Genomic DNA, 45065 nt, shown 5'->3' with positions numbered 1-45065 from the left:
ACCCCGATTCGGGTCAAGCAATTTTATGACAAGCTGATTTCAAAAAATTCAAAGGCCCGAAAACCGGGGGGTTGGGCGGGGTCGAAAGGCACCCCGCCCTTCCGAATCACTTGCGAACCTGGTCGCTCACGATCGCCGCCGTCAGCAGCGGCGAGAAGAGCTGGTTGATGATTCCCACGAACTTCGTGACCGGACCCGACGCCGAATTCGCGATATAAATCAGGTCCTTGTCCTGCATGGGGAAGGCCTGGGCGATCAGATAGGACTCGGGCCGCATCAGATTGAGCCGGTAGATCACTGGCCGGCCAGCCGCGATATCGGCCGCGTTGTAGCGGAAGAGGAACACGGCCGACGGATCCGCCTGCGCGTCACTCGGACCGCCAACACGAGCAAGTGCCTCGGCCAACGAAACGCTCGGCGCTTCGAACGAGACCTGCGACACTTTCTGGCTGGCTCCGAACACGCTGAAGCTGCGCGGCTCCTTGACCAGTTCGATGCGGTCGCCGGGCTGGAGCAACAGATCGTCCGCCCCGCCGGCCCGTATATCGCCAAGCCGCATCGTCGCTGTCTGGCCAGCGCGCGTCAGCCGAACGGTCGTATCGTTGCTCGCGACCTTGGCTCCACCAGAAATGGCAAGCGTGTCCAAAAGGTGTTCGCGTGCAGCCGAAAGCGGCTGCCGCCCCGGGCGGCCGACATCTCCAAACAGATAGACGCTGTTTGCCGGGCTACTAACGATCGTCACCAAGGCCTGTGGACTTTGCGATTTTCCGACCAGCGCCTGCTCGATCATTCGTTGCACGTCATAAGCAGTGCTGCCGGCAACCTGCAGTCGCCCCATATAAGGAAGGCGTATAGTCCCGTCGCTCGCGACCGATACGGTGCTCAGGCGCCGGATGGACGTGCCTGAATCCTCGCCGCCTGAAGATCCGCCGAAACTGGCCTGCGGACCGAACAGCGTCACGCCGACTTCATAGATGCCGATCTGGAGCTCATCGCCTGGAGCAATGCGATCGACCCTCGCATCCTGCGCCAACGGGGCAAACCGGCCTTCCGTGGTCGGACGGGTCGCATCTGCAAGCCGCCGGAATGCGGAAGCGTCGAGATTGACGACTTGGAAGCCCAAGGCCTCCGGCTTGCCAGCGGCCGACGTGACTTGCCGAGCTGTCGGTCCGCTCGATGGGAGCGATGCACAGCCCGAAAGAGCAAGGATCATAGCAAGCGAAGCGGCCGGCAGATGCGCGCGGCGAGACAATTCAGTGAACATGGACAGCCTTGTGATCGAGCACAGGAAACGAAGTCAGACCGACGCTGTGCCGCAACTTCGGGAGAAAGGAAATATAGCGCGTCGCTCGACGCATTCAGGTGATGCCCCGCATCTGCAATCCATGATGAACCTCGCATGCCTCGGCGACGCTATCGTAGAAAGTCAAATTGCCCGCATAGAGCACAGCCCCGCGCGTACAATATTGTTCCAGCGTATGAGGATCGTGCGAGATCATAACCAAAGATGCGCGTTCGCGCCGCTCAAGCAAAGCTTGCTCACTCTTGGCACGGAAGCGCTCATCGCCGGCGCCCGTGACTTCGTCGACGAGATAGCAGTCAAACTCGATCGGCAACGAGATACCAAAGGCAAGGCGCGCCATCATGCCTGCCGAATAAGTGCGCGCCTGCTGGTATAGATATGGGCCGAGTTGAGCGAACTCCTCGACATAGGCGAGTACCTCCTCCTCATCCCGCTTATAAAGGCGTGCGATGAAGCGAGCATTGTCAGCACCCGTCAGCACACCCTGGATACAACTAGTATATCCTATCGGCCAGCTCGTCGTCATCGAACGGTCTACCGATCCGCTGCTTGGCTGCTCGATCCCCGCAATCAGCCGCATGAGAGTAGATTTTCCCGCCCCGTTGGCACCGCAGATCCCAATGCTGTCGCCCCGCGCGATGTCGAAGCTGACGCTATTGAAGACGTGCTTTGTGAAGCCTTCGGCGTGATAATTTTTCGATACGTTCCTGAACGAAATCATCGCGAAAATCCGACATCTGAAACGCCGCAGGGCTGGACGCGAGGGCCCGTCCCTGCGATGCGGCAGTCCATAGACGATGGGGCCGCAAACGCAAATCGGAGCCGCAATTGACGGCCGCATGCTCGGCGCGCCGGCGACGGGCGTTGCGACCTATGCCCATGCGCTCCTAGCAGCACTCGACATGGCAAACTCCGATCCGCGCGTTGTTTCCGATCGATCGAGCGGAAACGGCCTTGTTACCGCCGGCAGGATCGAACGCTGGAATCGCTGGCTCGACGTCCGTTGCACCCGCATCCGCCGACTAAAAAGTCGGAACAATGGGCTGTGGTATCGCGACATCTTTCGCCTCGCCCATGTGCATTTCGATACGCATCGCACATTGCTCGCGCTTCGCCCGCCCGTGCGACCGCCGCGCATCATGCACTGGACCTATCCCATCGCCGCCAGGATCGAGGGGTGGATCAATCTCTATACTATTCATGATCTGATCCCAATCGAACGGCCAGACCTTTCGCCCATCGATGGCGTACGGCTCGAAGCCATGATCAGGGCCATCGCCGATAGCGGCGGCCATTTTATGACAGTGTCCGAAGCATCGCGCGCGTCGCTGCGACAACTTCTGGGTCCGCGAGTTCCTGTCCATGTATGCACGACGGGCATCGACCTGACCTCTGCAGCGCATGGGGGACCGTCCCCCATTCCCGCCGACAGCTTCATCGCGATAGGATCGGTCGAACCCCGCAAGAATATCGAACGGCTCGTCGACGCCTGGGCAGCCAGCGGTGCGCGGCGCCCTCTCGCGATCGTCGGGCCTACAGGCTGGCGAGGCGAGGCGATCGAACACCACCTGGCCCGAACCCAGGGCATAATCCGCATACCTTATATCGAGCGCGAAGATCTTCTTTCGGCGCTTGCCAGTGCGCGCGCGCTGCTTTTCCCTAGCCTGGCCGAAGGCTTCGGCCTGCCGATCATCGAAGCGATGGCGCTGGGCACGCCCGTCATGACATCCGCCGAAGGCGCTACGGCCGAGATCATGGGAGGAGCCGGCCTCGGGGTAAATCCTGTCGATCCGCTGTCGATCACGATGGCCATCACGCGCCTCGATGACGATGATGAGCTTTGCGGATCGTTGGCTGCCGCCGGGTTGGCCCGATCGCATGACTTCACGATCGAGGCGTTTGCCGGACGCCTGCGCGAAGTCCATGCCGCCATCGCCCGCGATTCCGCATGGCGTACGTGAAGATCAGCGGCTAATCGGCGGGACAGAAGCTTAGACGGCAAGGGCGGCATGACGAAGTATAGAATCGGGATCGACGGCTATAATCTGGCCATGCCGCGCGGGACCGGCGTTGCAACATACGCTTTCTCCCTCGCCCGAAACGTCGCCGCGCTTGGGCATGAGACCACGGGCGTGTTTGGGCTCGACGTCGGCAAGCGCCCCGAAACGCGCGAACTGATGTTCTTCGATGGCTTCGGCCGCACACCGCAGAAGGAAACGCGGCGGCAAATCCGGAACCGCATCATCCGCGAGACTCGGGCGACTTTCTTCACGGCACAGGGTTTCGACGTGCCGATGACCGACGCGGTCGAGAAGCAGAGCTACGTCAACAGCCTGCCGGGCTTCGATCGCGTGGTCAGCAGCGCACGCCTGTTCGAGGTCGGATTCCGGCACCTCGAACTGTTCGGCAGCTTCCTGAAGCTTCGGGTCGAACACCCGCCCGAGATCATGCACTGGACCTACCCGGTCCCCGTGGTGATGGAAGGTTCGCGCAACATCTACACGCTGCACGATCTCGTGCCGTTGCGCCTGCCCTACACCACGCTCGACCACAAACACCTCTATTATAAGCTCGTCGAACGGGCGGCGCTGGATTCGCATCACATCTGCACGGTGTCAGAAGCGAGCCGCGACGACATCTTATCGCGCTTTCCTATCGCGCCCGACAAGGTGACCAACACCTATCAGTCCATTCCCGTCCCCGCCGGTGCGCTATCGCGCAACCCGGCCGAAGACGCAGCGATGATAGAGGGCATGTTCGGCCTTCAGCAGCGTGGCTATTTTCTGTTCTTCGGCGCGCTCGATCCGAAGAAGAATATCGCGCGGATCATCGAAGCCTATCTCACGTCCCGCATGGACACGCCGCTCGTCATCGTCGGCGCGCGCAACTGGGGCACCGAACAGGAATCGAAGATGTTGGGCGGCGGCGGCGTCTCGGTCTACGGGCACGCGGTCAACAACCGCATCGTCCAGCTCGATTATCTGCCGCGCGACCTTCTGTTCCGGCTGATCCGTGGCGCCAAGGCGGTGATGTTCCCATCGTTGTTCGAGGGCTTCGGCCTGCCGGCACTCGAGGCGATCCAGCTTGGCACGCCTGTCATTTCGTCGAACATCAGTTCCCTACCCGAAATCGTCGGCGATGCGGGGCTTCTCGTCGATCCCTATAATGTTCAGGCGATCGCCGATGCCATGCTCGCAATTGACGGGGATCCGGCGGTAGGCGCCCGGCTTACGGCCGCAAGCGCTGCACAGGCGGCAAAGTTCGGCGATGAGCCCTATCGCGAGCGCCTTACCGCCATGTACGATCATGTGATGGCGACCAAGGCATGAGCGAAGCCTCCATCGACCACCCCATCCGCGAGCTCGATCCGTTCGCGTTCTTCGTCGGCCATGCCAGCCGGATAAAGCCGCTCGGCGGCCCGAACAGAGGGCCCGATCCCAAATACGGCTTCCACACGCCTTATTTCGAATATCGGCCGGGGCCGGTCGTCTTCACGATCCGCTTTCACGATTTGAAGGTGAGTTTCGGCGAACTCGGCATTCATGTGAACGGCTTTGTCGCGGACAGCGGCCGGCATGCGGTGCTGGTGGGGTCGTCGCGTGCCGACATGCCGGAACTCATGCGCGAAGGAACCGAAATCACGGTGCGCATCAACGCGGTGCGTGGCGTGACCTACGCGCTCTTCGGATTCTTCGCGGACGGAACCGATGCCCATGCATCAGGCATGACGATCACGGCGCAGGAGCTTGGAGCAGCCGAAAATACATCGGTACCCGCCGAAGCGTTCGAGCGTACGCGGTTCGGAAACGAGACAATCGGCCAGGTCTCGGCGCTGGTCGACAGCGGCGCGCCCAACTTTGCACACCCGATTTCGCAACCGCTCACCCAAAGTCAGCTCGATGAGGCAGGGATCGGCGGCGCGGAGGGCGCATCCGACCGATGGTCGGAAGCCTTCATCCTTAAAGTGCTCGAACGCTATGGCGTGCTGCAACTTGGCGCGCGTGGGCTGATGCTCGGCGGGTCGTTGCAATTGGCCGAAGCCATCGCGGCCAGAGGGTGTCAGATGGTTATTGGCGGCGAGGACAGCCTGCCGGATCTGCCGGCCAATATCAGCGTCTGGCCGCTCAATTTCGCCGAACTGCCCGATGACCTGCGCGGATTTGACTTCCTCTTCTCGATGGGCACGGCCTGCCGCCTCGAAACGGTCGACAATGCCCGCTGGTTCATCAACAGCGCGATCCGCAGCCTCCGCCCCGGTGGGATCGCCGTCCATCTGGTCGACTGGCTTGCAACGAGCGACGAGCGCGGCTTCGCAACCGCCGATCGCCTGCCGCTTCGCCGCAGCGAACTGACGCGCATCGCGCTCACGTTGATCTCGCACAATCATGAAGTCGCCCAACTCAACTTCGGTGGAGAAGAGCCGGACGATCAGCCGCTCGTCACACCGGTAGAGGTGAACACGCCCGACGGTCCGAAGACAGTCGAGATAACGCCCTTCGGTCTCATCGCCCGCGCCTGACAGGCTTGCGGGCTGCGGAAAATGGCCGATAATCGTTCCGACTTGGGGTGGGGCGACAGCGATGCGCAAGCCGGTGATCCTGTGCGTGGTGGGCACGCGGCCGGAAGCGATCAAGATGGCGCCGGTGGTGATCGGCCTGCGCGCCCGCGATGATCTGTCGGCGCTGATCGTATCGACGGGGCAGCATCGCGATCTCGTCGCGCCCCAACTCGCCCATTTCGGGCTCGTTCCCGATATTGATCTGGGCATCGCCGCCGATGGCCGCACCTTGGCGGGGCAGCTAGGCCGCCTTCTCGAAGCGCTGGACACCTGCCTCGCCACGGCTCTGCCCGATCTGGTGATCGGCCAGGGCGACACGCTGTCTGCTTTCGCCGCAGCACTCTCCGCTTTCTATCGCCAGATTCCCTTTGCGCATGTCGAGGCGGGTCTGCGCACCGACCGGCTCGACAGCCCGTTTCCGGAAGAGATGCATCGCCGGGCGATCGCACTCGCGACCCGCCTGCATTTCGCGCCGACACGATCGGCCGCGAATCGGCTTGCCACCGAGGGCGTCCCCGCCGATCGCATCCTGATCACCGGCAACAGCGTCATCGATGCTCTGTTCCACGTCACCGCGCGGCAAGAACCCACAAGAGCTGCGCGCGCCTCGTTCCTGTTCACGCTGCATCGCCGTGAGAGCGTCGACATGGCTGACGACATCTTGGCGGCGGTCGGCCGGATCGCGCTGGAGCGGCCCGATATCGACGTCGTCTATCCGGTCCATCCCAATCCGGCCTTCCACGATCGCGCTCATTCTCAGCTTGGGCGGATCGCCAATGTCCGGCTGACGCAGCCGCTCGACTATCCCGATCTGGTCGCGGCGATGGCCGCTTCATTGTTCGTCGTCACCGACAGCGGCGGCCTTCAGGAAGAAGCACCCGCGCTCGGCAAGCCGGTGCTCGTGCTTCGGGAGGTCAGCGAGCGAATGGAAGCCGTCGAGAGCGGCGCGGCCCTGTTGATTGGCACCAATGGCGATCGCATTGTCCGCGAGACGCTGCGGCTGATCGACTGCGCCGACAGCCGAGCGCGCATGGCCATCGGCGGTTCACCTTATGGCGACGGTCGCGCCGGCACCCGGATAGCGTCGGCCTGCGCGCGTTATCTGGGCGCCGCGCGCGACATTCCGATCGACGCGTTCGGCTGAACGATCAGGCGACGGCGGGCTGGAGCGTCAGAGCCGCTTCGTCCTCCGGAGGCGTATCAAAGCGGGTCGAATCGGCCGGAGACAGCAACATGCCGTGACGCACCAGCCAGTCGCCGACCGACGCGCGCGAACTGAGCCAGGCGGTGGCGGGCGCAAGCAACAGGCCCGCAGCGACCGGCAGGGTCCAGATCGATCCATCGACCCCCGCAACGATCCCGGCGACCAGCAGAGCGCCGAGCGCCAGATGCCAGCGATAATAACGCAGCACTTCACCGAACAGCAGCCCTTCGGTTTCGCGGCGCTGTGGCGACCAGCCGCTGTGGCGGCCGCGCAGGATGCTGACGATCGCCATCGTCTGGGTGAGCATGGTGACGGGCGCGGTCACGATCGAGATCAGGATCTCCACCGCTACACCGCGCAGCACCTTGCGCCAGCCGCCCAGGCTTTTGAGCAAGGCATCGTCGAGACTTAGAGCCAGCAGTGCCACCACCTTGGGCCCGAACAGGAAGATCAAGGTCAGCGTGAGCAGCCAACCCGACGAAATCAGCAGGAAGCCGTCGAAATCGGCACGGACCTGCTCGAAGACTCCGGCGAAGATCAGCAGCAGCCACAATGGCGACGTCAGATAGGCCGATGCGCCCATGACCAGTTGCAGCCTGCTGATCCAATGAAGTCCGCGCGTGTGGAGCAATCGCAGATGTTGCAGATTGCCCTGGCACCAGCGTCGATCACGGATTGCGTGATCGATCATCGTCGGCGGATATTCCTCATAGGTGCCGTCCGACAGCATCACCAGGTGAACCGCCCAGCCGCGCCGGCGCAGCAGCGCGGCTTCGACCATGTCATGGCTCATGATGTGCCCGCCCAGCAGCACATCCTCGTCAAGCGCGGGCAGGCCGCAGCTTTCGGCGAAGGCGCGGCAGCGCACGATCGCATTATGACCCCAGAAGGTCGCCTCGGTTCCCGACCACCATCGCAGCCCCGCCGATCCCACAGGCCCGTAAAGGGCGGCTGCGAACTGGTGCCAGCGCGCGAACATCGTCCGGCCGTTGAGCAAGGCGGGGACCGTCTGGATCAGCCCGATACCCGGCCGCGCCTCCATCGCGGTGGCCAGGCGCGACATCGCCGCGCCGCTCATCAGGCTGTCGGCGTCGAGCACGATCATATGATCATAGCCACCGCCGAAGCGGCGCACCCAATCGCCGATATTCCCCGGCTTGCGTGCGACATTGAGCGCACGGCGGCGATAATAGACAGCCGACGCGCTTTCGCTGCGGAACTGACGGAATGCAATATGCTCGCGTGCCAGCGCATCCTCGCCCGAATCGCTCAGAATGAAGAAGTCGAACTTGTCGGAAGCGCCGATCGCGGCGACCGATTCGGACATCAGGCGAAGGCGGCGGAAAACCGCATGCACGTCTTCATTGTAGATCGGCATCAACACCGCCGTCCGTGCGGTGGGAAGCGACAGCTTCATGGCGGGCCCGGGCACCATCGGTCCGCGCGCCAGCATCACGAAGAAGCCCGCCACCGCATTCAGGAAACCGAAGGCGATCCACGCGAAAAGGCCGAAGAACAACACGAAGAAGCCTGCGTCGATCAGGTCGACGCCGTCCGACTGCAGCGGAGTGAACATTTCCTGCGCAGCCAACAGACCGCAAAGGAAGCTGCCGACGATCAGGAAGGCGCGGCGCAGCACCAGCGATCGGAGCGGTTGTTCGTGGTCCACCTGAACCACCGGCAGCGCCCCGAAATCCTGGATCGGCATCTCGATCGGGGTTTCCGGTGGCAGATCGGCATGGGTCGTGGGGCCGGGATCGATGCTGGCATCGGTGCCGAACGGGGCGTCATCGGCCTCGCCTTTGTTCACTTCGTTCATCCGTGCGTCATGCATGCAAAGCTTCGCTCGCCCCTGGGGCGCCGAAAATCCAGCAAAAAGGGTGAAAGGCGCGCCCAGACGCCCCAACAGACGGGCCTGCCGACGGTTCCGTTCGCCAGGTGATCAATAAGCGGCCGATCAATAGAATTGCTGGATCAGCGTTTCCGTAATCGCCCTGTCACCGATTTCCAGCGTCGCGCGCAGGTTCACCGGCTGCTTTTCGGTCGAACTGTCGATGATCAGCCGCCAGCGATTGGTGGCGCCCACCACCGGATAGGCATCGGCCGTGATGACCTTGCCCCGATCGACGCCGACCACCGCGCGGACGCCCGAATTGCGATCGAGGCCCTTCAGCGAAGCGCCTTGGAAATCGACCACCAGCCGCCGCGCATTGGGGATCGGATCATGGCCGGGTCGCCCGGCGATGCCGGTCCAGCGATCGACCACCCGAGCCAGCGGATCGGCATCAGGTTCGCCCGCAATCCAGCGCAGGCGATAATCGAAGGTCAGCGACGAACCAGCCTTCACCGGCGCAGCCGGCGTCCAGAAGGCGACGATATTGTCGTCGACCTCGCGCTGGGTCGGGATCTCGTAGAGCGAGACCGCGCCCGCGCCCCAATCGCCCTTTGGCTCGATCCAAAGACTAGGGCGCTTGTGATAGAAAACGCCATCGTCCTGATAGTGATCGAAATCGCGATCGCGCTGGAGCAGGCCGAACCCCTTGGGCGACGTATCGGTGAAGCTGTTGATCGTCGCGCGCGGCGGATTGCCCAGCGGACGGCAGATCCGTTCGCCCGCGCCATTGTGGATCAGCAGGCAATCCGAATCGTGGATTTCGGGTCGCCAATCGATCGCCTGCGGGCGATTGCCCTCGTCATACCAGAACATGCTGGTCAGAGGGGCGACCCCCAGCCGTTCGACATCCTTGCGGAAGAACAATTCGCAACTGACATCCTGCAGCACCGCCTGCGGACGTTTGTCGCGATTGACGAAGCGATAGGCACCGACGACGCTCGGCCCTTCGAGAAGAGCGTAGATGGTAATCGATCCGGGCGCTTCGCGCGCGACCCAGAAGGCGGTGAACTGCGGAAATTCCTCGCGCCCGTCGATCCCGGTGTCGATCGCCAGGCCACGCGCCGACAGACCATATTGATCGAGCGCACCGGCCGAGCGGAAATAGGACGCGCCGAGGAATGCGAGCCAGTCGCCCACCCCGCCCTTGTTGATCAGCCGCAATCCCGCGACACCGTCGAGCGGCCTGGGCGCCGGCCCTTCGCCCGCGACAATTTCGAACAAGGCGCCTTCATGGTCGACATGGCGGGCGACGCCCTTTGTGACTACGAACAGTTGGACCGGCGAATTGGCGTAGCGCGACAATGGGAACAGCCGCATGCCATAACCGTCGTCGGCGCCGATCGTGCGGTCGGCGCGGTACTGGATCCGGTTTACCGCATCATAGTCGATCGCCTGAGCGCCCGGCACGGGCTTGGGCAAAGGACGTGGCTTCCCCGTCGCGAGGGATTTCGCATAGGTTTGCAGCCATTCCCACGAAAAAGGCTCACCTTTGGCCAGCGCCGGAGCAGCTCCAGCGCGTGCCGCCAGCGCCCATCCGAGCGCACTACCCATGAGCGCGAGGCTCTGTCGCCGATCGATCATGCCTTCCCCATTCCAGATCGTTTCGCCGCCGTCCAGACGCGCGAACGCCGCCCGGCCCAATCGGCCCGGACGGCGTCGCGTTTATGCGTCGGTCTGGCGCAGCCTATCAGTGGATCGCCGCGAAGCTGGCGGCCTGCTGGCCAACCAAGGTCACTTCGACCCGGCGGTTCTGCTGGCGACCCGCCGCATTCATATTGTCCGCGACCGGCGTCGATTCGCCGTGGCCGACCGCAGTGATCCGGTCGCCCGCAATGCCCATGCCGGACAAAGCCGTGCGCACGGCGGCCGCACGATTTTCCGACAGGGTCTTGTTGTAGCTGTCCGAACCCTGGCTGTCGGTGTGACCATCGATCCGGACCTTCACGTTCGGATTGGCCTTGAGATAGCCCGCCAGCGGACGCAGCCGTTCGGCGGCGCCGGGCTTCAGATCGGCCTTGCCGGTCTGGAACACGACATCCTGCAGGACGAGCGTGGCGCCGAGCTGGGTCTGCTGGAGCTGATAGTCGCGCATCGCCTGCTTGACGCGATCGGCCTCGGCGCGTGCCGCCTGGGCATCGGCCTGCGCCGCCGCCGCATTGGCTTGCGCGTTCTGCAGCTGAGCATCGTTGCGGGCCTTGGCATCGGCCTGCGCAGTGCCGAGATCCTTCTTCGCCATCGCGACGCGGGCGCGGGTGCGCGCGGTTTCGAGTAGCGTGTCGATCTCACCCGCTACCGCTTCGGCCTGACCGGCCTTGTCGTTGTCGAGCTTCTTGTCGAGCGACGCGATACGATCGCGCGCCTTGGCGATCTCGGCCGATCCGAACTCGGCCACGCCAGGCTCGGCGGCGGCCACGGCGATCTTTTCGCGATACTGGTCGGTGACCAGCTTGTCGGTCTTGTCGGCAAGCGCCGGCACCGCCATCGCGGCGAGCGCGGTCGCGCCCACCAGGCGGATCATCATCCGTTTCATCCTATCTCTCCTCAGCGGGTCGCAAGCTTGTCGCGCTCGCCCTCGACGGTGCGAAGCTCGGCGGTCGACGACGCAAGATCGGCAAGTGCATCGGCCTGACGCGCCATGGCCAGCGCCGCGCGATCCTTGTCCTTCTTGAACAGGACCATCGCCTCATCGAGCGTGGTGCGGGCACGGCTCTGGATATCGGCCGCCTGTCCGGCTACGCCAGCCTTGTCGCCGGCGTCGATCTTGGCACGCGCAGCCGCGATCGCGACGCGCGCATCATCTTCATCCCCCGCCCAGGCCGCCGCGGGCATCACCCCGGCCGCAAGGCTCGCCACTGCAAGCCCGATCGTCACAATCCTGCGCATTGTCTGAACTCCTTCGTATCAGGACGGCGATCAAAACCCTGCTGGCGGACTGGGGTTCCCCTGCTTGTGAACAAAGGGCGCGGGGCGTAGTCTTCGTTCATCAAACAGAAAGGGAGAGGGTCGATGTCGACATTGCGACGACTGGGCCTGATGATGGCATCCGGCTTTGCTCTGGCGGCAGCACCGCCGCCCGAATCCCTCTATGAACAGGTGCAGGGAGCGCACGACCTGAGCCAGCGGATGACGGTGCCCGTCACCGTCGCCGGCGCCGGCCCTTATCCGTTCGTCGTCGATACCGCCGCCGAGCGCACCGTGATCTCAAGCGAGCTCGCCAAACGGCTGGCGCTGCTGACCGGTGGGCCACAGAAAATCCTGAGCATTTCGGGACTCGACATCGTCGACACCGCGATGGTGCCCACACTGCAGCTCGCCAGCAGCCGAAGCGGGCTGACCGAGCTGCGCGCGCCCTTGATGTCCGAAATCCATCTCGGCGCCGCGGGCCTGCTGGGCATCGACAGCCTGCGCACCAAGCGGGTGGTGATGGACTTCAAGGCGATGCGGATGACGATCGCCGACGCCGCTCGCCCGCCCAAGCCCGACAGCGACGAAATCGTCGTGACCGCGCGCCGCAAGCTGGGCCAGCTGATCATGGTCGATGCCTCGGCCGACGGACAGAAGATCAACGTGGTGATCGACACCGGATCGGCCGTGACTGTCGGCAATCCGGCGCTGCGCATGCAACTGAAGCGGCGCGGTCGGCTGGGCCTGCTCACCCCGATCAATATCATCAGTGTGACGGGCGGCACCACCGTCGCCGATTACGGTGCAATCGCCAAGGCGCGGATCGGCAATGTCACGATCGACACGATGCCGGTCGCCTTCGCCGACGCGCAGATCTTCCACCGGCTCGGCCTGTCGAAGAAGCCGGCGATGCTGCTGGGCATGGATGTGTTGCGCGGCTTCGACCGGGTTTCGATCGATTATGCCAACAAGACGGTGCGCTTCCTGCTGCCCGGCGATGCGCTGCAGACGCCACCGCCGATGCTAGCTGTGGCCAAGCCGAGCCTGGGCGGCTAGCCTCCTCCCCAATTCGCCCCCGAAAGGACCGATGATGAAGCGTCTGATGCTCCTCGCCTGCGCCGCCCCCTTCCTCGCTGCCCCCGCAACGGCCGCGCTGCCGGTGGGTGCCAAGGCGCCCGCGATCACGACCACCGCCGCGCTTGCCGGCAAGTCGTTCAACTTCTCGCTGGCCGACGCGCTCAAAAAGGGACCGGTCGTCCTCTATTTCTTCCCCGCTGCCTTCACCTCGGGCTGCACGGTGGAGGCGCACGAGTTTGCCGAGGCGACCGACGAGTTCAAGAAGAACGGCGCGACCGTGATCGGCCTGACCGCGGGCAATGCCGAACGGATCGCCGAATTCTCCTCGGTCGAATGCCGCGACAAGTTCGCGGTCGGCGTCGCCTCGCCCACGACGATCAAGGGCTATGACGTCGCGCTCGCGCTCAAGCCCGGCTGGACCGACCGCACCTCCTACGTCATCGCCCCCGACGGCAAGATCGTCTTCGTCCATTCGGCGATGAGCCCCGCCGGCCACGTCAAGGGCACGATGGACGCGGTGAAGGCATGGAAGGCCAAGCACTGATACCACTTGGATAGGGGGCGCGACGACTTACATCGTCACGCATGACCAGCGCCCCCTTCCGCCTTTCCGTCCTCGACCAGTCGCCGGTTTCGGAGGGGTTTACGGCCGCCGATGCCGTCAAGAACACGATCGACCTCGCCCGCACCGTCGATGTGCTGGGCTATGATCGCTTCTGGATGGCCGAGCATCATGCCTCGGCGGGACTGGCCGGATCGGCGCCCGAGGCGCTGATCGGCCCGGTCGCGCTGGCGACCCAACGGATCCGCGTCGGATCGGGCGGGATCATGCTGCCCCATTATTCGCCGTTCAAGGTGGCCGAGACCTTTCGCCTGCTGGGCGCCATCGCGCCGGGGCGGATCGACCTCGGCATCGGCCGCGCGCCGGGCACCGACCAGCGAACCGCTTACGCGCTCCAGCGCGACCGCAGCCGCCGCATCCCCAGCGACGACTTTCCCAACCACCTGGCCGAACTGCTCGCTTATCTGTCGGACAGCCTGCCCGCCGACCATGTCTTCGCTACGCTCGGTCGCTCGCTGCCCGATGGCACGGCGGGTTCGCCCGATCCGTGGCTGCTCGGCTCATCGCCCGACAGCGCGCGCTGGGCGGGCGAGATGGGCCTGCCATATTGCATCGCCGACTTCATCAATCCCGAAGGCGTTCCGCTCGCCCATCTCTATCGCCAGCATTTCCAGCCGTCGCGCTGGGCAGACAAGCCGCACCTGATGGTATCCAGCTTCGCAATCGCCGCCGACACCCGCGAGGAAGCCGAGCGCCAGTCATTGCCGGCCGCGATGATGTTCGCGCACATGATGCGCGGCGAACTGATCAAGATTCCCTCGCTCGAACGCGCCGTCGAATGGGCCATTCACAATCCCAATCCGCTGCAGGCCGGCAACCGCCGCCGCATCATGGGCAGCCCGACCGAGGTTCGACCGATGATCGAGGAGGTCGCGGCACTCTATGGCGCGCAGGAGGTGATGCTGGTCAACATCATGTCCGACCACGCGGCGCGCAAGCACAGCTATCGCCTGATCGCCGAAGCCTTCGACATGGTGCCGGCGCAAGCGGCCTGACCTGCTCAGTGATTGGCAGCGACCGCCTTGTCGATCGATTCGATCGCGGGGCGACCGACGGGAACGCCGGCCTCCCTGGGCATTCGTGCTTCTATCGGGCGCAACCAGGACGAGGTCTGCGCGCCGATCGCGATCTGCGGGTTGGACGGGATCAGCTTGCCCTTCGCCTCCCAGCCGCCGACCAGCCCCTTCGCCTCGCCGAACGCGGTCGCGAGCGGCTGGTTCTTGCGCAGCGCGTGGTTGATCAGCGCGTCGCCGAAAAAAGTCCAGTCATTGTCCGAAGCGCAGCCGAACGACGTCCGGTCGGCCGCGGCCGCGGTGATGACGGCGCCTTCGGGTGATGACAAAGCCGGCACGAACAGGCCCGAGAAGCAGGCGCTGATGATCACCAGCCGGTTGCGTAGCCGGCCATGCCGCAGGACATAATCGAGCCATGTCGGCGGCAAGGTGGCGAGGAACTCGCCCTGCTCGCGATAGGCGAGGCCCGCCGGGGTGCCGTGCGCGGTGATGTAGAGAATCAGCGCATCTTCTTGGTAGTCCATCACCGCCGCGACGCGGTTGAGCGCGGTTTCGAGCGTTTCGAGGCTACCACGCGCCAGCATCTCGATGCTGCGACCATCGGCACCCGCGAGCAGAAGAGTCCGCCCCGCCGCGTCGTAGCGGCGCGCCAGCACCTTCGCCGCCTCGCGGGCTTCGCGCGCGAACACCGGATCGCTGTCGAGCGCCGCGACGACCACATAGGCATCGGGGGTGCCCGGTCGCTGGGGCGCGAGCTTGTCGGCCGCAGCGGCAAGGCGGCGGCGATCGAGATCCGTGATCCCCAGGAGCCCGCCACGTTGCGCCGCAGGTCCGAACGACATTTGCGGGACGGCGGGGGACGCGATCGCAAGCACCACCCCAAAACAGAACAGCCGTGCCAGCCAAGCCATCATCGACAGTTGCCCCCAACCCGAATCCCGCGGGACAAAGGTTGGAGGAATGCGGATCGCTTTTAAAGGGGCGTCATATCCGCACCGTCACACGCCCGTAGTAAAATCCACCGCTGAGGCCGAAGGGCGCGAAATTGCCATAGGCCCCCGACCCGTCATAAGCGATCAATCCGTTGCGATCGGGATAGACGTCGAACAGATTGTTCGCGCCCGCCGACAACGTGACACGATCGGTCAGATCGAAGCCGACATCGAGATCGGCCACCCACGTCGCACCGAACCGCCTATCGCCGGTGGGGACATTGCTCGACTCGATATAGCTGCCATAGCGGGTCAGCCGCCCCAGCGCGTGCCACCGGCCCGAGGTCCAGTTGCTCGACAGCACCGTCTTGATGCGCGGGGTGGCGACAACCAGATCGCGCTGCGCCTGTCGCCCGAACAGGGTGACGTTGAGCGAGGCAAGCTGCGCGGGATTGGCGATCACGTCGGTAATCTTGGTCTTGTTATAACTGAACGCCGCGCTCAGCCGGAAATCGCCGAGGCTGGCGGTGCGCAGATTATATTCGCCAACCACGTCGATGCCGCGCGTGCGTGTATCGAGCGCGCATTTCTACGAGGTTGAGATCAGCGCCTGCCGATCAGTCGGCGGGCGCCTCAGCATATTTCGGATCGCTCGCGTCGAAGCCAATCATGAACTTGAATGAACGTTCGATGATCGCGACGTCCTGCAGGCCCGCCAATTTGAACGTTCCGAGCCTCGGGTCGCTGAGCTCTTTTCCCTCGCGCTCGACCGCAACGGCATCGAGGAACGGCGCACCGTGGCGTGAATAGAGAATATGCGGCGCCAGCTTCAATTGCATGCGGTTGTAGGTCACCACGATGCACTGATTGTTCGCGATGGCTTGAAGAATGATTTTTGCGTCGGTCATGTGCCGCGTGTGGGCGCGGGGATGATGCTACGCAAATAAAATAGTCATCGCCGCGATGGGCTGCCGACCGCGAGTTTGGCGCCACCGGGCGGGCGCACCACCACGCCGCCGTAATATGCCATTGTGGACGGCCCTGCGCACCGCTGGTAGCTGCCGTCCATGCAATCGACCTTTGAGATGTTGGAAGACCTCGGCTGGAAACCCTATTTCAGTGATCAGCTTACGGGCGAGGAAGTCCAGCAGTGTGACCCCTTCCGCGTGATGGCCGTCCATCGCGGGAAGATCGCAATTGCCGGTGCGGGATCGCAGCGCTTCATCGCCCCCAAGGTCTCCGCTCCCGGGTTTCCGGACGATTATCCGACCGTTGGCGACTGGCTGCTCATGGACCGCAGCACGCAACAGGCCACACGCGTCCTCCACCCGATGAACCTGTTCAAACGGCGCGCACCAGGCGATCGCCGCAAGGAACAGAAGATCGCCGCCAATGTCGACACGCTGTTCGTCGTCGCCTCGTGCAATCAGGATTTTAGCGTCGCGCGGCTGGAGCGGTACCTGGTGCTGGCGCGCGAAGTCGGCGTGAACCCCGTCGTCGTTCTGACGAAGACCGACCTGACGACCACTGCGGAGGACTTTGCGGCGGCGGCACGCGCGATCGAGCCAGGATTGCGGGTCGAGATGGTGAACGGGCGCGATCCCGCCAGCGTAGCACATCTCGCTTCATGGTGTGGCAAGGGTGAGACCGTTGCCCTGCTGGGATCGTCCGGCGTCGGCAAGTCGACCCTGGTCAATACGATGCGTGGTTCGGACAGCATCGCGACGCAGGCGATCCGATCGGGAGACGCCACGGGGCGGCACACCACCACGGTGCGCGAAATGCACCGCCTCGACCATGGTGGCTGGCTGCTCGACACGCCCGGAATGCGGGAATTGCAGCTTCACGATGCGGCCTCTGGCATCGCCGAAGTCTTCGATGACTTCGTCCTGGTCGCTCAGGACTGCCGCTTTTCGAACTGCGCGCACGCAAGCGAGCCGGGCTGCGCGGTGCGTGCCGCGATCAGCGCAGGCACACTGACCACCGAGCGTTTCGAGCGATGGCGAAAACTGGACGCGGAGGAAAGCATCAACGCCGCACAACTTGCACGGCGTCGCCCCCGATAGCGTTTCAGCCGCCCCCGTCGCAGCATATCTCTCGGTTTTCGACTGTTCGCTTAAAATGAATCACGACTCGTTCAGCACGATTCGACCCCATGTTATACACAATGGCTCCATCCTCGATCTTCGGCGTTCTGACCGTGTCGGGAGAAATATTGATGTACCACGTTCTTATCATTGAAGACGAGCCGCTGCTCGCGCTCGATCTTCAAGACATCCTGTCGGATCTGGGCGTCACCTCTTTCGACTTCGCGGCGACCGAGAACGAGGCGATCGAGGCGGCACGACGACACGCGCCCGATATCATTACGTCCGACGTCAAACTGCTCGAAGGAACCGGTCCCGCGGCCGTCGACATCATTTACCGCGAACGCGGCGAGATCCCCGTGCTGTTCATAACCGCGACGCCCGAAGCGTGTGAGCCGTGCAATCCACCCGGCCAGATTCTCCCCAAGCCGATCAACGCCGCGAGAATTGCGATCGCCTTTCGCAACATGACGCGCGCCTGATACTCACAGCGATGGACGTCTAATGGCAAAAGACTATTTGCAAGGCCGTCGGGATGGTGTGCGCCTCGCGCTGGCAGTGCTCGCCGCCGAGGAAGCCAAATGGGCAGCCCTCCTTGGAGAAAGCCGATCTTGGCGGACGAACCAGGCGCGCCAGATCCGGCAAAAGACACTTCAGATCGCCCAGGCCCGCGTTCAGACAATTCTCAACAGACTCGCGCCAAAGGACCGCAGCATCGCGCAGGCCGAACTGGCCGCGGCGCTTGAGGAGGCTGGTCTGTAAATCGCCGTGCGGTTACAAGCTTGCAAAGCTTCATCGATGTCAATGAAGTGGCTGGGCGACCACTGAACAACGTCGGGAAAAGGTTTTCCTATGTCTTACACTGAGAATGAGGACAGCCTTAAATCACGAATCGCGTCGAACAAACATGTCTCACGAATTCTGGAATGGTGGTCCTACAATTCGGCCTTCATCATACTTCCTTTGGCCATAGGCGCGTTCGTGGGTGCGGCCTATCTGATGTTCCATGATGTTATGTGACTGGCTTCGTCGATAATATCAGGCGCTATTGACGGCATCCTTCTGACGCTTGACTGGAGCCGTACCGCACCGCCCGGCCAAAATGCGTTCGTAGAGTGCGATGTATCCGTCGACCATGCGGTCGATCCCGAAACGCGCTTGCGCCACGTGTCGGACGGTCTGGCGATCGAGCGCGCCGACGGCTTCGATCGCAGCAACGGCCTCGCCGGGTTCATCGATGAGAAATCCCGTTACGCCATGCTCGATCAGCTCGGGCATCGACCCGCGGCGCAGCGCGATAACGGGCGTTCCGCACGCCATCGCTTCGATCACCGACAGACCGAAAGGCTCGTCGAACTCGATCAGATGCAGGAGCGCGCGGGCACGTCCCAATGCCGCAATCCGGTCCGCGCCGCCGACCACGCCGTGGTAATGAACGCGGTCAGCATCGACGTGGGGCGCCACCTCGCGGGCGTGATATTCGCCATCTTGAACAACCCCATACATGTGCAGCGCGCGTCCAGCCGATAGCGCCGCGCGGATCGCATGGACGGGGCCCTTGTCCGGATGGATGCGCCCGAAGAAGAGAAGATCGTCGCTCCCGACCGGATCAAGCGGAAAACTGTCGAAGTCGATCCCGTGGTGGATCGTCGCGGCATAACGCAGCGCCGGGTGGCGATCGGCGTCGCTGATCGCGACGAAATGGACGCGATCCTCATAAGGCGCGTACATCGGCAGGATGCGGTCCGAGGAGAAGCCATGGATCGTCGTTACCATCGGGGTTTCGACGAAGTCTGCAAATGCATGCGCCGGAAAATCTGCCTGATTGTGGATGATGTCGAAACGGTCGGCCTGCGCGAAGATGTGCGCGAGATGCCTGTATTCCCAGACCTTGGCGTCGACCGACGGGTCTTCGTTGTAGGGGGCCGGGACCACGCCATCGAGCTTGGCGCTCGTCTGGCTGTCGAGGGTCGCAAACAAGGTGACGTCGATCCCCCGCGAGACAAGACCTTCGGTGAGCAGGCTCGTGACCAGTTCCCACGGACCATAATGTCGCGGTGGCGTCCGCCAGGCTATCGGAGCAAGCATCGCGATGCGCATCGTCAAACAATGTCCTTGAGCGAGAGGATGAGACCTTCGTCGGGCGCGAGCATATCGCCGATCCCGCGCACCTGCCTGGTCGACGCAAGGATACCAGCTATCGTCGTCCCCGTAGGCACGGGCAATATCGCGGGTCTCGAGCCGAGATTGAGCGCGACGAGCAGCCGGCGGCCGCGATGTTCGCGCTCGTACGCCAGGACATCGCCTTCCGCCTCAAGCAGCTTGAGCGCGCCCACCGACAATGCAGGCTCCGCACGACGAAGCGCGAGCAATGTGCGGACCAGATGGAGCATGGATTGGGGGTCCGACTCCTGCATTGCCACGTTGCGCGTCGGCCAATCGGGGTTGAGCGGTAGCCAGGGCTCAACGGTGCTGAAGCCAGCATGAGTTGAGCTGTCCCACGGCATCGGCGTGCGCGATCGATCGCGGCCGATGCCGAGGCCGGGCTGGCGCAGATCCTGGGGATCGCGGACCCTGTCGGTCGGGATCGGCACGTCTCCGATCGCAAGCTCGTCCCCCTGATAGAAAGTCGGCGTGCCCCGCAGGCTCAGGAGCAGCATCGCTGCCACCCGCGCCTGAGCTTCGCCGATCCGTGCCGCGATCCGGGGCGCGTCGTGGCTGCCGATCACCCAGTTGGGCCAGCCATGTGCCGGCAGCGACGCGAGGTAGTCCGCAATCATGCGGTGCAGTCCACGCGCATTCCAGCCGTTCTCGATCAGCTGAAAATTGAACGGCAGGTGGACCTGGGGACGCTCGATCGTTCCAAACCAGCGGGCGTGCCGGTCATTCGGCAGGAAGATCTCACCAATCAGGACCCGATCACCATAGGTATCGGCAAGTGCCCGCATCTCCGCAGAAATCGCATGGGCCTCCGGCTGGTCGGTCGAATATCGCTGGAGCACCCGGTCGCGCTCGGTGCTGCGCGGCGTCCAGGCGGGGTTGATCGGGTTATTGCGAAACCCCGCGTCCTTCACGATATGCCAAAGCACATCGATCCGGAATCCATCGACCCCACGATCGAACCAGAACCGCATCACATCCATCATCGCCGCACGCAGCGCGGGATTGCGCCAGTTGAGGTCGGGCTGCTCCTTCAGGAAAGCGTGCAGATAATATTGGCCGGTGGGCGCATCCCACTCCCAGGCCGATCCGCCAAAATCGCTGATCCAGTTGTTGGGCGGGCCGCCGTCCGTCGCAGGATCTCGCCAGATGTACCAATCCCGCTTGGGATCGTCGCGGCTGCGCCTGCTCTCGCGGAACCAGGCATGCTGGTCGGAACTGTGGTTAGGAACGAAATCGAGGATCAGTTTGAGCCCGCGCGCGTGGATCGCGGCGCACAGTCGATCGAAGATGGCGAGATCGCCAAACACCGGCTCGATCCCGATATAGTCGGCGACGTCATATCCGAAATCCTTCATTGGCGACGGAAAGATCGGCGAGAGCCAGATCGCATCGACGCCGAGCGAGGCGACATGATCGAGGCGCCGTTCTATCCCCGCGAGATCACCGACGCCGTCGCCGTCGCTATCCTGAAAGGAGCGCGGATAGATCTGATAGATGACGCCTCGCTCCCACCAGGGATGATCGTCCGCCTCCATTGTGATTCCCCGCTAGCGTCGCCTGCATCATCGAAGCGCGAACCCAATGGTTCCTTCGGAGGTACAAATAGCTTGGCGCCTGTGAATAGCCGCGCTCTGCGCGGAAGCGAGTAGGAGGGGCTGAGACGGCATCGTCTACGATCAGGCAGCGTCGCGAGGTCGCGATGGATCAACCCTGAAACAGCCCCTGTGTCCGGGCCCAGGCGAGAAACAGATCGGGCCAGTGCGCGGCGGGTTTACCCATCGCACGGCGGACGCCGAAACCGTGCCCGCCATGGGTGAACAGATGCGTCTCGACCGGCACCTTTCGTGCGCGCAATGCTGCACGCAGCAACAGGCTGTTCTCGGCCGGCACGACGTCGTCATCCTCGGCATGGACGATGAAGGTCGGGGGTGCGTTGGCGGGGATGTTGCGATCGGGCGAATGCGCGCGCTCTGCTTCAGCGGTGGGGTTCGGGCCGAGCATCTTCTCGCGCGATCCGGGGTGCGCGAAGGGCTGGCTCATCGATACGACCGGATAGATGGGCGCCGCGATGAACGGTCGTGCGGACAGCCGATCGGCCCTGTCGACCGCAGCATAGGTTGGTTGGTCGAACCGCGCGAGCAGATCGGCGCATAGGTGCCCGCCGGCTGAAAATCCCATCGCCGACACGCGTGCCGGGTCGATCGCGAACTCGGCAGCACGGTGGCGGATCAGCCGCATCGCGCGCTGCGCGTCGGAGAGGCACACGTCCGGGCCCGCCGCCCACCCTTCGTGCGGCAGGCGGTAGAAAAGGACGAAACAGGTGATCCCCGCCGCCGCGAACAACGCAGCGAGCTCATAGCCCTCCTTGTCCACCACGACCCACTTATATCCGCCGCCGGGCGTGATCATGATCGCCGCCCCATTGGGCCGCAGCGGCCGGAACACCGCGAGGCGCGGATGGCTGATCCCCCACACTGCGCGGTCGTTGACCTGCGGGTCGGTGCTGCGCTCCTGCACCGTCTCGATCAGGGACGATGCTGGCATCCGCAGCGCACCCTTGGGCCACAGGTCGATGGTCTCGGTCGGCTGCGGCAGAGCGGCGGCGAAATTGCCGCTGCCGGGGGCCGCGGTTTGTGCACGAGCTCCACTCGCCGCCGCCATGCCCGCCGCCGTCAGCAGCCCGGCCATCGCGCTCCGTCGATCCAGCGTCATCGTGCAACTCCTGAAAAAGAAACGGCCGGACGCTGGGAGCGCGTCCGGCCGTTAGAGATCAGATCGGGGTGGGGGCCGATCAGAACTTGAAGCGTCCGCCGAAATAGAACTGGCGGCCGGTATGGTGATAGACGCTCAGGCGATCTGCTGCGCTGTCGATATACTGGTCGACATACTGGTCGGTCAGGTTGATCGCCTCGACGGTCAGCGTGACATGTTCGTTGATCTTCACCGAAGCCGACATGTCGACGTTGATCGTACCATGCACGCCCTCGACATCGTTGAAGGTCGGCTGGCCCGCATTGGTGTTGAACACCGGGCCCGCGCCCGGCGCGACGCCATTGCGACCCGGAACGCCGCCCGCCTGCAGATAGCCGCTGCGATAGGCAACCGAGCCGCGCAGGCTGAAGCGATCGTCCTCATAATAGAGCGTGCCGTTGGCGCTGTGCTTCGAAAGATCGGTCAGCGGCTGTTTCACCACCGGCGCACCGGCCGAGGTAGCCAAAGGATATTCGATCGTCGACTTCACATAGGTGTAGTTCGCCTGGATGCCGAGGTTGCTCAGGAAGCCCGGCAGGAAGCGGAACGGCGTCTGGAAGCCGATCTCGGCGCCCTTGAGCGTGCCGCCCTTGCTGTTGATCGGCTGGGTCACCGTGACGAGGTCGGTCGGCAGCGCGCCGGTACCGGTCAGCAGCGAGGCCGGCAGGCCGAGCTGGTTGAACGGGATCGACTGCGCGGTGTTCGCGACGAAGCTCGAAATGTCCTTGTAGAACAGGCCGACGACGATCGCCGATTCCTTGGCGAAATACCATTCGAACGACAGATCGTAATCGGTCGCCAGGGTCGGTTCGACGTCCGGATTGCCGATATTGTAGGTGCGGTTGCCGCCCGAGACCGCGAAGGCGCCGGTGGGGTTGAGGTTGCCCAGGTTCGGGCGTGTCATCACCCGCGCCACGGCCGCACGGACGACGAAGTTGCGGTCGAACTCGAAGCTGACATTGGCCGAAGGGAGCCACTGGCCATAGCTGCGGCTGTCGGTGACGAGCAATGCCGCCGCACCGCCGGTATAGCCCGACGAGGTCTGCTTGGTGTCGACATAGCGCACACCCGCGTCGCCGCGGATGCGGGCGAAGTCGGTTTCGACGTCCCACGCCGCCTGGATGTAGCCGCCCAGATCACGTTCGGTGATCGCGCGCCAATTGCCCTGCGCGTTGGTGTTGGTCGTGCCGGTCAGCGCATAGGTGCCGCTGTTCGAATAGATGCCCAGGCTATCGGCGAAAGCGTTCAGGTTGGGGATCGTGAAGGCGCGCGGCGTGCCGCCCATCGGCGTGTCGGGGCTCAGCGCATAGGTGGTGGTCAACGCCGAAAGCTGCGCCGCGGTCAGCGTGGGCACCGCCGTTTCGCTCGTGCGGCGATACTCCTGCGAATCGAAGCCGTATTTCTTGTAATCGCCGCCAACGCGCAGCTTGATCTGGTCGGTCGCGTCGAATTCAAACTGTGCGCGCCCGACCTTGAAGTCGTTCTGCACGAACTGCGGGCGCAGACGGATTTCGGCGAGCGTGTAGGCGTTCGGGTTGGCGGGGTTCAGATTGCCATAGTTGAACGTCGGGTTGCGCCCGTTGGTGAAGTCGTAGCTGTAGCCCTGGACGTTGTTGGCATCGAGCGCGACGGTCGTCTGGATCGGGTTGGAGAAATCTGACTTCGAATAACCACCCAGCACGTCGATCCGCGCGCGTTCGCCCAGATCCTGCTTCAGCGACAAAGTGTACTGCTGGAATTCGGTCTGCAACTCGTCGTAACGGCTCTCGACGCGGACATCGACATTGTTGAACGTGCCCTTCACCAGGCTGTTCGTTCCGTCGACGACGGCGCCGGGCAGGATCACGGTCTGCGGCTTGCCGGTGCCCGAACGGCTGAAGCTGATCGCCTCGAGATACTGCTCAGCACGCTTCGACTTGAAGCGCGAATAGAGCGCGTCGAAGGTCAGCAGGGTCGCGTCGGTCGGCTGCCACTGCAGCGATCCGGTCAGGCCCAGCCGCTCGGTCTTGTAGACCAGGCTGTCGTAACGCGGGATGCGCGGGTGGAAGAAGGCATAGCCCTGGCTCGCACCCTGCGGCAGCGTGGAGGCGGCGGCAAAATTGCCATTGTCGGTGCCGCGTTCCCAGCGGACGGTCGACGGGCCTTCCTCACGGATTCCGCGCTCGCTGTAGGCGGCGGATACGAGGATGCCGACCTTTCCGTCGGCCAGCTTGGTCGAAATCAGGCCGGCGAGCTTGGGATCGACCGCGTTCGAGAAATCGTTGAGGCCGACAGCGCCCGAACCGGCGATCGTCAGATCGTCCTTATAGTCGAACGGGCGCGCGGTCTGCAGGTCGACGGTTGCGCCCAACGAACCTTCTTCGACATCGGCCGACGCAGTCTTGCGGACGGTGATCGAGTTGAACAGTTCCGACGCGAAGGTGTTGAAGTCGAACTGGCGACCACGATTGGCGCCGCCCGAGCTGTCGGTACCGCCGGTGGTCGAAAGACCCTCGATCCCGTTGATGCGGACGCGGGTGAAGATCGGGCCGAGACCGCGAACCGAGATGTTACGCCCTTCACCCTGGTCGCGATTGATCGCGATGCCGGGGATGCGCTGGATCGATTCCGCCAGATTGTTGTCGGGAAAATCAGCGATGTCTTCGGCCTTGATCACGTCGACGACGCCAGTGGCCTGACGTTTCGCGGCGATCGCCGAGCTGAGCGATCCGCGGAAACCGGTGACAATGATTTCCTGCGCGGCGTCGTCCGTGACGGCGGCGGGCGCTTCCTGCGCAAAAGCGGGCGTCGCGCCCAGCGCGATAGCGGCAACCGACGCTGCGGCAAGCCAATGCCGGCGCGAATCGATATGCTGAGAGCGAATAATGGCCTTCATCATGACATCCCTTCTTCCCTGTTCCGGTGCATTTCTGCCGTCTGTCGCGTCAGCTTCTGGCCAGTCTGGCTCATCAACAGACACCGGTGTCAAAACCTCTTGCCCCTGTGTTGCCGGGATGTCAAGAAGTGGCCGGGAAGAGGAGTGATGATGAAGCACCTGTCGAAACTCGGGCTGCTGATCGGTGCGGCGTCGCTGGCATCCGCCGGCACTTTTGCCGCGCAGCCGACGCCCGCGCCCAGGTCAGCGATCCCCACCTCTCTCGCCTTTCCCGGAGCGGTCGGTTGGGCGGCGACGACCCCGGGCGGCCGGGGCGGGCGCATCATCCGCGTCACCACGCTGGCCGCCGACGGCCCCGGCAGCTTCAAGGCCGCGATCGAAGCGAAGGGGCCGCGCATCGTCGTGTTCGAGGTCGCCGGCGTGATCGATTTCGGCCGCGAAGGCATCAAGATCACCGAACCCTATCTGACGATCGCCGGGCAGACCGCGCCGTCGCCGGGCATCACGCTGATCCGCACCGGCATCGACATCGCGACCCACGACGTGATCATGCGCCACATCCGCGTGCGCACCGGAGTCGACGGCCAACCGCATCTGAGCGGGTGGGAGGCCGATGCCCTCTCCACCGTCGCGGCCTCCAACATCATCATCGATCACTGCACCTTCGGATGGGCGATCGACGAGAATATGTCGGCCTCGGGCCCCCGCTTCACCGGCAAGACGCCCGACGAATGGCGCAAGGGCACCTCGCACGACATCACCTTCAGCTACAATCTGGCGGCCGAGGGATTGGCCAATGCCAGCCATCCCAAGGGCGAGCATTCGAAGGGATCGTTGATCCACGACAATGCCACCAACATCCTGATCTACCGCAACATTTACGCGCACAACAAGGAACGCAATCCGCTCCTGAAGGGCGGGGTCCATGCCGAGGTGGTGAACAACATCATCTATGATCCGGGCGAGCGCGCCATCCACTACAACCTTATGGCGCTCGAATGGGGCGAGCATCCCTATCAGGACGGGCAGCTCACCGCGGTCGGCAATGTCCTGCGCGGCGGCGTCTCGACCGCGCCGGGCATGCCCTTCCTGATGCTCGGTGGCGACGGCGACCTGCGTTACTATGGCAAGGACAATATCGCGGTCGACAAATGGGGCGCCCCGCTGCCGATGTTCGGCCGCTATGGCGAAACCCGCGCGAAGCTGATCGAGGAGAAAACGCCCTCCACCGCCTGGGCCGGGCTCGATATCCTGCCCGCGCGCGACGTCGAGACGCATGTCCTGTGGCATGCCGGGGCGCGGCCATGGGATCGCGATGCCGACGATCTGCGCGTCCTGTTCTTCGTGGCCGAAGGCCGTGGCGAGATCATCGACGACGAGAAGGTCGTTGGCGGCTATCCTCAGTTCAAACCCACGAAAGCTTCCTTCGTCGAGGGTGACTGGAACCTTGATACGATGGAGCCCAGATCGGGCCGTTATCCCGGTCAGAAGGAAATGATCACCGAGCATCTGTCCGATCGCGACAAGATGATGCGCCAGGGAGGGCAGTGAGATGTCACCGATTATCGCCCTGTTTCTCGCGGCCGCGCCGCCGATGGTCGTCGTCAACGAAGCCGACGTGATGCGCGACGAGCCGCCACCCCATGGCCAGATCGGCATGAGCACCGCTTACCGCATCAGCGACGCGGTGCCCAAGCCGCGCACGATGGAGTTTCGCAAGCGCGTCCTCCACGTCGGCGCCGCGATCGGCCTCCATCCCATCGCGCATGATGAGGTCTATTATGTCCTCTCGGGCGAAGGTGTGGTCAGCTCCGACGGCGTCGAGAAGATGATCGGGCCGGGCATGGCGGCCTACCTCTATACCGGTGCGAACGTCGGTATCCGCCAGACCGGCAAGACTCCGCTCGCGTTGATCATCAGCTATCCGGTGAAGTGATCCAATCATCTGCTGGAAGGTTCAACTTCCCGGCTGGATGTACGGCACGCGCCCGAACAACTCGCGCTCCCAGCCGCGGGGATTGTCCTCCACCCGCGAGATCGCGTCGAAGATCATCGTCGATCGACGATCGAGCCGATATTGCGGCCAATCTGCATGGCCCGTTCGCGCGAAGCCGATGAAACGATCCATCATCGCCTTGCTCGTCGCCCGCGCGCCCGCGCCGGTCCCCGTCAGCGACCCCCGCGCGTCGAGCGTGCCGAACGCCAGCGCAATGTCCATCATGTGCGGCGCGCCTTTCCACGGCTGGGTCGGCGATGCGAAGTCGACCTGATACACCCAGGTCCGCGCATCCGCTCTCGCCCGCGCTTCCGCCTCGATCACCTGCCCCGGCCAGCTCCGCCCGGCCGTCGTCGCGGCGTAGAAGACCCGCTCGGGCGACCAGTCGGGGAAGTGCGCACGATATTGCGCGACGATCCACTCGGGCAGCAGATCGATCCGCAACTCGGGCTGCATCCGCGCCGCCAGATTGTCCCAGCTCAGCCCCGCCAGCTTCGGACCGCGCGCGTCGATGAAGGCGCGCGTTTCGTCATGCGTATTGCCCAGCATCATCGGGATCGCGTTGCCGATCGGGTTCGCGTCGGGCCAGAAAGGGTGACGGGTTAGCCACTTCATGTCGAGGACCGGCCCCATATAGACCCCACCGCCCAATATCGGATCTTCGGCCGCGAGCGCTTCGATCAGGCGATCGACCGGCATCGTCAGCAGCGGCGACAGATCGGTTTTCGTAACGCCCAGTCTGGCCAGATAGGCTTCGGTGCGCCGTCCGGCATTGATCGGTCCCGATGCCGTCACCTGCTGCCCCGACATGGTGATCGCGCGGTGGAACAAGCCTTCGGCCGCAGGCATCCCCATCATCGTCGCGATTTTCGCGCCGCCGCCCGACTGGCCGAAGACGAGCACCTTGTTCGGATCGCCCCCGAAAGCCGCGATATTGTCGCGCACCCACCGCAGCGCGAGGATCAGGTCGAGCTGCCCCACATTGCCGCTGTCGGCGAAGCGCGGATCGAGCCGCGCCAGATAGAGATAGCCCAGCGCGTTCAGCCGGTGGTTCACCGTCACCACGACCACATCGCCCGCCGCCGCGAGACGATCGCCATAGGTCAGCGGGTCGACCACACTACCGTTCGAATAAGCGCCGCCGTGGATGTACAGCATCACCGGGCGCTTCGCGGCGTCGAGCCCCGGTGTCCAGATGTTGAGCGCGAGGCAATCCTCGCCCTGCCCGCCCACCACGCCCGCCTGCGGACAGGAGGGGGCGAAGGCGGTTGAGTCGTATATGCCGCTCCCCGCGCGCACTGGTTCCGGTGCCTGAAAGCGGCGGCGGCTCGTGTCCTCGCCATAGCGCACACCCCGGAACACCGCGAGTCCGCCTTCGCGCGTACCCCGCAATCTGCCCGATTTCGTGACGACGATCGGATCGCCGCGCCGCGCAACGACCGGCGCTGCGATGGTCGCGGCCAGCGCCGCGATGGAGGTCATAGCCGCCCGCCGATCAACGGCGGACATCAAGCTCCCCGGACAGGAAGGTCGCGATATCCTCGCGCCCGAACAGGCTCGCATCGCCCGGCAGCGAATGTTTGAGCGCGGTGAGCGCCAGACCCGCCTGCGCGGCACCGTCGATATCGTCGGGGTCGGTCAGCAGGCCGTGGAGAACGCCCGCTGCGAAGGCGTCGCCTGCGCCGATCCGATCGACGATGCCCGATATCGTCACCTCTTCGGTGCGATAGGCCTGATCGCGCGTGTCGATCCGCGCGGCGACGCGGTTGCTGTCGGCATCCTCGACATGGCGTGCGGTCGACGCAATCAGCTTCAGGTTCGGAAAGGCGCCGAACCCCGCCAGTGCCGCCTCGCGCCGCCGCTCAGATCCGTCACCGCTGAACGGACGATCGAGCAACAAGGCGATGTCGCGGTGATTGCCGAACAATATGTCAGCCATGCCGATCAGTTCGGTCAGGATCGCGCGGGGATTGCTGTCCCACGCTTCCCACAGCCGCGCCCGATAATTGCCGTCGAAGATCAGCGTCATCCCGCGCGTCTTCGCCGCCTTGGCCGCCGCGATCGCTGCCGCCGCCGATTTGGGGCCGAGCGCCGGGGTGATCCCCGACAGGTGAAGGTGGGTCGCGCCCGCAAAAGCGGCATCCCAGTCGAAATCGGCCTCCCCCGCCAGCGCGAAGGTGCTGCCTGCGCGGTCATAGACGATATCGGACGGCCGCATTCCGGCGCCGGGCGTCAGGAAATACAGGCCCATCCGGCCGGGTGCGGTGGCGACATGCGCGCAATCCACGCCCGTTGAGAGCAGGTTGCCCCGCGCGAGTTGTCCCAGCGCATTATCCGCAACGCGGCTGAGCATCGCGGTGTCATGCCCCAGGCTCGCCAGCCCGATCGCGACGTTCGCCTCGGCGCCGCCGACATGGAGATCGAGGCTGCGCGCCGATTTGAGCAGCAACTTGTCGGGCGGGGAGAGCCGAACCAGCAGCTCGCCGAACGCGACCAGCCGCGTCATCGCGCGAGCCAGCCGCCGTCGACCGCGAGGATATGGCCGTGGACATAGTCCGCCGCCTTCGACGCGAGGAACACCGCGGCGCCGCCCATATCGTGGGCATCGGCCCAGCGCCCGGCCGGGATGCGATCGAGGATCGACTTGTTGCGATCGGCATCCTCGCGCAGCGCGGTCGTGTTGTTGGTCGAGACGTAGCCGGGGGCAATCGCGTTGACGTTGACGCCCTTGGCCGCCCACTCGTTCGCGAGCAGCTTCGTGAGCCCGCCGACGCCGCTCTTCGACGCGGTATAGCTCGGCACGCGGATCCCGCCCTGGAAGGTCAGCATCGACGCGATGTTGATGATCTTGCCGCCGCCCTGTGCGATCATGTGCTTCCCCGCGGCCTGGCACAGGAAAAAGGTCGACTTCAGGTTGGTGTCGATCACCGCGTCCCAATCGGCCTCGGTGAAGTCGACGCTGTCGGCACGGCGGATGATCCCGGCATTGTTGACCAGGATGTCGAGCCCGCCGAGCTTTTCGATCGTCTCGTCGACGACGCGCTGGACCGGCTCGATCGATCCGAAGTCGGCCGAGACGATTTCGGCTCGGCGACCCAGCGCTTTTATCTTCGCGACGGTCTCCTCGGCGGGCGTGCGGCCCGCCGCGGCGATGTCGGCGCCGGCTTCAGCCAGCGCGACCGCGATCGCCTGGCCGATGCCGGTATTGGCACCCGTCACCAGCGCGACGCGGCCGGAGAGATCGAACATGCCCATCATATCCTCCCTTTGGCCGCCGCTTAGCGCAGCTGGCAGATGTCGAGCACGTTCATGTCGGTATAATCGAGATTCTCGCCACCCATCGCCCAGATGAAAGCATAGCTCTTGGTGCCCGAACCCATGTGGACCGACCAGGGGGGCGAGATCACCGCCTCCTCATTCTCGATCACGATATGCCGCAGCGCGTCGGGCTCGCCCATATAATGGAACACGCGGTCGCCGCCCTGCAGGTCGAAATAGAGATAGATCTCGCTACGGCGATCATGGAGGTGCGGGGGCATCGTGTTCCACACGCTGCCCGTTTCCAGCACGGTCAGGCCCATCAGCAGCTGCGCGCTCTCGCACACGCCGGGAATGACCAGCTGGTAGATCGTGCGGTGGTTCGAGTTCTCGAGGTCGCCCTTCTCCAGCGGGTTCGCCTGATCGAGCGTGATCTTCTTGAGCGGGCAGACCTTATGCGCGGGCAGCGACGCGATGTAGAAACGCGCCTCGGCACCTTCAAACGTCACGTCCGTGCTGCCCATCGGCACGTAGAGCGTTTCCTTGTTGCCGAGGTCGAAGCGCTCGCCATCGACGGTCACGACGCCCGGGCCGCCGATGTTGACGACGCCCATTTCGCGCCGCTCAAGGAAGGGCTTGCCCGTGGCCGACGGCGGCACCTGCTGTTCGGGCAGTTTGAGCACCTGCCCGGCGGGCACTGCGCCGCCGATCACGAAACGCTCGTTGTGCGAATAGTTCAGCTTGATCGCGCCGGCTTCGAACATATCCGAGACCAGATAGCGGTCGCGCAGCGAATCATTGTCCACGCACTCCATCATATCGGGGTGGGTGGCGTGAAAAGTCTTCTCGAACATGATCCTCGTCCTGGCTGTGGGTCAGCTGTCCGTTTTGGACACCGGTGTCAGATCGGAGCTCCTATCAGCCCTGCGGAGGCGGCGCAACCGATGCGCGGCGGATAAGGGTCGACGTGAAGGTCGATGGCTCGCTCACGTCCGCGCCCTCGCCGATCGCGGTGCCGATCAGTTTGAGCGCGGCCGCGCGGCCCATCGCGACGATCGGCCAGCGCACCGTGGTGAGCGGCGGCCACACTCGCGATGTGATCGGCGTATCGTCAAATCCGATGATCGACAGTTGATCGGGCACTTCGATCCCGCGCAGACGCGCCGCATAGAGGACGCCCGCCGCCATCTCGTCATTCGATGCGAAGATCGCGGTGGGCCGGGGGGAAAGATCAAGCAGGCTCTCGCACGCCGAAACCCCGCTTTCGAAGGTATATTGCCCGTCGGCGATCAGGCTGCGCGGTAGCGATATCCCGGCCTCGCTGAGCGCCAGTTCGAAACCTTCGCGCCGCTCCTTGGCCGATCGGAAGCCGTGCGGACCGGCGATCAGGCCGATACGCTTATGCCCTTGCTGGATCAGATGGCGGACGGCCTCGGCCACCGCTTCGCGGTCGTTCGAGACGACCATATGCTCGGGATCGTCGAGCACGGCCGAGCCCATGCGGACATAACGGCACCCTTCCTCACTGCAGATGCGCGCAATTGCGTCATTCTCCGACAGTGGCGGCAGGATGATGACCCCGTAGAGCCTCTGACGGACGATGAAGCTGCGGATGTCATCCATCACCTTGGCCGAGCCGCGGTCGACCGGGCGAATCACCAGTTCGAACTCGGTGTCGTGCAGCGCTTCCAGCGCGCCGCGCTGCATGTTCAGGATCATCTGCTGGTTGGGGTTGTCGTAAACCAGTCCGATCAGGAAATTGCGGCCCAGCGCCAGCGCGCGGGCCTGTGGATTGGGTGTGTAGCCGGTGTCGCGGATGACCGCCTCGACCTTTTCGCGCGTCGCCTGGTTGAGCAAAGGTGACTGATTGATCACGCGGCTGACGGTCTTTTTCGACACGCCGGCCAGCGCCGCGATGTCGTTGATCGTCAGCTTCGGGGCGTTGGCATCGTCCTGCGTCGGCTTGGGCATAGCCGGCCTTATACTGCAGCACAGGCGATGCGCCAGCGATTGCGCGTCCATCATGGCTTGTCATTGACACCGGTTTCCCATAATCGTGCCGCATCATCGGAGAGGGGCGAAAGACAGGCTGTGAAAACGCCGGAAGAATTGAAAAGCGTTGCAAAGAGCTTCGTTAGCGCGCGTCGCAGCGCCACGGGCCTTGCCCAATATCCGGGCGAAATGCCCGAGTCACTGGCCGAAGCTTATGCGATTCAGGATGAAGCGATTGCGCTGGTGGGCGAAGGGATTGGCGGCTGGAAGGTCGGCCGCATCTGGCCGCCCATGTCCGAACGCTTCGGCGCGGGCCGTCTGGCCGGCCCGATCTTCGTGGGTCAGGTGATCGCGCCGGGCGCCGACGGGCTGATCTTCACCGCGGGTTTCGGCGCGGCCGAGGCCGAATATCTGCTGCGCATCGGCGCCACGCCCGAAGCCGGCAAGACCAGCTTCACGCTCGAAGAGGCGGCTGACCTGATCGACGTCGTCCATATCGGGATCGAGATTGCCAGTTCGCCTTTCGCTGAGATCAACGAACATGGCCCGGCGGTCACCGTGTCCGATTTCGGCAATAATAACGGCCTGATCGTCGGCCCCGAAGTGGCCGACTGGCGTTCGGCGGGGATTGACGATGTCGATATCACCAGCCGGATCGATGGCGAGGTGATCAACACCGCGCGGTCCAGCGGTTTCCCCGATGGCGTCATTGGATCGGCGCGCTTCCTGATAGAGAATATGGTGGCGCGCGGCATCGTGATCGAGCCGGGCTGGTGGATTTCGACCGGCGCGATCACTGGTGTCCACCCGGTCACGGTGGGGCAGCGTTTCGAGGCCGATTTCGGTCGCTTCGGTACGCTCGCCTGCACGATCGCGGCGCAACCGGCGGCCGAATAGGGGCGACAGACCCCGTGGGAGAGCGAGGAACGAGATGGTGACCCAGACAGCGGAAATACCCAAGGTCGGCCGATATCGCTGGGTCGTGGTGTGGCTGCTCTTCGCCGCCACCGCGATCAACTATGTCGATCGCCAGATGATCGGGGTGCTCAAGCCCACACTGTCGGCCGAACTCGGCTGGACGGAAACCGATTATGGCAACATCGTCTTCTGGTTCCAGGCCGCTTATGCGGTCGGTTACATCAGCTTCGGACGCATCGTCGACGTGATCGGCGCTCGGCTGGGTTATGCGGTCGCGGTGACGATCTGGACGGTCGCGCATGTCGCGCATGGCGGCGTTCACAGCGTGCTGCAATTCGCCTTGGTCCGTTCGGGCTTGGGCGTCGGCGAGTCCGGAAACTTCCCCGCCGGCATCAAGGCCGTCACCGAATGGTTTCCGCAAAAGGAACGCGCCTTTGCGATCGGCCTGTTCAATGCGGGCGCTAATATCGGCGCGATCATCACGCCTTTGCTCGTGCCATGGCTGACGATCGCCTATGGCTGGCGCTTCGCGTTTGTCGCGACGGGCATCTTCGGTGTGGTCTGGCTGATCGCCTGGCTCGTTTTTTATCGCCGCCCGAACGAGCATAAGAAGGTTACGGCCGGCGAACTCGCCTATATCCAGCAGGATCCGGCCGATCCGGTCGTGCCGATCGGCTGGCGTACGTTGATCGGCGTTCGCGAAACCTGGGCCTATGCGCTCGGCAAGTTCTGCATCGATCCGATCTGGTGGTTCTTCCTGTTCTGGCTGCCCGGCTATCTGGGCAAGCGCTATGGGCTCGACCTAGTCAGCTTCGGCCCTCCGCTGGTGGTCATTTACCTCCTGTCGGATGGCGGCAGTATCTTCGGCGGCTGGATGTCGGGCCGGCTGATGAAGGCGGGCAAGAGCGTCAATGCCGCGCGCAAGCTCACGATGCTGCTGTGCGCCTTCGCGGTGCTGCCGATCTTCTTCGCGCAGTCGATCGACAATCTGTGGCTGGCCGTGCTGGTGATCGGCATCGCCACCGCCGCGCACCAAGCGTTTTCGGCAAACCTCTATACACTGCCCTCGGATCTGTTTCCGCGGGGCGCCGTCGGCTCGGTCGTGGGCATCGGCGGGACAGTGGGTGCGGTCGGCGGCATGTTGATGGCCAAATATGCCGGCTATGTGCTCGATACGTTCGGCTCCTACGCGCCGCTCTTCGCCGTGGCGGGGAGTGCCTATTTCATCGCTTTGCTCGTGGTTCACCTGCTGTCGCCGCAACTGGCGCGGGTGACGGTGGACGCCTGATATCGTGGCCCAGGCTGTTCAGGTTCACCCGAGCGACAATGTCGCGGTCGCCCTGGCCCCCCTAGTTGCCGGGGCGACCGTGGTAGTGGCCGGTGGGGAGGTCTTCCTGGCCGATGACATCCCCGCCGGCCACAAATTCGCACTCGCCCCGATCGCGTCCGGAGAAGACGCGGTCCGCTATGGTTTCCCGTTCGGCCACGCGACCGCCGACATCGGCACAGGCGCGCACGTCCACAGCCACAATGTCGCGACGACCCTGGGGCTGGAGAGCGGGCACGCTTTCGCCGGGGCGCCCGTGCCGCGCGACCGCGTTGGCGCCGAACGCACCTTCCTCGGCTATCCCCGGCCCGACGGTTCGGTCGGCACGCGCAACGAGATCTGGATCATCCCCAGCGTCGGTTGCGTCGGCCGCACCGCCGAACGGCTCGCGACCCTTGCCGGCCGGGCTCTGCCGCCGGGAATCGACGGCATCCACGCTTTCCCGCACCCCTTCGGCTGCTCGCAACTCGGCGACGATCTCGATGGCACGACCCGGCTGATCGCGTCACTCGCCTGCAATCCCAATGCGGGCGGGGTGCTGCTGCTGGGCCTCGGTTGCGAATCCAATCAGCTTTCGGGGGTGATGGAGCTGATCCCCGAGGAACGTCGCGAGCGCATTCGCATCGTCGGCGCGCAGGCATCGAGCGACGAGATCGCCGACGGCCTCGCCGCGATCACCGTGCTGGCGACGCTGGCCGCAGCAGAGCGTGAGGAGGTGCCGCTGTCGGCGCTTCGCCTCGGCGTCAAATGCGGCGGATCGGACGGGCTGTCGGGCCTGACCGCCAACCCGCTGATTGGCCGGATCGCGACGGCGGTGGGCGATGCCGGAGGCGCGGTGGTGCTCACCGAAATTCCCGAAATGTTCGGCGCTGAGCAGATCTTGCTCGATCGCTGCGTCGATCAGTCCACACATGACGCGCTCGAGGCGATGGTCGATGGCTTCAAGCGCTACTTCGTCGATCATGGCGAGCCGGTTTCCGAAAATCCGAGCCCGGGCAACATCAAGGGCGGCATCACCACACTCGAGGAAAAGTCGCTCGGCGCGGTGCAGAAGGGCGGGGTCGTGCCTGTGACCCAGATACTGCCTTATGCGGCGCGTGCTGCGCAGCAACCCGGCCTGGCGATCGTCGAGGGGCCGGGCAACGACGCAGTGTCGACCAGCGCGCTCGCCGCTGCGGGCGCCACGCTCACGCTCTTTTCAACCGGCCGGGGCACGCCGCTCGGCAGCCCGGTGCCCACGCTCAAGATCGCATCGAACAGCCCGCTCGCCGCCAACAAGCCGGGCTGGATCGACTTCGACGCGGGTCAGGTGCTGGAGGCCGGGATGGACCCGGTCGCCGGCGCTTTGCTCGACCTCGTCGTCGCGACCGCATCGGGCCAGGCGGCGCGCAACGAAATCAACGACGAACGCGGTATCGCCATCTGGAAACGCGGCGTCACCCTCTGACGGAACTGATCATGACCAAGCCCCTGTTCCTCCATCCCGATCGCCTGTTTCCGGCCGATCCGACGATCCGCGCGATCGCCCGTACGCTCTATGCCGAGGTCAAGGATCTGCCGATCATCAGCCCGCACGGCCACACTGATCCGCGCTGGTTTGCGGAGAATGAAAACTTCGCGAACCCCACCGACTTGCTGATCGTCCCGGATCATTATGTCTTCCGCATGCTCTACAGCCAGGGCGTCGGCCTCGAAGAATTGGGAATTGCGAGCAAGGACGGTACCCAGGTCGAAACGAACCCGCGCAAGATCTGGCGGCGGCTGGCGGAGCATTATCATCTGTTCCGCGGCACGCCGTCGCGCATGTGGCTCGACTGGGTGTTCGTCGAGATGTTCGGGCTCGACGTGCGGCTCGAACCGGCGACCGCCGATCTGTACTACGACACGATCGACGCCGCACTCGCGACCCCGGCCTTCAAGCCGCGCGCTTTGTTCGAAAGCAACAATATCGAGCTGCTGGCAACCACCGAAAGCCCGCTCGATCCCCTGATCCACCACCGCGCGATCCGCGAGAGCGGGTGGGGCGGGCGCGTCGTTACCGCCTATCGCCCCGATCCGGTGGTCGATCCTGAACATGACGGTTTCGCCGCGAACCTGATCCGCTTCGGCGAGATGGCCGGCGAGGATATTTCGACGTGGGAGGGCTATCTCAACGCCCACCGCAACCGCCGCGCCTTTTTCCGCGCGGCAGGCGCGACGTCGACCGATCATGGTCACCCCAGCGCCGCGACCGCCGACCTCAGCCACACCGATGCCGAGGCGCTCTATGCCAAGGTGCTGGCCGGCCGGGCCAGCGCGGCGGAGGCCGAACTGTTTCGCGCGCAGATGCTGACCGAAATGGCGCGCATGTCGATCGACGACGGGATGGTGCTGCAGATCCACCCCGGCGTGCTGCGTAACCACAATCCGTCGCTGATGGCGCGCTTCGGCCGCGACAAGGGCGCCGACATCCCGACGCCGACCGATTATGTCCGCGCGCTCAAGCCGCTGCTCGACGCGCACGGTTCGGATCCGCGCCTGTCGATCATCCTCTTCACCCTCGACGAGACGAGCTATTCGCGCGAACTGGCGCCGCTCGCAGGCCATTATCCATCGCTGCGGATTGGGCCGCCCTGGTGGTTCAACGACAGCCCGGAGGGCATGCGCCGCTTCCGCGAGCAGGTTACCGAGACGGCCGGTTTCTACAACACGGTTGGGTTCAACGACGACACCCGCGCCTTCCTGTCGATCCCGGCGCGGCACGATGTCGCGCGGCGGATGGACTGCGTGTGGCTCGCCCAGCTCGTCGCCGAACATCGGCTCGAGGAGGACGAGGCACACGAGGTTGCCCGTGCGCTGGCCTATGATCTGGTGAAGGCGGCCTACAAGCTGTGACGCGTCTCTCTGCTGCAACAGCCGGCGCGCTCCCCTACGACCGCGCCGTCGTCAAGACCGGCGTCGTTCATCTCGGCATCGGCGCCTTCCACCGCGCGCATCAGGCACCGGTGTTCGACGCCGCGATCGCGGCGGGCGATCCGCGCTGGGGGATCGTCGGCGCGTCGCTCCGATCGGCCGGCGTGCGCGATCAACTCGCGCCGCAGGACGGGCTCTACACCCTCGTCATCCGCGACGGCGCGGACGAACGGCTCCAGATGATCGGTGCTGTGCGCGACGTACTGGTCGCACCCGAAGATCCGGCAGTGCTCGTCGAACTGATGGCCTCGGCGGACGTCCACATCGTCACGCTGACAGTCACCGAAAAGGGCTACAAGCTTGATCCTGCGACCGGCCGGTTGCTGACCGACGATCCCGATGTCGCTGCCGATCTCGAAAGCCTGGCGGCCCCGCGCACCGCGCCCGGCTTCATCGTCGCGGCGCTCGCGCGGCGCAGGGCGGCGGGATTGGCGCCGTTCACCGCGATGTCCTGCGACAATATCCCGCACAATGGCGCGCGGCTGCGCGACGCGGTGCTGGCGATTGCTGCGCAGCATGATCGCACCTTGGCCGACTGGATCGCGGCGCACGGCGCCTTTCCGCAGACGATGATCGACCGGATCGTGCCGGCAACCAGCCTCGACGACATCATCGCGCTCCACGATCGCACCGGCCAGTGCGATCAGGGAATGGTCAAGGCAGAACCCTTCACCCAGTGGGTGATCGAGGATCGCTTCGCCGGCCCACGCCCCGATTTCGCGGCCTTCGGCGTCCAGCTGACATCGGCGGTGGCGCCGTGGGAGGAAGCAAAGCTGCGCCTACTCAACGGCGCGCATTCGTCGATCGCCTATCTCGGCGGGCTTGCCGGGATCGACCATGTCGACGGCGTCGTCGCACTGCCCGAAGCGCGCGCCTTCGTCGAGGCGTTGTGGGATGAGGCGGAAGCGACGCTGAACCCGCCCGCCGAACTCGATGTCGCCGCCTATCGCGCCGCTTTGATGGCGCGCTTCGCCAATCCCGCGCTTCAGCATCGCAATCGCCAGATCGCGATGGACGGATCGCAGAAACTGCCGCAGCGGCTGGTTGCGCCGATCGTCGCGCGTCGCGCGGAGGGTTTGCCGGTCGATGCGCTCGCACTCGGCGTTGCGGCGTGGATGCGCTGGCAGATCGGGCGTGATGACGCTGGGCGAGCCTATGTCGTCGATGATCCGCTTGCCGCGGTGACGGCTGATCGGCTGGCCGGCCTTGATGATCCAGCGGACATGGTACGCGCCTTGCTATCGATCGACGCGATTTTTACCCCCGATCTCGCGAATGACACCGTCTTCGTCGCCACCGTCACCCGCCATCTCTCTCGCTTGTTGAGCGAGGGTGCGCTGGCGACCCTCAACGCCTGGAAATCTATCTCATGACGATCGAATCCATCATGCGGCTCGCGCCCGTCATCCCCGTCATCGTTATCGAAGATGCCAACGACGCATTAGCGATGGGCGAAACGTTGGTGGCCGCGGGGCATCATGCGCTCGAAGTCACATTACGCACGCCAGATGCGTTCAAGGCCATCCGGGCGATGTCGCAGGTGGATGGTGCAGTGGTCGGCGCCGGGACCGTACTCAACCCGGACGACCTGAAGCGCGCGATCGATGCCGGTGCGCGCTTCATCGTCTCTCCGGGCCTGACCGAAGCCGTCGTGCGCGCTGCGCAGGACGAGAGGATCCCGATCCTGCCCGGCGTCGCGACCGCTTCGGATATCATGCGGGGGCTTGAGATGGGCCTGGGGCATTTCAAATTCTTCCCGGCGGTCGCGAATGGCGGAATCCCCGCCCTGAAGGCGCTAGCCGCGCCTTTCAACAAGGCACGCTTTTGTCCGACGGGGGGTATTACCGCGGACACCGCAGGCGACTGGCTTTCGCTGGAGGCCGTCTTGTGCGTCGGTGGCACGTGGATGCTCGACGGATTAAAACGCTAAGGCACGTACGGATGCGCGCATGAAAGGCATCGAGACTGTTCCCTCGGAACTGCCGCACGTCCAACATCCCGCTCAGAAGTATCTGGATCGCTTTTCGATTTAATCGAACAATCGGGACAATTTTATAGGCCTGCATCGAACTTACCGATCCCTTTAGACGACTCCTCAGCCGGAACGATCCGGCGACGGACACAGCCAGAAGGGATTAGATCATGACCATCACCGCCACGCCGACCCCCGGTAAGACGCTGCTCTCGCCGACCGACCACGCCCTGATCCTCATCGATTTCCAGTCGCAGATGGCCTTCGCCACCAAGTCGATTTCGCCCGAAATGCTCCGCAACAACGCCGCGCTGGTCGCCAATGCCGCAGCCGGCTTCAATGTCCCCACCATCCTGACCACGGTTGCCGAGAAGAGCTTCTCCGGCCCGATGTTCTCCGAGATCACCGATCCTTTCCCCGGGCAGAAGCTGCTCGACCGCACGTCGATGAACACCTGGGAAGACGCCGCCGTGATCGAAGAGGTCAACCGCATCGGCAAGGAACGCCTCGTCTTCGCGGGCCTGTGGACCTCGGTCTGCATCGTCGGCCCCGCGCTCTCCGCGATCGAACAGGGCTTCGAGGTCTATGTGATCACCGATGCCAGCGGCGACATTTCGGACGAAGCGCATGAGCGCGCGGTGGAGCGCATGGTGCAGGCCGGCGTCCGCCCGATCACCTCGCTCCAATACCTCCTCGAAATGCAGCGCGATTGGGCGCGGACCGAGACCTATGACATGACCACCGGCATCGCGAAGAAGTGGGGCGGCGCCTACGGCATCGGCATCACCTACGCCAAGACGATGTTCGGCGCTTCCGAAGGCGGTCACTGATCGTCCGGGCGGAGGCCGGCCCCCTTCCGGCCTCCGCCAACCTTCGCCTTGCCTTTCCTGCGAAGGAACTGCCTTCATGAAACCCTATTTGCTTTCGGCCGGTGCCGGCCTGATCGTCGGCATCGCCTATAGCCTGATGGGCGTCCGTTCCCCCGCGCCGCCCGTCATCGCGCTGATCGGCCTGCTCGGCATCCTGCTGGGCGAACAGATCATGCCGATGGCCAAGAGCCTGATGGCACATCAATCTACTACCGAACCAACCATCATCGATCCCAAGGAGCCGCGCCCGTGACGATGACCTCCCTGACCCGCCGCCAGGCGATGACCGGCGCTGCGACCGCCGCCTTCGCTACCCCCATCCTTGCCGCCACCCGGAGACCGCCCGTGGACATGATCGTCACCAACGCCCGGATCACCACCCTCGATCGCGCCAACCCGAGTGCGCAGGCGGTCGCGATCCGCGACGGCAAGTTCCTGGCGGTGGGATCGGAACAGGAGGTTCGCGCCGCCGCCGGCCCGAACGCGCAGGTGATCGATGCGAAGGGCCGCCGCCTGATCCCCGGCCTGATCGACAGCCACATCCACGTCATCCGTGGCGGGCTGAACTATAATATGGAGCTGCGCTGGGAAGGCGTGCCGACCTTGGCCGACGCGATGGCGATGCTGAAGAAGCAGGCTGAGAATACTCCGCCGCCGCAGTGGGTGCGCGTCGTCGGCGGGTTCACCGAGCACCAGTTCGCGGAGAAGCGCCTGCCGACGATCGACGAGATCAACGCCGCCGCGCCCGAAACGCCGGTGTTCATCCTTCACCTCTACGATCGCGCCTTGCTCAATGCCGCGGCGTTGCGTGCGGTGGGCTACACCAAAGACACGCCCAACCCGCCGGGCGGCGAGATCGTTCGCGATGCGGCCGGCAACCCGACCGGGCTGCTGCTGGCCCAGCCCAATGCGACGATCCTCTACGCGACGCTCGCCAAGGGGCCAAAGCTGCCCGAGGACTATCAGGTCAATTCGACCAGGCATTTCATGCGCGAACTCAACTCGCTGGGCGTCACCAGCGTGATCGACGCGGGCGGCGGCTATCAGAATTATCCCGACGATTATCAGATCATCGAGAAGCTGCATCGGGACGGCGATCTGACGCTGCGCATCGCCTACAACCTGTTCACGCAGAAGCCGAAGGAGGAGTTGAAGGACTTCGCGACCTGGTCGACCAAGGTGAAGCCGGGCGACGGCGACGATACCTATCGTCACAATGGTGCGGGCGAGATGCTGGTCTATTCGGCGGCGGATTTCGAGGATTTCCGCGTCGCGCGGCCCGATATGCCGGCGAACATGGAAAGCGATCTGGAGCCGGTGGTCCGCCTGTTGGCCGAGCGGCGCTGGCCGTGGCGGCTTCATGCGACCTATGACGAGACGATCGGCCGCGCGCTCGACGTGTTCGAGAAGGTCAATCGCGACGTGCCGCTGCAGGGCCTCAACTGGTTCTTCGACCATGCCGAGACGATCAGCGAGCGCAACATCGATCGGATCGCCGCACTTGGCGGCGGCATCGCCGTCCAGCATCGCATGGCGTTCCAGGGCGAATATTTCGTCGAGCGTTACGGCGCGAAGGCGGCCGAGCGGACCCCGCCGATCAAGCGGATGATGGCGGCGGGCATCCCGGTGGGCGCCGGCACCGACGCGACCCGCGTCGCCAGCTACAATCCGTGGGTGTCGCTCAGCTGGCTCGTGACCTCCAAGACGGTCGGTGGCCTGCGCCTCTATCCGGTCGCCAACCGGCTCGACCGCGAGAGCGCGCTGCGGCTGTGGACCGAGGCGAACACCTGGTTCTCGAACGAACAGGGCAAGAAGGGGCAGATCAAGGCGGGGCAGCTTGCCGATCTCGCGATCCTCTCCGACGATTATTTCAGCGTGCCGGAGGATGAGATCGTCCACCTGCGTTCGGTGCTGACGATGCTGGGCGGCAAGGTGGTGCATGGGGAGGGGGATTTCGGCCCGCTTGCCCCCGCGCTGCCCAAGGCGATGCCGACATGGTCGCCCGTCGCGACCTTCGGCGGGCATTGGCGGCGCGATGGCGCTGCGCAAAAGATGGCGGCCGCCTGCGGTTGCGCATCGTCGTGCAACGTCCACGGCCACGATCATGCCGCCGCATTGGGCGCCAATGTTCCCGCCGCCGACGTCCAGAGCTTCTGGGGCGTCATGGGCTGCGGCTGCTGGGCGGTCTGATCGATGCGCACCACACCCCGCCCCATCGCCGCGCTGCTCGATGCGCGCGGCTTCGGCATCCTCGCCCGCGGCGTCCTGACGCTGCCATACTGGTCCAGCGGATTCGCCAAGCTGACCGACCTCGACGGCGCCTTTGCGGAGGCGGCCCATTTCGGGCTGGAGCCGGCCGGACTGGTGGTCGCGGCCACCATATTCGTCCAGGTCGGCGCGTCGGTGCTGCTGATCCTCGGCCGGTTCGGCTGGCTGGCGGCGGGCGCGCTGGGCGTCTTCACCGCGATGGCGACATTGATCGGCCATCCGTTCTGGGAGATCGCCGATCCGGTCGCGCGCTTCCACGATCGCAACAGCTTCCTTGAGCATGTCGGGCTGATCGGCGGCTTCATGCTCGCGGCAATCCTGACCGAACGGGAGACGGCGCGATGACCGCTCCCGCTTCCAAGACCGAAGGACTGGTGCCGCTGATGCTGGCGCTGTCGGCGACGACGGGGCTGATCGACGCGGTCAGCGTGATCGGCCTCGGCAAGGTGTTCACCGCCAACATGACCGGGAACATCGCGTTTCTGGGCTTTGCGGCGGCGGGGACGCCGGGTTTCTATTTTGCGCCGATGCTGACCGCGCTGGGGCTGTTCCTGGTGGGGGCGGCGATCGGCGGGCGGAGCGCGCGGATGCATCAGGATCGGCCGCTCGCCCGCTGGCTGCTGGTATCGGCGACAATCGAGGCGATCCTGCTGATCGCGGCGGCGGGCTTCGCGATCGGTTATGACATTGCCAGCCTGTCGCCGCGCCCGAACCTCTACGCGATCATCGGCCTGACCGCGCTCGCGATGGGATATCGCAACGCCACGGTGCGCAGCCTGAAGGTGCCCGATCTGACGACGACGGTGCTGACGCTGACCCTCACCGGTCTGGCAGCGGACAGTGCAGCGGGCGCGGGCGGCAATGCCAATTGGGGACGCCGTGTCCTGGCGGTGGTGATGATCTTCGCGGGCGCGGCCGTCGGCGCCTTCCTCCTGCTGAACTGGGGACTGGCGATCCCGCTGCTGGTCGCTGCCGCGATCATCTTCGCCAGCTCGGCGCTGTGCGCGGTGCGCGTCAAATGATCAACCGGCTGCTCCCCCTGCTGGCGCTGATCCCCGCCGCCGCACAGGCGGGGGCGCCGGCCCAGCTCAACTGGCGTTATGACGAGGATTGGTCGCAGGCGCACGATGCCGGCACCAAGCATGTCGCGCTCAATGCCGACGACACCAGCTGGATCAGCCTGGGTGTCGAGGCGCGGGCGCGGCAGGAAAGCTTCAGCGGCAATTACTGGGGTTCGGCCCCGGCGCCCGATGACGGCTATCTGTGGCTGCGTCTGATGCCGCACGCCGATGTCCATGTCGGCGCGGCGCGGGTTTTCATCCAGGCGATCGCAGGCAAGGCGCGCGGCGTCCAGCCCGCGGCAGGGCCGGCCGACGAAACCGGCATCGATCTGCTCCAAGGTTTCGGCGACATCGCGCTGCCGCTGGGCGATCATGCGACGCTGACGCTGCGTGCGGGGCGTGAATTGATGCCGCTCGGTTCCGAACGGCTGGTCGGCATACGCTACGGCCCCAATATCCCTCAGCCGTTCGACGGCGTCCGCGCGATCCTGTCGACGGGTGCGGTCCGCATCGATGCTTTTCACATGCGTCCGGTCGCGGTCGGCCCCGGGGATTTCGACGATCGCACGTCGGACACCAAGCATCTCGATGGCGTCTACACGACCTTCGCGATCGCGGACGGCTTGAAGATCGACGCTTATTGGCTCGATTATCGCAACGAGACGGCATCGTTCGAACAGGGTCGCGGCGACGAGCGCCGCCAGACCTATGGCGCCCGCTTCTTCGGCAAGAGCGGCGCGCTGTCGTGGAACTGGGAAGCGATGCTCCAGCGCGGCCATTTCGGCGGGGCGACGATCCGCGCATGGTCGATCGCGAGCGAAACCGGCTTTGCGTTCGACGCGCTGCCGCTCAAGCCCCACGTCCGCCTGCGCGCCAATGTCGCGAGCGGCGACAAGAACCCTGCCGACAATCGGCTCGGCTCGTTCAACGCCCTCTTCCCCAAGGGCAATATTTCGGCGAGCTTTCGCCGATCGGGCCGATCAACATCATGAACCTGCACCCCAGCGTAGATCTCGATCTCGGCCGGGGTTTCGGCCTGGGCGTCGCGGGCATCTCCTATTGGCGGCAG

40 protein-coding genes and 2 pseudogenes (1 of these 42 cut by a window edge) are annotated in these 45065 nt (G+C 64.5%); 24 read left to right on the top strand and 18 right to left on the bottom strand.

Going from position 1 to position 45065, the window contains the following annotated elements; genetic code table 11:
* Positions 1–106 precede the first annotated feature (106 nt).
* Positions 107–1264: a polysaccharide biosynthesis/export family protein gene (locus FYJ91_RS06985; RefSeq protein WP_149521565.1), complete on the bottom strand. Its 1158-nt coding sequence runs from the start codon at positions 1262–1264 to the stop codon at positions 107–109.
* Positions 1265–1358: 94 nt separating this feature from the next.
* Positions 1359–2024 carry an ABC transporter ATP-binding protein gene (locus tag FYJ91_RS06980; RefSeq protein ID WP_149521564.1) on the bottom strand — a complete coding sequence of 222 codons (666 nt, stop codon included), beginning with the start codon at positions 2022–2024 and terminating at the stop codon, positions 1359–1361.
* A 118-nt stretch (positions 2025–2142) separates the two neighbouring features.
* On the opposite strand from FYJ91_RS06980, the gene FYJ91_RS06975 reads away from it, so the two are divergent.
* From FYJ91_RS06975 to wecB, 4 genes are all read left to right on the top strand, one after another.
* Entirely contained in the window at positions 2143–3264 is a 1122-nt protein-coding gene (locus FYJ91_RS06975; protein ID WP_246152517.1) for a glycosyltransferase family 4 protein, read from the top strand.
* 48 nt (positions 3265–3312) lie between these two features.
* Positions 3313–4632 (top strand): glycosyltransferase family 4 protein, encoded by a 1320-nt coding sequence (locus tag FYJ91_RS06970; protein ID WP_149521562.1) that lies wholly within the window; start codon positions 3313–3315, stop codon positions 4630–4632.
* Positions 4629–5822 (top strand): class I SAM-dependent methyltransferase, encoded by a 1194-nt coding sequence (locus tag FYJ91_RS06965; RefSeq protein WP_149521561.1) that lies wholly within the window; start codon positions 4629–4631, stop codon positions 5820–5822. The genes FYJ91_RS06970 and FYJ91_RS06965 overlap by 4 nt, the downstream gene beginning before the upstream one ends.
* Positions 5823–5883: 61 nt before the next feature.
* Positions 5884–7005, top strand: a complete 1122-nt coding sequence (gene wecB, locus FYJ91_RS06960) for a non-hydrolyzing UDP-N-acetylglucosamine 2-epimerase (protein WP_149521560.1) — start codon at positions 5884–5886, stop codon at positions 7003–7005.
* 4 nt (positions 7006–7009) lie between these two features.
* Here wecB and mdoH read toward each other — a convergent pair whose 3' ends face one another.
* The 4 genes from mdoH to FYJ91_RS06940 all read right to left on the bottom strand — a co-directional run bounded on the left by mdoH (position 7010) and on the right by FYJ91_RS06940 (position 11842).
* Positions 7010–8899 carry a glucans biosynthesis glucosyltransferase MdoH gene (gene mdoH / locus FYJ91_RS06955; protein ID WP_246152515.1) on the bottom strand — a complete coding sequence of 630 codons (1890 nt, stop codon included), beginning with the start codon at positions 8897–8899 and terminating at the stop codon, positions 7010–7012.
* A gap of 123 nt (positions 8900–9022) precedes the next feature.
* A complete protein-coding gene (locus FYJ91_RS06950; RefSeq protein WP_219822566.1) occupies positions 9023–10540 on the bottom strand; it encodes an OpgD/OpgG family glucan biosynthesis protein in 1518 nt (505 codons plus the stop codon).
* A gap of 106 nt (positions 10541–10646) precedes the next feature.
* Positions 10647–11489, bottom strand: coding sequence for an OmpA family protein (locus tag FYJ91_RS06945; RefSeq protein WP_149521559.1), 843 nt, complete (start codon positions 11487–11489; stop codon positions 10647–10649).
* Between the two features lie 11 nt (positions 11490–11500).
* Positions 11501–11842, bottom strand: coding sequence for a hypothetical protein (locus tag FYJ91_RS06940; RefSeq protein WP_149521558.1), 342 nt, complete (start codon positions 11840–11842; stop codon positions 11501–11503).
* Positions 11843–11965: 123 nt separating this feature from the next.
* On the opposite strand from FYJ91_RS06940, the gene FYJ91_RS06935 reads away from it, so the two are divergent.
* Genes FYJ91_RS06935 through FYJ91_RS06925 form a run of 3 tightly spaced genes read left to right on the top strand, consistent with a single transcriptional unit; the run spans position 11966 to position 14557 of the window.
* Positions 11966–12919, top strand: coding sequence for a retroviral-like aspartic protease family protein (locus tag FYJ91_RS06935; RefSeq protein WP_149521557.1), 954 nt, complete (start codon positions 11966–11968; stop codon positions 12917–12919).
* 31 nt (positions 12920–12950) lie between these two features.
* Positions 12951–13484: a peroxiredoxin gene (locus tag FYJ91_RS06930; RefSeq protein ID WP_425473990.1), complete on the top strand. Its 534-nt coding sequence runs from the start codon at positions 12951–12953 to the stop codon at positions 13482–13484.
* 41 nt (positions 13485–13525) lie between these two features.
* Entirely contained in the window at positions 13526–14557 is a 1032-nt protein-coding gene (locus FYJ91_RS06925) for an LLM class flavin-dependent oxidoreductase (protein ID WP_149521556.1), read from the top strand.
* 5 nt (positions 14558–14562) lie between these two features.
* Here the strand turns inward: FYJ91_RS06925 and FYJ91_RS06920 are convergent, their stop codons facing one another.
* From FYJ91_RS06920 to FYJ91_RS06910, 3 genes and pseudogenes are all read right to left on the bottom strand, one after another.
* Complete coding sequence (locus tag FYJ91_RS06920) at positions 14563–15489, bottom strand: C13 family peptidase (protein WP_149521555.1); 927 nt, start codon at positions 15487–15489, stop codon at positions 14563–14565.
* A 70-nt stretch (positions 15490–15559) separates the two neighbouring features.
* Positions 15560–16069: pseudogene (locus FYJ91_RS06915) on the bottom strand (TonB-dependent receptor domain-containing protein); the annotation flags it as partial.
* A 55-nt stretch (positions 16070–16124) separates the two neighbouring features.
* Positions 16125–16415, bottom strand: coding sequence for a WYL domain-containing protein (locus FYJ91_RS06910; protein WP_149521554.1), 291 nt, complete (start codon positions 16413–16415; stop codon positions 16125–16127).
* A 177-nt stretch (positions 16416–16592) separates the two neighbouring features.
* Between FYJ91_RS06910 and rsgA the strand changes: the two genes are divergently transcribed.
* The 3 genes from rsgA (at position 16593) to FYJ91_RS06895 (ending at position 18356) form a co-directional block, all read left to right on the top strand.
* A complete protein-coding gene (rsgA, locus tag FYJ91_RS06905; RefSeq protein WP_425473989.1) occupies positions 16593–17573 on the top strand; it encodes a ribosome small subunit-dependent GTPase A in 981 nt (326 codons plus the stop codon).
* Between the two features lie 152 nt (positions 17574–17725).
* Positions 17726–18076: a response regulator gene (locus FYJ91_RS06900; RefSeq protein WP_149521552.1), complete on the top strand. Its 351-nt coding sequence runs from the start codon at positions 17726–17728 to the stop codon at positions 18074–18076.
* Between the two features lie 22 nt (positions 18077–18098).
* Complete coding sequence (locus tag FYJ91_RS06895; RefSeq protein ID WP_149521551.1) at positions 18099–18356, top strand: hypothetical protein; 258 nt, start codon at positions 18099–18101, stop codon at positions 18354–18356.
* Between the two features lie 276 nt (positions 18357–18632).
* On the opposite strand, the gene FYJ91_RS06890 is transcribed toward FYJ91_RS06895, so the two are convergent.
* From FYJ91_RS06890 to FYJ91_RS06875, 4 genes are all read right to left on the bottom strand, one after another.
* Positions 18633–19694: a glycosyltransferase family 4 protein gene (locus tag FYJ91_RS06890; protein ID WP_149522300.1), complete on the bottom strand. Its 1062-nt coding sequence runs from the start codon at positions 19692–19694 to the stop codon at positions 18633–18635.
* A 2-nt stretch (positions 19695–19696) separates the two neighbouring features.
* Positions 19697–21292 carry an alpha-amylase family glycosyl hydrolase gene (locus FYJ91_RS06885; RefSeq protein WP_149521550.1) on the bottom strand — a complete coding sequence of 532 codons (1596 nt, stop codon included), beginning with the start codon at positions 21290–21292 and terminating at the stop codon, positions 19697–19699.
* Between the two features lie 169 nt (positions 21293–21461).
* On the bottom strand, positions 21462–22469 hold the full coding sequence (locus tag FYJ91_RS06880) for an alpha/beta hydrolase (protein WP_149521549.1): 1008 nt from the start codon (positions 22467–22469) through the stop codon (positions 21462–21464).
* A gap of 79 nt (positions 22470–22548) precedes the next feature.
* Positions 22549–25386, bottom strand: coding sequence for a TonB-dependent receptor (locus FYJ91_RS06875; RefSeq protein WP_246152511.1), 2838 nt, complete (start codon positions 25384–25386; stop codon positions 22549–22551).
* A 147-nt stretch (positions 25387–25533) separates the two neighbouring features.
* On the opposite strand from FYJ91_RS06875, the gene FYJ91_RS06870 reads away from it, so the two are divergent.
* Both FYJ91_RS06870 and FYJ91_RS06865 read left to right on the top strand, forming a co-directional pair.
* Positions 25534–26934 (top strand): pectate lyase family protein, encoded by a 1401-nt coding sequence (locus tag FYJ91_RS06870; RefSeq protein WP_425474010.1) that lies wholly within the window; start codon positions 25534–25536, stop codon positions 26932–26934.
* 1 nt (position 26935) lies between these two features.
* A complete protein-coding gene (locus FYJ91_RS06865) occupies positions 26936–27319 on the top strand; it encodes a cupin domain-containing protein (protein ID WP_149521548.1) in 384 nt (127 codons plus the stop codon).
* Between the two features lie 21 nt (positions 27320–27340).
* Here the strand turns inward: FYJ91_RS06865 and FYJ91_RS06860 are convergent, their stop codons facing one another.
* The 5 genes from FYJ91_RS06860 to FYJ91_RS06840 form a co-directional block, all read right to left on the bottom strand.
* On the bottom strand, positions 27341–28888 hold the full coding sequence (locus FYJ91_RS06860; RefSeq protein ID WP_149521547.1) for a carboxylesterase/lipase family protein: 1548 nt from the start codon (positions 28886–28888) through the stop codon (positions 27341–27343).
* Positions 28875–29885: a sugar kinase gene (locus tag FYJ91_RS06855; RefSeq protein WP_149521546.1), complete on the bottom strand. Its 1011-nt coding sequence runs from the start codon at positions 29883–29885 to the stop codon at positions 28875–28877. The genes FYJ91_RS06860 and FYJ91_RS06855 overlap by 14 nt, the downstream gene beginning before the upstream one ends.
* Entirely contained in the window at positions 29882–30637 is a 756-nt protein-coding gene (gene kduD, locus FYJ91_RS06850; RefSeq protein WP_149521545.1) for a 2-dehydro-3-deoxy-D-gluconate 5-dehydrogenase KduD, read from the bottom strand. The genes FYJ91_RS06855 and kduD overlap by 4 nt, the downstream gene beginning before the upstream one ends.
* Before the next feature lie 20 nt (positions 30638–30657).
* Complete coding sequence (kduI, locus tag FYJ91_RS06845; RefSeq protein WP_149521544.1) at positions 30658–31491, bottom strand: 5-dehydro-4-deoxy-D-glucuronate isomerase; 834 nt, start codon at positions 31489–31491, stop codon at positions 30658–30660.
* A gap of 64 nt (positions 31492–31555) precedes the next feature.
* Entirely contained in the window at positions 31556–32608 is a 1053-nt protein-coding gene (locus tag FYJ91_RS06840) for a LacI family DNA-binding transcriptional regulator (RefSeq protein WP_149521543.1), read from the bottom strand.
* 138 nt (positions 32609–32746) lie between these two features.
* Between FYJ91_RS06840 and FYJ91_RS06835 the strand changes: the two genes are divergently transcribed.
* From FYJ91_RS06835 to FYJ91_RS06780, 12 genes and pseudogenes are all read left to right on the top strand, one after another.
* Positions 32747–33526, top strand: a complete 780-nt coding sequence (locus FYJ91_RS06835) for a 2-keto-4-pentenoate hydratase (RefSeq protein WP_246152509.1) — start codon at positions 32747–32749, stop codon at positions 33524–33526.
* A gap of 34 nt (positions 33527–33560) precedes the next feature.
* Positions 33561–34835: an MFS transporter gene (locus tag FYJ91_RS06830; RefSeq protein ID WP_149521541.1), complete on the top strand. Its 1275-nt coding sequence runs from the start codon at positions 33561–33563 to the stop codon at positions 34833–34835.
* A 4-nt stretch (positions 34836–34839) separates the two neighbouring features.
* A complete protein-coding gene (locus tag FYJ91_RS06825) occupies positions 34840–36321 on the top strand; it encodes a UxaA family hydrolase (protein ID WP_149521540.1) in 1482 nt (493 codons plus the stop codon).
* An 11-nt stretch (positions 36322–36332) separates the two neighbouring features.
* Positions 36333–37748, top strand: coding sequence for a glucuronate isomerase (gene uxaC / locus FYJ91_RS06820; RefSeq protein ID WP_149521539.1), 1416 nt, complete (start codon positions 36333–36335; stop codon positions 37746–37748).
* Positions 37745–39199, top strand: a complete 1455-nt coding sequence (locus tag FYJ91_RS06815) for a mannitol dehydrogenase family protein (protein WP_149521538.1) — start codon at positions 37745–37747, stop codon at positions 39197–39199. Before uxaC ends, FYJ91_RS06815 begins: the two co-directional genes overlap by 4 nt.
* Positions 39196–39756: a bifunctional 4-hydroxy-2-oxoglutarate aldolase/2-dehydro-3-deoxy-phosphogluconate aldolase gene (eda, locus tag FYJ91_RS06810; protein ID WP_149521537.1), complete on the top strand. Its 561-nt coding sequence runs from the start codon at positions 39196–39198 to the stop codon at positions 39754–39756. Before FYJ91_RS06815 ends, eda begins: the two co-directional genes overlap by 4 nt.
* A 212-nt stretch (positions 39757–39968) precedes the next feature.
* Positions 39969–40628 (top strand): hydrolase, encoded by a 660-nt coding sequence (locus FYJ91_RS06805; protein WP_149521536.1) that lies wholly within the window; start codon positions 39969–39971, stop codon positions 40626–40628.
* A 76-nt stretch (positions 40629–40704) separates the two neighbouring features.
* Positions 40705–40920 (top strand): DUF1427 family protein, encoded by a 216-nt coding sequence (locus FYJ91_RS06800; RefSeq protein WP_149521535.1) that lies wholly within the window; start codon positions 40705–40707, stop codon positions 40918–40920.
* A gap of 2 nt (positions 40921–40922) precedes the next feature.
* Positions 40923–42857 carry an amidohydrolase gene (locus tag FYJ91_RS06795; protein ID WP_181008459.1) on the top strand — a complete coding sequence of 645 codons (1935 nt, stop codon included), beginning with the start codon at positions 40923–40925 and terminating at the stop codon, positions 42855–42857.
* Positions 42858–42860: 3 nt separating this feature from the next.
* On the top strand, positions 42861–43280 hold the full coding sequence (locus FYJ91_RS06790) for a DoxX family protein (RefSeq protein WP_149521534.1): 420 nt from the start codon (positions 42861–42863) through the stop codon (positions 43278–43280).
* Positions 43277–43957 carry a YoaK family protein gene (locus tag FYJ91_RS06785; RefSeq protein ID WP_149521533.1) on the top strand — a complete coding sequence of 227 codons (681 nt, stop codon included), beginning with the start codon at positions 43277–43279 and terminating at the stop codon, positions 43955–43957. Before FYJ91_RS06790 ends, FYJ91_RS06785 begins: the two co-directional genes overlap by 4 nt.
* Positions 43954–45065, top strand: a pseudogene (locus FYJ91_RS06780) (alginate export family protein) (it continues 231 nt past the right edge of the window). The gene FYJ91_RS06785 and the pseudogene FYJ91_RS06780 overlap by 4 nt, the downstream one beginning before the upstream one ends.

Source organism: Sphingomonas montanisoli, assembly GCF_008274695.1.
Taxonomy (GTDB): Bacteria; Pseudomonadota; Alphaproteobacteria; order Sphingomonadales; family Sphingomonadaceae; genus Rhizorhabdus; species Rhizorhabdus montanisoli.
The sequence above is the reverse complement of the archived record's forward strand: the minus strand, read 5'-3'. Positions and strand labels throughout refer to the sequence as shown.

Bases quoted from the DNA above. Each gene is read 5' to 3' on its own strand.
- wecB (WP_149521560.1), top strand. From the start codon at position 5,884: ATGCGCAAGCCGGTGATCCTGTGCGTGGTGGGCACGCGGCCGGAAGCG.
- FYJ91_RS06945 (WP_149521559.1), bottom strand. From the start codon at position 11,489: ATGAAACGGATGATGATCCGCCTGGTGGGCGCGACCGCGCTCGCCGCG.
- FYJ91_RS06940 (WP_149521558.1), bottom strand. From the start codon at position 11,842: ATGCGCAGGATTGTGACGATCGGGCTTGCAGTGGCGAGCCTTGCGGCC.
- FYJ91_RS06800 (WP_149521535.1), top strand. From the start codon at position 40,705: ATGAAACCCTATTTGCTTTCGGCCGGTGCCGGCCTGATCGTCGGCATC.
- rsgA (WP_425473989.1), top strand. From the start codon at position 16,593: ATGTTGGAAGACCTCGGCTGGAAACCCTATTTCAGTGATCAGCTTACG.
- FYJ91_RS06880 (WP_149521549.1), bottom strand. From the start codon at position 22,469: ATGACGCTGGATCGACGGAGCGCGATGGCCGGGCTGCTGACGGCGGCG.
- FYJ91_RS06865 (WP_149521548.1), top strand. From the start codon at position 26,936: ATGTCACCGATTATCGCCCTGTTTCTCGCGGCCGCGCCGCCGATGGTC.
- FYJ91_RS06930 (WP_425473990.1), top strand. From the start codon at position 12,951: ATGATGAAGCGTCTGATGCTCCTCGCCTGCGCCGCCCCCTTCCTCGCT.
- FYJ91_RS06895 (WP_149521551.1), top strand. From the start codon at position 18,099: ATGGCAAAAGACTATTTGCAAGGCCGTCGGGATGGTGTGCGCCTCGCG.
- FYJ91_RS06950 (WP_219822566.1), bottom strand. From the start codon at position 10,540: ATGATCGATCGGCGACAGAGCCTCGCGCTCATGGGTAGTGCGCTCGGA.
- FYJ91_RS06920 (WP_149521555.1), bottom strand. From the start codon at position 15,489: ATGATGGCTTGGCTGGCACGGCTGTTCTGTTTTGGGGTGGTGCTTGCG.
- kduI (WP_149521544.1), bottom strand. From the start codon at position 31,491: ATGTTCGAGAAGACTTTTCACGCCACCCACCCCGATATGATGGAGTGC.
- uxaC (WP_149521539.1), top strand. From the start codon at position 36,333: ATGACCAAGCCCCTGTTCCTCCATCCCGATCGCCTGTTTCCGGCCGAT.
- FYJ91_RS06970 (WP_149521562.1), top strand. From the start codon at position 3,313: ATGACGAAGTATAGAATCGGGATCGACGGCTATAATCTGGCCATGCCG.
- FYJ91_RS06830 (WP_149521541.1), top strand. From the start codon at position 33,561: ATGGTGACCCAGACAGCGGAAATACCCAAGGTCGGCCGATATCGCTGG.
- FYJ91_RS06985 (WP_149521565.1), bottom strand. From the start codon at position 1,264: ATGTTCACTGAATTGTCTCGCCGCGCGCATCTGCCGGCCGCTTCGCTT.
- FYJ91_RS06980 (WP_149521564.1), bottom strand. From the start codon at position 2,024: ATGATTTCGTTCAGGAACGTATCGAAAAATTATCACGCCGAAGGCTTC.
- mdoH (WP_246152515.1), bottom strand. From the start codon at position 8,899: ATGCATGACGCACGGATGAACGAAGTGAACAAAGGCGAGGCCGATGAC.
- FYJ91_RS06795 (WP_181008459.1), top strand. From the start codon at position 40,923: ATGACCTCCCTGACCCGCCGCCAGGCGATGACCGGCGCTGCGACCGCC.
- FYJ91_RS06965 (WP_149521561.1), top strand. From the start codon at position 4,629: ATGAGCGAAGCCTCCATCGACCACCCCATCCGCGAGCTCGATCCGTTC.
- FYJ91_RS06860 (WP_149521547.1), bottom strand. From the start codon at position 28,888: ATGTCCGCCGTTGATCGGCGGGCGGCTATGACCTCCATCGCGGCGCTG.
- FYJ91_RS06805 (WP_149521536.1), top strand. From the start codon at position 39,969: ATGACCATCACCGCCACGCCGACCCCCGGTAAGACGCTGCTCTCGCCG.
- FYJ91_RS06855 (WP_149521546.1), bottom strand. From the start codon at position 29,885: ATGACGCGGCTGGTCGCGTTCGGCGAGCTGCTGGTTCGGCTCTCCCCG.
- FYJ91_RS06790 (WP_149521534.1), top strand. From the start codon at position 42,861: ATGCGCACCACACCCCGCCCCATCGCCGCGCTGCTCGATGCGCGCGGC.
- FYJ91_RS06910 (WP_149521554.1), bottom strand. From the start codon at position 16,415: ATGACCGACGCAAAAATCATTCTTCAAGCCATCGCGAACAATCAGTGC.
- kduD (WP_149521545.1), bottom strand. From the start codon at position 30,637: ATGATGGGCATGTTCGATCTCTCCGGCCGCGTCGCGCTGGTGACGGGT.
- FYJ91_RS06935 (WP_149521557.1), top strand. From the start codon at position 11,966: ATGTCGACATTGCGACGACTGGGCCTGATGATGGCATCCGGCTTTGCT.
- FYJ91_RS06885 (WP_149521550.1), bottom strand. From the start codon at position 21,292: ATGGAGGCGGACGATCATCCCTGGTGGGAGCGAGGCGTCATCTATCAG.
- FYJ91_RS06925 (WP_149521556.1), top strand. From the start codon at position 13,526: ATGACCAGCGCCCCCTTCCGCCTTTCCGTCCTCGACCAGTCGCCGGTT.
- eda (WP_149521537.1), top strand. From the start codon at position 39,196: ATGACGATCGAATCCATCATGCGGCTCGCGCCCGTCATCCCCGTCATC.
- FYJ91_RS06900 (WP_149521552.1), top strand. From the start codon at position 17,726: ATGTACCACGTTCTTATCATTGAAGACGAGCCGCTGCTCGCGCTCGAT.
- FYJ91_RS06890 (WP_149522300.1), bottom strand. From the start codon at position 19,694: ATGCGCATCGCGATGCTTGCTCCGATAGCCTGGCGGACGCCACCGCGA.
- FYJ91_RS06870 (WP_425474010.1), top strand. From the start codon at position 25,534: ATGAAGCACCTGTCGAAACTCGGGCTGCTGATCGGTGCGGCGTCGCTG.
- FYJ91_RS06975 (WP_246152517.1), top strand. From the start codon at position 2,143: ATGCTCGGCGCGCCGGCGACGGGCGTTGCGACCTATGCCCATGCGCTC.
- FYJ91_RS06840 (WP_149521543.1), bottom strand. From the start codon at position 32,608: ATGCCCAAGCCGACGCAGGACGATGCCAACGCCCCGAAGCTGACGATC.
- FYJ91_RS06875 (WP_246152511.1), bottom strand. From the start codon at position 25,386: ATGATGAAGGCCATTATTCGCTCTCAGCATATCGATTCGCGCCGGCAT.
- FYJ91_RS06785 (WP_149521533.1), top strand. From the start codon at position 43,277: ATGACCGCTCCCGCTTCCAAGACCGAAGGACTGGTGCCGCTGATGCTG.